The organism is Microbacterium sp. NPDC059771 (assembly GCF_042732495.1).
Lineage (GTDB): Bacteria > Actinomycetota > Actinomycetes > Actinomycetales > Microbacteriaceae > Microbacterium > Microbacterium sufflavum.
The window spans coordinates 841653-899323 of record NZ_JBHWHK010000001.1; the positions used below are offsets into that span (position 1 = coordinate 841653).

Sequence of the window (57671 nt, forward strand, 5' to 3'; positions counted from 1 at the left end):
ACCTCGCGGCGGCGTACCACGAGGGCGGGTATCACACGCTCGAGGAGTTCTTCGGGCTGCCCGCGGCGCCCGACTACGCGCACTGACGCCCGGCTGCCCTCAGCGCGGGCTGCGCGTCTCGACGGATGGCCAGACGACGAGGAGGAACGCCGCGATCGGTCCGGTGAACAGCGTCAGCAGGAACCACACCCACGCCGAGCGCCCCCGCGTGCGGGCGAATCCTCCGGCGAGGAGCGCGACGGTGAACCACAGGGCGGTGATGTACGGCCAGACTTCCTGCATGCCCCGAGTCTCCCGGTCGGCGATCCCGCCGCGTCCCGGCGCGCCGTCGATAAGCCGATTGAGGCTTCCCACAACCCCGGTACCGAGTGTCACGATCCGTGGGATGCATTCTCACAATGTCCCCTGCCGGGCCCGCCGTCGGCCGTAGAATCGCCGGAGCAATGAGGCACGACACGTTCGGGAGGACGGCATGGAACGCGACATCTACGAAGAGGACCACGAGGCTTTCCGGGACCTCGTCAAGGATTTCGTCAAGCGCCACGTGACGGGCGAGGCGATCGAGAAGTGGGACGCCGCGGGAGAGGTCGACCGCGACACCATGCGCGCCGCGGGTGAGGCGGGCATCATCGGCCTGTCGGTCCCCGAGGAGTTCGGCGGCGCGGGCATGCTGCAGGACTACCGCTTCCGCGCGATCGTGAACGAAGAGGTCATCGCCGCCGGCGCCGGCTCTCTCGCCGGAGCCTTCGGCATCCAGGACGACCTGGCCGTGCCGTACCTCGTGCACATGGGCACGCAGGAGCAGAAGCAGAAGTGGCTGCCGCGCATGGCCACCGGCGAGGTCGTCGGTGCGCTCGCCATGACCGAGCCGGGCGCCGGCTCCGACCTGCGCGGCATCAAGACCACCGCCAAGAAGGTCGACGGCGGGTACCTCGTGAACGGCGCGAAGACGTTCATCTCGTCCGGCGCCACGGCCGACCTGGTCGTCACGTTCGTCAAGACCGGCGAGGGCAACCGCCCCGACGCCTTCAGCCTCGTGCTGATCGAAGATGGCATGGAGGGCTTCGAGCACGGCAAGAAGCTCAGCAAGATGGGCTTCCACGGGCACGACACCGCCGAGCTGTCGTTCAGCGACGTGTTCGTGCCGGAGGAGAACCTCATCGGCGGCGTCGAGGGCAAGGGCTTCATCCAGCTGATGATGAACCTGCCGCTCGAGCGCCTGTCGATCGGGGTCGCCGGTGCCGCCGCCGCGCAGGCCGCCCTCGACTGGACCGTGGCGTACACCCGCGACCGCGAGGCGTTCGGCGAGCGGATCATCGACTTCCAGAACAGCCGCTTCCAGATCGCCGACATGGCCACCACGGTCGACGCGCTGTGGGCCTACATCGACCGCGCGCTGCTGGCCTACAAGGACGGCAAGCTGTCGGCCGAGGAGGCCGCGAAGATCAAGTTCTGGGCGACCGAGCGCGAGTGGGAGGTGCTCGACGCCGGGGTGCAGCTGCACGGCGGCTACGGCTACATCACCGAGTACCCCATCGCGCGGGCGTTCCTCGACGCGCGCGTGCACCGCATCTACGGCGGGACGAACGAGATCATGCGCGAGATCGTCGGCCGCCAGATCGCCGGCAAGCGCTGACCCCACCTCCAGCCCGCCTGCGCCCCCGCGCGGGATCGAGAACGCACCTCCGGAGCCATTCGGGGGTGCGTTTTCCATCCCGCATCCGGGCGGCGGGCCGTGGGTGCGCGTCCGGGATCGAAAGTGCGCCCCGGAAGGCGCCGGGGGGTGCCTTTTCCGTCCCGCACCGGGCATGGGGGCGGTGGTACCCGTAGTGCTACCGGGGTAGGATGGCCGCGTGAGCACCGCGAAGATCAGCCTGAGTCTGCCGGACGGCGACCTCGCCTTCCTCGACGCGCAGACGCTCGAGGGCCGCTACCCGTCCCGGTCGGCGGCGATCCAGGACGCGGTGCGGCTCCTCCGCGAGAGCCGGCTCGCCGACGCCTATGCCGAGGCCTACGGCGAGGGGTACGACGAGGAGTGGGACTCCGCCGCCGACGATGGCCTGGCTTCGGCGTGAGTGACGTCGCGGTCGCGCTGCTCCGCCGTGGGCAGATCGTCCTCGCCTCGTTCGACCCGGGCGTCGGTTCCGAGGCGCGCAAGACGCGGCCGGCGGTCGTGGTGAGCAACAACACCGCCAACGCGGTGGCGATCCGTCGCCCGGGCGCCACGGTCACCGTGGTGCCGCTCACGACGGCGACGGAGCGCGTGTGGCCCTTCCAGGTGCTGCTGCCCGCAGCCGCGACCGGCCTCGACCGAGACAGCAAGGCGCAGGCCGAGCAGGTGCGCACCATCGCCGTGGCCCGCATCGTGCGCCCCGTGGGCTGGGTGCCCGCGGAGCTGATGGGCGCGCTCGACGAGGCGCTGCGACTTCACCTCGCGCTCTGACCTCGATCCCGCCTCACGGGAGGGGGCGGGGGTCGCCGAGGGGTGACGAGACGCGGACGGGGGAGGACTTGTATCGACGGGGAGGGTCGAGTGGGCGGGGCCGGGCGGGACGAGCGCGGTCGTCGATGGCGGATGACGCGAGGAAACGCCTGATCGCGCCCGTATAAAGAGCCGGGAGGGGATCGCGGCGGCGAAGTTCTGACTTGTCTCTTCAGAGGAGACATGTGCTCCGCGATGATCGATACATGTCCGGACAGGAGTCGTCCGGCTCGGAGACGCCGAGGTCTCCGCACCCGCTCACCGAAGAGGCCGGAATGTCCCCGCTCACCCTGCCGCCGCTCGACCGCACGTCGACGGCACCCATCTGGTTCCAGATCATGCGCGCCGTCGAGGCGCAGATCGCCGACGGCACCTGGGGTCCGGGCGACCGCCTGCCCAGCGAGAACGAGCTGCGCGCCCACTTCGCCGCCTCCCGCACCTCGGTCCGCGACGCGCTGTCGCGGCTGGAGACCGCCGGGATCATCTCGCGCCAGCAGGGCAAGGGCGCCTTCGTCGAGCGTGCGCAGGGCCCCTCCGCCTGGACGCTGCCCTCGGCCCCCAGCCTGCTGGGCGAATACAGCGAAGACGGCCGCAGCGCCCTGAGCTCGGAGATCCTCCGCGCGGGCATCGAGCCGCTGCCGTCGTGGGCGGCCGCGGTCGTCGGACGCGACTCCGCCGACGGCATGGGCTTCGTGCTGGAGCGCGTGCGTGCCGTCGGCGCCCGCACGGCCGTGCACGTGATCAACTACCTCCCGACGCGGTTCGCCGGGGTGCTGCCCGACCTGCGGGACCCGCGCGCGAGCCTGTACGCCGCCATCACCCGGGTCACCGGGGTGCGCATCGCGCGCATGCACCGCACGATCGAGGCCGTGTCCGCCGACCGCATGCTGGCCGGGCTGCTCGAAGTGGAGCCGGGACACCCGATCGTCGTCGTCGAGGCCGTCGCGTACGACCAGGGCGGACAGCCCATCGACTTCTCCCGCGCATCCGTGCGCACCGACCGTCTGCGCGTGAGCGTCGACACCGGGTTCGACGCCGCCGGCATCTCGAACGAGACCGCGTCCGGCCGCTACCCCGCCGCCCTCCGCTGACCCGCACCCGCCCCACCGACCCCACCGGGAGACCCGCACATGACCGACCACCGCATCCTCGTCATCGGCGACAGCTACATGACCGCCGAGGTGTTCACCCGCGCGTTCGCGCAGCGGGGGATCCCCGCGGACACGGCCACCATGACGATCGCGGAGCCGACGTGGGACGCGTCGTCGATCCACGAGTTCGAGGGCGACCCGGCCGAGGTCGCGCGACTCGCGCAGGGGTACGACGTGGTCGCCTTCCATGCCGCGCCGTTCACAGCCGACGTGCTCGCCGCGCTCCCCGGGCTGCGGCTGCTCGGCTGCGCGCGCGGCGGACCCGTCAACGTCGACCTCGCCGCGGCCCGCGAGCGCGGCGTGCGCGTGACCACCACGCCGGGCAAGAACGCCGACGCCGTGGCCGACCTCACGATCGGGTTCCTCATCTCGATCGTGCGGAACGTGCCCGCATCGCTGCGCGACGTCGACGAGCGCGTGGCCGAGGGGCGGCCGCTCGCGGAGTCGACGTTCGAGGGTGCGAGGTGGTTCGGGCGCGAGGTGAAGGGCCTGCGCCTCGGGCTGATCGGCTACGGCAACGTGGCCCGGCTCGTCGCCGCGCGGGCCAGGGCGCTCGGCGCCACCATCGCGGCGTACGACCCCTACGTCGATCCGGCGACGGTGACCGATGCGACCATCGTGTCCGACCTGGACGCGCTGCTCGCCGGCAGCGACGTCGTGAGCGTGCACGCCAGGGCGACCGCCGACAACCGCCACCTGATCGGCGCCGAGCAGATCGCCCGCATGCCGCAGGGGTCGTTCCTGATCAACACGGCCCGGGAGTCGCTCGTCGACGAACAGGCGCTGCTCGACGGGCTGCGCAGCGGACACCTCGCCGGGGTCGCGCTCGACGTGAACGAGCCCGACGGACCGTGGCGCGACCTGGTCGCCCAGCCGAACCTCATCCTCACCCCGCACCTCGCCGGCGCCACCCACCAGACCCTCGCCCGCGGCGCCGACATGCTCGCCGCCGAGATCGAGCGGTTCCTCGCGGGAGGTGAGCTGCGATGGGAGCGCTGAGCGACGTCTTCCTCGCGATCGACGCGGGCACCGGTTCCGCGCGTGCCCTCGCCTTCGACATCGAGGGTCGCCTGGTCACTCAGGCCGCCCGCGAGTGGACCCACGTCGCCGTGCCCGGTCACCCCGGCGGCACCGTGTTCGACACCGATGGCGGCTGGACGGCCATCGCGGGCGCCGTATCCGAGGTGGTCGCGCGGCTGGGCGAGCGACGCGTGGCCGCGGTCGCCGCGTCGAGCATGCGCGAGGGCTTCGTGCTGTCCGACGCCGAGGGGCGCGAGCTGTGGGCGTGCCCCAACACCGACGGCCGGGCGCGCGCCGAGGCCGAGGAGCTGGTGGCCGAGGGCGTGGCCGACGAGGTGTACCGCACCGCGGGCGACTGGGTGTCGATCACGGCCCCCGCCCGGCTGCGGTGGATCGCCCGCCACCAGCCCGACGTGCTCGCCGCCGCCCGCCACTTCGGGATGCTCAGCGACTGGGTCACCACGCGGCTCACCGGGGCGTTCGTGACCGAGCCCACCAGCGGCTCCAGCTCGGCCCTGTTCGACCTGCGGGCGCGCGACTGGTCGGACGAGCTCGCCGGGCTCGTCGGCATCGACCGTCGCATCCTGCCGCCCGTGGTCGAGTGCGGGCAGGTCGTCGGTGCCGTGACCGCGGAGGCCTCGGCCGCGACCGGGCTGCCCGCGGGGACGCCGGTGGTCGCGGGCGGCGCCGACACGCAGCTCGCGCTGCACGGCATCGCGGCGCGCGAGGGGCTGCCGACGATCGTCGCCGGCACCTTCTGGCAGACCACGGCCGTGACCACGGAGCCGCTGATCGACCCGGAGCGGCGCCTGCGCACCCTGTGCCACGTCGATCCGGGCACCTGGATGGTCGAGGGCATCGGCTTCCTCTCCGGCCTCGCGATGCGGTGGTTCCGCGACGCGATGTGCCCCGACGCCGCCGAGCTCGGTCGCGCGGCCGGCACCTCCGCATTCGCCGTGATGGAGCAGTGGGCGGCCGAGGTCCCCGCGGGGGCGAACGGCGTCGTCGCGACCACGGCGAACGTGATGCAGGCCGACGCCTGGCACCACGCGGCCCCCGCGTTCGTCGGCTTCGACATCAACGACGCGGCCCGCTCCTCGCGCGGCGCGTTCATCCGGGCGATCGAGGAGTCCGCGGCGATCGTCGCCAGCGCGCACCTCGAGATCCTGTCGTCGCTCACCGCCGGGCGCGCGGTCGCCGAGGGCGCCGTCACGTTCACCGGAGGATCCAGCGCGGGCGCCCTGTGGCCGCGGGTCATCGCGGGCGTCACCGGGCTCGACACCCGCGTCACGCCCGCACCCGAGGCCACCTCGTACGGTGCCGCCCGGCTGGCCGCCCGAGGTGTCGGCGCAGAACTCCCGCCGATGGGCGAGCCCGACCGCATCGAGCGCGTCGACCCCGCCGAGCACGAGCGGTACCGCGCCGTGACCGCCCGCTGGCACCGCGTCTACCGCGACGTGATGTCGATCTCGGGCACCGACCTGCCCCCGCTGTTCACCCCGCCGGGCGCCGCGCGCGGCCCCCTCGACCTTCCCCCCGCCCGACTCTCGACCGCCGGTCACGCCGGCTGACGACCACGACGACCACCCGACACCGAAGGAGACACCCCATGGCAGACCTCGAAGGCAACGCCTCTGCGAAGCAGTTCCACGCCGACCAGCCCGCCGTCCGCTTCACGCAGAACATCCGGGGAGCGGCGAACCTCGACTGGGGCATGCAGAACCGCCTGTCCCGCATCCTCGACCCGCAGACCGGGCGCACCGTGATGCTCGCGTTCGACCACGGCTACTTCCAGGGACCCACCTCGGGGCTGGAGCGCATCGACCTGAACATCGCGCCGCTGGCCGCGCACGCCGACGCCCTCATGGGCACCCGCGGAGCCCTGCGCACCTCGATCCCGCCGGCCACCAGGGCCGGACTCGTGCTGCGCGCCTCGGGCGGCCCATCGATCCTCAAGGACCTCTCCGACGAGTACATCGCGATGGCGATGCAGGATGCGGTGCGCCTCCACGCCGACGCCGTGGCCGTGCAGGTGTTCGTCGGCGGCGAGCACGAGAGCCGCAGCATCCGCAACCTCACCACGCTCGTCGACCAGGGCTACGACGCGGGCATCCCGGTGCTCGGCGTGACCGCGGTCGGCAAGGAGCTCGTGCGCGACGCCCGCTACCTCGGTCTCGCGACCCGCATCATCGCGGAGCTCGGCGCCCAGCTCGTGAAGACGTACTACTGCGAGGAGGGCTTCGAGGACGTGGTCGCGGGGTGCCCGGTGCCCGTCATCATGGCCGGAGGCAAGAAGCTGCCCGAGCTGGACGCCCTCACGATGGCCTCGAACGCCGTGCGCGCGGGGGCCGCCGGAGTGGACATGGGCCGCAACATCTTCCAGAGCGCCCACCCCGCGGCCATGATGCAGGCCGTGCGGGCCGTGGTGCACGACGACACCGACCCCGCCGACGCCTACGAGCTGTTCCGCGAGGCCACCGAGACGCGGGTGCTCGCATGAGCGCCGACGTGCTGCGCAGCGCCGAGGCCGCCCTCCGGTTCGGCGACTGGGGCCCCGGCTACCTCGCGCAGGGCGACGACGCGGCGTTCGGCGTGGTCGTGCTGCGGCCCGGCGACGAGTTCGCCAACCACCTCCACGAGCACCACACCGAGTCGTTCGTGGTGATCGAGGGGCGCGCCGAGATCTGGCTCGACCGCGACACCCGTCGCGTCGTCGAGACCGGCGACGTGCTGCGCGCCGCACCGCACGAGGAGCACTTCGTGCGGAACCCGTTCGACGAGACCTTCCGCGCCGTGTTCGTGAAGACCCCCTGGGTCGACGGCGACAAGGTCGACCGCCCCTGGACGCCCGACGCCTGAGCGCCCTGAACCCGCACCACCCTCACCCGAGCACGAACCCCTCACCCGAGAAAGAACATCGAAAGGACAGCACCATGAGTGTGCAACGACGCTCCTCATCCCCCGCGCGGCTGACGCGCCGTGCCCTGCCCGTCATCGCCCTGGCGTCCGCCGCGGGCCTCGTGCTCGCCGGCTGCTCCGGCGACGCGGGGGGCTCCGGCGGCGACGGCGGCGACAAGACCCTCAAGGTCCTCATCGCCGCCCCGCAGGAGGGCGCGGGCAAGATCCTCGAGGAGGACTTCGAGGCCTCCACCGGCGTCGAGGTCGAGGTCGAGGTCGTGCCCTACGACCAGATCCAGACCAAGGCGATCCTCGACGCGCAGTCCGGCACCAACAACTACGACGTCATCCAGTACTGGTACACGTCGGTCGGCGCGCTCGCCGACGCCGGGGCCCTCGCCGACATCACCGACTGGGTGGAGTCCGACGAGGACATCGACTCGGGCGACTTCATCGAGGCGATCTTCGGCCCCTACTCGCAGTACGAGGACGCGACCTACGGGCTGCCGATCGACGGCGACACGCACGTGCTCTTCTACAACAAGGCGATCTTCGAACGGAACGGCGTCGAGGTCCCGACCACGTGGGACGAGTACGTCGAGGTGTCGCAGAAGATCACCGACGCCGAGAAGACGAACGGCGTGTACGGCAACGCGCTGCTCGGCTCGAAGAGCGCGTTCAACATCGGCTCGACCTTCTTCAACCGCCTCGCCACCATGTCGCCCGACCCGATCGACCCGCAGATGCCGCAGCTCGACACCGAGTACGCGGTGGCCGCGGCACAGTCGATGCTCGATGCCTCCGGTTCGGCGCTGCCCAGCCCGCTGGAGATCGGGTTCGAGCAGGCGCTGCCGCAGTTCCTCTCCGGCTCCGTCGGCATGATCGAGTTCTGGACCGACCTGGGCGTGTTCGCGCAGGACCCGGAGCAGTCGAAGATCGTCGACGGCTGGGGCGTCGCGCCGCTGCCGGTCGGACCCGAGGGCAAGGTCTCCGGAGCGCTGAACGCCGGCTGGGCGATGGGCATCAGCCCGAACGCCAGCGACGAGGACCTCGCGAAGCAGTTCGTCGCGTTCGCCTCGTCGAAGGAGACGAACGAGAAGCTGATCACCACGACCGGTTCCGGTGTCGACCCTACGCGCACCTCCACCCTGGAGAGCCCGGAGTACATCGAGTTCGCGCCGGAGGTGTCGGCCGTCGCCGCCCAGGTGCTGCCCAACGCGCAGTCCTGGCCGACCTCGCCGCAGGCCCCCGAGATGATCCAGTCGCTCAGCGACAACCTCGCGCTCATGCTGCAGGGCAGCCTGACCGCGGAAGAGGCGATGCAGCAGACCTGGGACACCTGGCAGTCCCTGGCCGACTGATCGCCTCGTCGAACCCGAAAGGACAGCTCATGTCGCAACCCGTCGCCTCCCGGCGCCGCGCCCGACGCGCGTCGTGGACGGGCCGCGCCCTGCTGGCGCCCGCCATCCTCGCGATCGTGATCATCGCGATCTACCCGCTCGCCTACATCGTCGTCGCGTCGTTCTCCGACTCGTCGCTGGGGCGTCCGTTCGCGGACTGGGTCGGGTTCGACAACTTCGCGGCACTGCTGGGGGACGGGGTCACCCTCCCGTCCCTCGGCAGGTCGCTGCTCTTCGCGATCCCGTCCGCCCTGATCGCCCTCGTCGCCGGTCTCGTGGTGGCCCTCTCGCTCGACGCGGCCGTCAAGGGCGGACGGATCATCCGGGTGCTGCTCCTGCTGCCGCTGATGACGCCGCCCGTGATGGCGGGCGTGATCTGGAAGCTCATGCTCGCCCCCACCGGCGGGCTGCTCAACAACATCGGTCAGTCGTTCAGCCCGGGCGCCGAGCCGTTCCTGTTCCTCGGCTCGAGCCCGGCGGCGATGGTCTCGCTGATCGTGGTCGACGCGTGGCAGTGGACGCCCTTCTGCGTGCTGCTCGTGTTCGCCGCGCTGCAGACCCTGCCGACCGAGGTGTACGAGGCCTCGCAGGTCGACGGCGCCGGGGTGTGGCAGACGTTCTGGCGCATCACGTTCCCGCTCGTGCTGCCGAGCCTGGTCACCGTGCTGCTGCTCAAGCTCGTGGTGTCGTTCAAGGTGTTCGACCTGGTGTTCATCATGACCGGCGGCGGACCCGGCTTCGACACCACCGTCAGCAGCTTCGAGATCTACCGCACCGGGTTGCAGACCTTCGACGTGGGGGCTGCCGCCGCGCAGACCATCGCGTTCCTGGTGCTGGTCACCATCGTCATCCTGCCGCTCAACGCCGTCCGGCAGCGCCTGCACAGGGAGAGCTGACATGTCGCTCACACTCCGCACCTCCGACCACGCCTCCGACAGCGCGACCGTCACGCTGGTCGTGCCGGACGCGCGCCGCCGTCGTCGCCGCAGCCGCACCTCGAGCATCTCGCGCCCCGGTCGCCCGTCCGTGCTCGTCACCGTCGTGAAGTGGGTCGTGATCCTCGTCGCGATCGTGCTCGCCCTCCTGCCCGTGCTGTACATGGTGGGCATGTCGTTCAAGAGCCCGGACGACATCCTGTCCACCCGCATCCTGCCCTCGCGGCTCGCGTTCGAGAACTGGGTCGGCGCGTTCGAGAACTGGCCCATCCTCACCTACCTGCGCAACTCCCTCGGTGCCGCGCTCGTGGCGGTGCTGGTGTCGCTCGTCGTCTCGATCCCCGCCAACTACGCCATGGCGCGGCTGCGCGCGGGCGGGAAGCAGACCCTCGGGCTGATCGTCTCCGCCTACGTCGCCCCGCCGATCGTCGCGATCATCCCGCTGTTCGTGCTGGTGCGCACCGCCGGGCTGATGGACTCCGTGATCGGGCTCGGCATCGTGGAGGGCCTGCTGCTCACCCCGGTCGCCGTGTGGCTGCTGGACGGGTTCTTCCGCGCGATCCCGTTCGAGGTCGACGAGGCCGCGCAGATCGACGGCTGCGGACCGCTGCGCACCCTGTGGGCGGTCATCCTCCCGCTCACCGCGCCCGGCATCGTCGCCGTGTCGATCATCGTGTTCATCCTCGCGTACAACGACTTCCTCATCCCGCTGCTGCTCACGCAGAGCATCGACTCGCAGACCCTCCCGGTCGGCATCGCGCTCATGCAGGGCGGCCGCGAGGTGATGTTCGGGCAGATGGCCGCCGCCAGCCTCGCCGGCCTCATCCCGATCTACCTGCTCGCGCTGTTCCTGCAGAAGTGGCTCGTCGGCGGGCTCACCCAGGGGAGTGTGAAGTAGCCCGAGGACGCGATGGTCCGAGTGCGGGGTCGGAGACGTGGCGGGCGGGGTGGTCCGGGGTGCGTTTGTGAGGCCGCGACAGGGGCGGAGCGGGGGATGGATCGCGTCAGGGGGCGGGGCGGCGCGCGATCGAGATCGAGTCGGCGGCGGCGAGGCGTCGGAGGTGGGCCGTGATGCGGGCCCGGAGATCGTCGTGCTGCGGGCCGAGGCGGGTGGCGGCGTCGTGCCAGTTCGAGGGGTCGTAGCGCCAGACGGGCCAGGACTTCAGGTCGGGCGCTTCCCACTCGTAGCGGGGCCAGACGTGGGCATGGACGAAGGCGTCGGTGTTGCCGAGGATGTCGATGTTGATGCGACGGAACGCCGGATCGACCTCTCGGCAGGCGTGCTCCACGGCCGTGGCGAGGAGGTCGACGGCGGCGAGGAACCGTACCCGTTCCTCCCGCGGCAGGTCCGCCAGCGCGGTGGCCTCCGGATCCGTGCCGAGCAGCACGCAGTAGCCGGGGAGGAACTGCACATCGCCGATCACCGCGTAGCCGCCGGGCAGTTCGGCGAGCAGCGTCGGGTTCTCTCCCCGCGCGGCGGAGCGGATGCGGTCGTCACGCCAGTCCATGCCGCTGATGCTATCGATGGGTGCTCCGGCGGGGACGATCGGGTCGCGAGGGCGTGGTCTGCGAGCCCGTTCCGTCGGGCGCCACCGTGCGGTTCGTGGAGGGCGTCGGTGGCCCTCTCGACAGCCCGATATCCCGGTTCTCGATTCGAACAAAGATACGAAACTCGCCGCCGTCGACGGTAGAATCGGGGCATGTCCACACTCTCCGGTTTGCACGAGGCGATGTCCCGCCTCGACGCCGCGTGGGGTGGCGCGGGCGATCCGATGGACCTGAACCGCGAGCAGTTGATCGCGGTGAACGACGCGATCGGCGTGCTGCGGAGACGTCTCGACGCGGTGCACGTGTCAGTGGGAGCGGGCATCGCGCGGGAGTCGCGGCCTGAGCTCGGTGCCGGCAGCCTGGCGAAGCAGCAGGGCTATCGGAACCCGGCGAGGCTGATCGCCGCGACGACCGGAGTCTCGACGGGAGAGGCGGCGCGACTGGTGGCGGTGGGCGAGGCCACGGCCCCGCGCGCCGACCTCCTGGGGCAGCGACTGCCGGCGAAGTACCCGTGCGTGCGGGAGGCGTTGGCCGCGGGTGCGCTCGGTGCGCCGGCGGCCGCGCTGATCGTCGCGATGCTCGACCGGTGCCGCGTGGCCGTGGGTGCTGCTCGGGTGGCGGAAGCCGAGCGGGTGCTGGTGGAGCAGGCGGCGGGGTTGTCGGTGGATGAGGTGCGGCGGTTGGTGGTGCGGGCGGAGGCGTGGGTCGATCCGGATGGGGTGGAGCCGCGGGCGGAGGAGCAGCGGTCGCGTCGGTCGTTGACGCTGTTCGAGCGTGACGGGATGGTGCATCTGAACGCGGTGCTGGATGCGGAGACGGCGGCGCCGGTGGTGGCGGCGATCCGGGGGTTCGTGTCGGCAGCGTTCGCGGCGCGTCAGGAGGCGCCGGATGCGGGGGCTCCGGATGCGGACCGTCGTACAGTGCCGATGATCCAGGCGGATGCGTTGTCGGCGTTCGCGGGGCACGTGCTCGGGTGTGCGTCGCGGTTGCCGCTGGCCGGGGCGACGGTGGTGGTGCGGGTGGGCCTGGGGGATCTGGAGGCGGGATCGGGGTCGGCGCAGGTGGACGGGATCGATCAGCCGGTGAGCGTCGGGGCGGTGCGGCGGATGGCGGCGGGCGGCGGGGTGATCCCGTGTGTGCTCGGCGGGGGCAGTGAGGTGTTGGACTGGGGGCGGGAGAAGCGGTTGTTCACCCGGGCGCAGCGGCTGGCGCTGGTGGAGCGAGACGGGGGGTGTGCGATGTGCGGGTTGCCGCCGGAGATGACGAAGGCGCATCACATCCGGTGGTGGTCGCGCGACCGCGGGCCGACGGATCTGTCCAACGGGGTGCTGCTGTGCGAGACGTGTCACCATCGCATCCACGACAACGGGTGGGACATCCACATCGACAGCGGCGAACGCGGCAGTGGTGGCGGTGGTAGCGGCGGCGGGATGGCGAGGGTGTGGTTCGTGCCTCCGCGGTACATCGACCCCGCACGCACGCCTCGGCTCGGTGGGCGGGCCCGCTTCGACATCGCCGCATGACGGGTGTTCGGGTGGTGGGGGTGGGCTCGAGTCGCGTCGAGCCGGGGTCAGCGGCTGCGGCCGACTCCGGCGGCGCGCAGGCGATCAGCGATCAGGATGCCGAGGGCGGTGGCGGCGACACAGCTCGCGAGTGTGATCGCGAAGAAGAGCAGCTGCACCGGAAGGGTGAAACCGCCCAGGTCGAACGACGCCCACGCGAGCAGGGGATACACGACCCCCACCACCACGGCCCCGACGTAGTGCAGCCACGTGCCCCAGTAGCGCCACATCACGAACAGGAACGGCAGCTCGGTGAAGGCCGCCCACCACAGGTTCGTCGCCACGCTGCCGAAGCCGTACCCGGAGAACGGCACGATCACGAGCCCGGCCAGCAACCCGACCAGCAGACCCACGAGCGGCGCGCGCAGCAGGCGCAGGGCGATCACCGACGGCAGCAGCCACAGGCCGGCGAGAGCGACGCTCACGAACGGCAGCCCCGGGAACAGGATCGTCGACACCCAGTTCGCGGGAGCGAGCAGCAGCCCGCCGGCCACGCCCAGCGCGGCGCACGTCAGCAGCAGCGCCGTCGGGAACCGGAAGCGCCGCCTGCCGGAGACACCGCCGTCCGGCGCGCTCATGCGAGGGGTACCGAGGTCCGCGGGTTCCGGCGCGTTCGTGTGATCGGGTCCGCCATCCGTAGCTTCCGGCGCGCTCGTGTGATCGGGTGCGCCGTCCGTAGTTTCCGGCGCTTTCGCGTGATCGGGTGCGCCGTCGGCCGTATCCTGAGCGCTCATGCGAGGGGTTCCGACGCGGCCTCGCGGGCGGCCTTCGACGCGGGCGACGCCGCGCCGACCTTCCAATACCCGCAGAAGCTCACGGCGTTCTTGTCCACGCCGCGCTCGCCGACGAGGAGCCTGCGGGCACCGGAGGCCAGCGACTGCTCCCCGGCCGCATAGGCGTGGAAGGGCGCGCTCGGAAGCTCGCTCCGGCCCAGCGCCTCCAGGGCGAGAGCACCGGGCGCCGCGTCGTGGGGGCGCACGATCCAGACCACGTCGAGCCCCGCAGGGTGCGGGAAGTCCAGGGCGTCGTCCTCGGCCGGCACCTCGACGATCGCGGTGCCGGTGGCGTGCGCCGGGAGCGAGGCGGCGATCCCGGCGATTGCGGGCAGCGCGGTCTCATCGCCGACGAGCACCACGCGATCGGTCCCCCGCTGCGGGTTGAACGTGAGGCCCTCGTCGATGACGAGCACGTGCTCGCCGGGCTCGCAGGTCTCCGCCCACCGCGACGCCGGGCCCGCCGTGCCGTCGGCCGCAGAACCGTGCAACACGAAGTCCACGTCGATCTCCGCCCCCGCCTCGGCGGTCGCCGCCCGGAAGGCACGCACCGTGTAGTTGCGCATGACGGGCCGCTCGCCGTCGGGGATACGCAGGAACTTGAGATAGCCGAACATCTTGTTCGCCTTCGCCGGCACCCGGTCGAGGCCGGCCTCGCCGCCGATGGGCAGGAACAGCCGGAACCACTGGTCGTACCCCATCGGGCGGAACCGGTCGATCTCACCGCCGCCGAGCGTCACGCGGATCCAGTGCGACGAGAGCCGTTCAGAGCGCAGCACGGTGAGGTGCAGGAGTTCGGTCGTCTCGGGCTTGACCATCTTGCTGAATGCCATGGAGTGCCTTTCAGGAGAGGGGGAGCTGCCAGGGGAAGAAGACGAGGAAGATCGCCGCCGAGGTGAGGAGCATCGCCACGGTGAACACGGTGTCGCGCACGCGGAACGGCACCAGGTGCCGCTCGGTCCGCGTCGGATGCGCGCCGAACGCCCGGGAATCCATCGCCAGGGCCACGCGCTCGGCATGCCGGATGGCCCCGGCGAGCAGCGGCACGATGTACCCCCAGCCTCGGGCGATGCGGGAGAGAGGACCGCGCCCGCCGTGATAGCCGCGCACCCGGTGCGCCGCGCGGATCACCGCCAGCTCGTGCCCGAACCGCGGCACGAAGCGGAAGGCCGCCAGAGCCGTGTACCCGATGCGGTACGGCACCCGCAGCTGCTGCACGCTCGCCCGCACCAGGTCGGAGCCGCTGGTCGTGAGGCCGCCCACCAGCGCCAGCGCGACGATCGCCCCCAACCGCAGGGCCGTGGCCGCACCGATCGTGAGCGCGCCGCTGTACAGCGTCCAGTCGCCCACCGAGAGCAGCGCCGGGGTGCCGTCGACCCGTGCGGCATCGACCCACAGCGAGAACCCGACGGTGACCGCGAGCATCCCCAACGGCAGGCCGAGCAGGAGCAGCGCGAGCAGCCGCCCGGTGACCCTGGCTCCGGACAGGATCAGCACGTACGCGAGCGCGAGGAACGCGGCGGGCGTCGCGAGATCGCGCACGAACACGAGCAGCACCATCGCGGGAGCGAACCCCGCGACCTTCGCGAGCGGGTTGAGCGCATACAGGAACTGGTGCGGCGCCGTCGCGGTGAGACGCGCGTACGGGTCGAACACGGTGCCGGTGCTGCCGCTCACGACGACGCCTCCTGGTCCGGAGCGGGGGATCGGGGTGCGGGGGCGGATGCGGGGATGAGTCCGGACGCGGCGGTGCGTGCGGGGGACTCCGTGGCGAGACCCGCGGCGGCGAGCACGCGCTGCACGTCGGGGAGGCGCAGGCTCGCGTCGGTGAACACCGCGGGGTCGGCGAACAGCTCCGCGGTCGGCCCGGCGGCGTGCACCCGGCCGTCCGCGAGCACGACCGTGTGCGTGGTGTGCTCGGCGACCAGCGAGAGGTCGTGCGTGACCAGCACGATCGTGGTGCCCTCCGCGCGCAGGGTCCGCAGCAGCGCGAGCAGTTCGGTGGCGCGCGCGCGATCCTGGCCGAACGTGGGCTCGTCGAGGGCGAGCACCCGGGGCCGTGTGATCAGGGCGGTGCCGACCGACAGCCGCCGCTTCTCGCCGCCCGACAGCAGGAACGGGTGCACGTCGGCCTTGTGCGTCAGCCCGAATCGGTCGAGCATCTCGGCGACGCGCGCCGCGATCTCGTCGTCCGTCACGTGCCGCAGCCGCAGGCCGTGGGCGAGCTCGTCGAACACGGTCGCCGCGATGAACTGGTGCTCCGGGTTCTGGAACACGAAGCCGATGCGGGCGGCGAGATCCCGCGGGGAGGCGGTGCCCGGATCGATGCCGTCGACCGACACCTGCCCCTTCGGCGGCGGCACCACACCGGCGAGCGCCTGGATGAGCGTGGTCTTGCCCGCCCCGTTCGCCCCGACGATCGCGGTGAGGCTGCCCGCGGGCAGATCGAGGTCCACCCCGTGCAGGATCTCGGTGCGCCGTCGCTTCACCGTGAGCCCTCGCGTGCGGATGATCGACTCGCCGGGCCGGTTCGCGGCGGCGCCGGATTCGCGGGATACGCCGGATCCACCGGATGCGCCGGATGCACCGGATGCGCCCGATACGGCGGGTGCGCGGGGTTCGTCGGATCCTCGGGATCCGCCCCTTCCCTGGGCGTCGACACCGGGATCATGATGAGCGCCGGGACCGTCGGGACCACCGGGATATCCCTGAACGTCGGGCACGGCGTCGCGCACGGCGAGCGCCGTCGCGAGCTCGTCCGGGGTCAGCGGCAGCGGATCGAACCGGTGCCCCTGTTCCCGCAGGCGCAGCGCCGCGAGGGTGGCCCCCGGCAGCCACACGCCCATCGCGAGCAGCTCGTCCGCGTGCGCCCTGATCGTCTCCGCGGCCGGTCCGTCGAACGCGACCCGCCCCTCCCGGTCGAGCACGATCGTGCGGGTCACGAAGGCCATCGCGGCGTCGAGGTTGTGCTCCACGAGCAGGATCGCGCGATCGCCAGCGGCCACCACCTCCGCGAGCGCGGCGTACACGTCGTCGATGCCCTGCGGATCGAGGTTCGCGGTGGGCTCGTCCAGCACGATCAGCGGCGACCCCATCGCGAGGGCGCAGGCGACCGCGAGCCGCTGCCGCCCGCCGCCGGACAGGTGGTCGGGGTTGTCGTCGCGGCGGTCCCACAGGCCCACGCGCCGCAGCGACTCCGCGACGCGCTCCCGCACCACCTCGACGGGGAGCAGCAGGTTCTCCGGACCGAACGCCACCTCGTCGTACACGGTGCCCGTGACGATCTGCGCGTCCGGGTCCTGGAACACCATGGCCACGTGCGTGCTGAGCGTCGCGGTCGCGGTGTCCGCGGTGTCGAGCCCGCCCGCCTCGACCGTGCCGGTCATGGTCGCCGGGAGGGCGTGCGGGATGAGGCCGTTGAGCGCCAGGGTGAGCGTGGACTTCCCGGAGCCGGACGGACCGAGCAGCAGCACGACCTCGCCGGGCCGGATGTCGAACGACACATCGCGCGGGGAGGGGTGCGCGGCACCGGCGTGGGTGAGCGAGAGCTCGCGCACGCGGAGGAGGGGCGCGGATGGGCGCACGGCAGGTCCCGGGGCTCGACGGAGGGTGTGCCTCTAACTTAGCTGAGCCTTACCTGTGTTATCCAGCGAGGCTCCGGGGCTAGCGGCGGGCGACCCCGGCCCGGCGCAGCGACGTGCCGACTGCGAGGCCGATCGCGGTCCAGGCGATCGGGCCGAGCACCGAGATCGCGAGGTAGAGGATCTGCGCCCACACCGGCATCACCGACAGGTGGGCGGCGAAGAACACCACGACCGCGACGATCACGCCGATGATCGCGGCCGAGACGAAGAAGCGCCAGGCGCCCCAGGAGCGGTACCGCGTGAGCGCGGCGACCCCCTCCTGGATGAGCCCGAACAGCAGCGCGGTGCCGATGAAACGCAGCGCCCACGCCGGATTGAACGCGCTCGCGATGAGCGCCGCGAACACGTGCGTGATGAGCGCGACGAGCGGCAGCCGCAGCACCTCCTGCGCGATGATCCCCGGCAGCACGTGCGACCCGAGCACGAGCCCGTAGAGGAACAGCAGCGGGCTCGCCAGCAGCACCGGCGTGACCCACCCGGCGATCCCGCCGAGGAGGCCCGTCGCGACACCGATCGCGGCGCAGACGAGCAGCACACGGGTCGTGAGGACGGGGGTTCGGGCCACCCCTCCAGCCTACCGGCGACCTTCGCCCGACCCGGCCGTCGCCCACCCTGGCCGATCGGCACGACCGGGGATGACCATCGTTCAGTTCTCGATCCGGCGCCGAGGAGCGGGGTTATCGTGATCCGCGGTGCGGCAACGACGCCGCACCGTGATCATCGGGAGCGAGATATGGGTCGAACACCCCTCCGGATGGCAGCGGCCGCCACCCTGGCCACGCTGTTCATCGCATCGACGGCAACCGCCGGCCACGCAGCGACCGGGGAGGTGACACACCCCGTTCCGGTCGCGGGAACCCCCGGGCACTACATCGTGGTCATGAAAGCCGACCCCCTCGCCAGCTACGAGGGTGACGTCAAGGGACTGAAGGCGACGAAGCCCGCCGAGGGCGAACAGCTCGAGACGCAGTCGCAGGACGCGCAGCGCTACGTGAAGCACCTCGAGTCCGAGCAGTCCACCCTCATCAACGACGTCGGCGTGACGCCGGACACGACGTACCAGGTCGTGCTCAACGGGTTCAGCGCCGACCTCACGGGGGAGCAGGTGGATCAGCTCCGGGCCTCGAAGGACGTTCTCGGGGTGTTCCCCGACGAGATCCGTCACCCCGACGCGCTGACCTCCACCGACTACCTCGGCCTCGGGGACGACCGCAAGGGCCGCGGCGGGGTGTGGCAGCAGACCGGCGGCGTGAAGAAGGCCGGAGAGGGCGTCGTCGTGGGTGTGATCGACACCGGCATCGCCCCGGAGCACCCGTCGTTCGAGGGCAAGAAGCTCAAGCAGCAGAAGAAGCAGAACGCCCGGCACAAGGGCCAGCAGCCCTACACCGACGGCACCTACGTGTACTTCGACAAGTCCGACGGCGGGCAGTTCCGCGGCGCGATGGTCGAGGGCCAGGACTGGGACACGAGCGACTACTCGACCAAGCTCATCGGCGGGCAGTACTTCTTCGCGGGAGCCCAGGCCGCCGGCTTCGACTTCCAGTACGACTACCTCTCGCCGCGGGACGGCGACGGCCACGGCTCGCACACGGCGAGCACGGCGGCGGGTGAGTTCGGGGTGGAGGCTGCGATCGAGGGCGTCGACTTCGGGACGATCTCCGGCGTCGCGCCCGGCGCGAAGGTCGCCGCGTACAAGGCCTGCTACGTCGGGCCCGACACGACCGTGACCACGGACGACATCTGCGCGCTGAGCGACCTCGTCGCCGCGATCGACCAGGCCGTCGCCGACGGCGTCGACGTGATCAACTACTCGATCGGCGGCGGTGCGGCGAGCACCGTGATGGCACCAGAGGACCTGGCGTTCCTCAACGCGGCGGCCGCCGGTGTGTTCGTCGCGACCAGTGCCGGCAACGACGGTCCCGACCCGGTCACGGCCGACCACGCGTCGCCGTGGTACACCACGGTCGCGGCCTCCACCATCCCCACGTGGGAGGGCACCGTGCAGTTCGACGGCTTCGCGCAGGCCGGCGCCTCGGTGAGCGTGCCGTTCGGTGAGAGCGTCTCCGGGCCCTCGATCGCGGCACAGGATGCCGCGGCACCCGGAGCGGTGGACGCGACGCTGTGCCTGCCCGGCACCCTCGACCCGGCGAAGGTCGCCGGACACATCGTGGTCTGCGACCGCGGCGGCAACGCGCGCGCCGAGAAGTCGCAGGTGGTGAAGGACGCGGGTGGCATCGGCATGGTCCTGGTGAACGTGCCCGGCGGTGCCGACTCGCTCGACAACGACTTCCACGCCGTGCCGACCGTGCACCTGAACGCCGTGCACCGCGACGCGGTCCTCGCGTATGTGCGGGGCGGAGTCGACCGTCCGATCACCCTCGTCGGCGAGAACACCACCGGCGTGACCACGCCGACCCCGCAGATCGCGGGCTTCTCCAGCCGCGGCCCGGTCCTGGCCGACGGCAACGACGTGCTCAAGCCCGACGTCGCCGCTCCCGGCGTCGCGATCCTCGCTGCCACGCACAACGCGCCGGGCGAGCAGCCGACGTTCGGCATCCTCTCCGGCACGTCGATGGCCTCCCCGCACATCGCGGGCCTCGGTGCGCTGTACCTGGGCGAGCATCCGCGGGCGACGCCGGCGGAGATCCGTTCGGCGATGATGACCACCGCCTCCGACACCGTGCTCCCCGACGGCTCGAAGAACACCGACCCGTTCGAGCAGGGCGCGGGGCAGGTCGACGCGCGGCGATACCTGAACCCGGGTCTGCTGTACCTCAACGGGTTCCGGGACTGGGCGGCCTTCCTCGACGGGAAGGGGCTGTCGGACTTCCCCGGCATCGAGCCCATCGACGGCAGCGACCTGAACCAGGCGTCGATCTCGATCGGGTCGCTGGCCAGCGCGCAGACCGTGACCCGCACGGTCACCTCGACGGAGAAGGGCGTGTTCACCGCGAAGGCCTCCGTGCCGGGAGTGAACGTCACCGTCACGCCGTCTCAGCTCACGTTCGACAAGCCGGGGCAGTCGAAGACCTTCACGGTCACGTTCGACAGCACCAGCGCCCCGGTCGAGCAGTGGGCCACCGGTTCGCTCACCTGGACGAGCGCGAAGAACACGGTGCGCTCGCCGATCGCGGTGTATCCGGTCACGGCGGATGCCCCGGGAGAGGTCACCGGTAGTGGCGTCGACGGGAGCACGACGGTCGACATCATCCCCGGCCTCGACGGCGATCTGGCACTGAACCTCTCGGGTCTCACCCCGTTCCAGCTCCTCACCGATCCGGACAACCCGGTCGAGGGGCACTCCGGGAACGAGAACTCGGGCGACGCGAACAAGGACGTGGCGTGGATCGTCGACGTGCCGGAGGGCGGCACGCTCTCGCGGTTCGACCTCGACTCCTCCGACGACGAGGGCAGTGATCTCGACCTCACCGTCTACCGGGTGGTCGCGCCGGACGACCTGCGCTACTACGAGCGCTGGCAGTCGGCGACGGGCTCGGCCGACGAGCAGGTCACGGTGCCCACGCCGACCGCCGGCACCTACCTCGTGGTGGCGAACGTGTACGCGACGACCGGACCGATGACGTGGGACATGACCTACGCCACGGTGCTCCCCGGTGACCAGGGCGCGTTCACGGCGACGCCGAACCCCATCGCCGCGGTGCGCGGGGAGAAGACGAGCTATGAGCTGAGCTGGACCGGCCTGACCGCCGGCACCCGCTACCTCGGTCTCGTCCAGTACGGCGACTCCGCCGTGCGCACGGTGGTGACCGTCACCACCCCGGCCGACGTCGCCCCGGCACCGGCTCCGACCCCGGAGCCGACGCCGACCCCGCCCCCGGCGACCGACGCTCCCGGGTGAGCGGGGGAGCGACGGACACGGACGCGTGACACACGGCCGCACGACGGACACCCGTCGTGCGGCCGTGCCGTCGTTGCGGCCCATCGCCCGCCGGGGTACCGCGGGCGTCCGTTCATCGCGTGATCGACACCGCTCGTCGCACCGTCCGCCGATCGGCGCGCGACCGCGGGGCGGGCTTCCTAGCGTGGGAAGACGCAATGATGCGTCCACCGAGGAGAACCCCATGACCGCACCTTCGTCGCGCCGCCGCGACGGCGCCGGGCTCGTCGACGACGAACCCGTCATCGAGACCGACCCGACCCTCCCACCCGTCGCCCTCTCCGCCGAGCACGAGGCGAAGAGCCGCCGCTGGACCCTGCCGAAGATCCTGCTCTGGACGGCGATCGCCCTGCTCGGCGGCGTCGCCTGGGTGATGCTCGCCATCGTCCGCGGCGAGACCGTGAACGCGATCTGGTTCGTGTTCGCCGCCGTCTGCACCTACCTGATCGGCTACCGCTTCTACTCCAAGGTCATCGAGCGGTACATCACCCGCCCCGACGACCGCCGTGCGACCCCGGCCGAGGTCAAGCAGGACGGCAAGGACTACGTCCCCACCGACCGCCGCGTGCTCTACGGCCACCACTTCGCCGCGATCGCCGGCGCCGGCCCCCTCGTCGGCCCCGTGCTCGCGGCGCAGATGGGCTACCTCCCCGGCACCATCTGGATCATCGTGGGCGTCGTGCTCGCGGGCGCCGTGCAGGACTACACGGTGCTCTTCTTCTCCATGCGCCGTGGCGGTCGCACGATCGGCCAGATGGCGCGGCAGGAGCTCGGCAAGATCGGCGGCACGGCCGCGATCATCGCCTCGCTCCTCATCATGCTGATCATCGTCGCGATCCTCGCGCTCGTGGTCGTCAACGCCCTCGGCGAGAGCCCGTGGGGCGTCTTCTCGGTCGCGATGACGATCCCGATCGCGCTGTTCATGGGCGTGTACCTGCGGTACCTCCGCCCCGGCAAGGTGACCGAGGTGTCGATCATCGGCTTCGTGCTGCTGATGTTCGCGATCATCGGCGGCGGCTGGGTGGCCGGCACCGAGTGGGGGCAGGCGATCTTCCACCTCGACCGCACCACGATCGCGTGGGGCATCATCGTCTACGGCTTCATCGCCGCGGTGCTGCCGGTGTGGCTGCTGCTCGCGCCGCGCGACTACCTCTCCACGTTCATGAAGATCGGCGTGATCGTGATGCTCGCCGGCGCCATCGTGCTGGTGCGCCCCGAGATCTCGGTCCCCGCGATCAGCGTGTTCGGTGAGAACGGCATGGGCCCGGTGTTCGCAGGTCCGCTCTTCCCGTTCCTGTTCGTGACGATCGCGTGCGGAGCGCTGTCCGGCTTCCATGCGCTGATCGCCTCCGGCACCACGCCCAAGCTCGTGGAGAAGGAGCGGCAGACGCGCTTCATCGGCTACGGCGGCATGCTCATGGAGTCGTTCGTCGCGATCATGGCCCTCGTCGCCGCGATCTCCATCGACCAGGGCATCTACTTCGCCATGAACGCGCCATCCGCGGCGACCGGCGGCACGGTCGAGGGCGCTGTCGCGTTCGTGAACTCGCTCGGGCTGACGGGCGTGAACCTCACCCCCGACATGCTCACCGGCACGGCCGCCGCGGTCGGCGAGGAGTCGATCGTGTCCCGCACCGGTGGCGCCCCGACGCTCGCGCTGGGCCTCGCGCACATCATGCAGCAGGCCCTCGGCGGTCAGGCGCTCATGGCGTTCTGGTATCACTTCGCGATCATGTTCGAGGCGCTGTTCATCCTCACCGCGGTCGACGCCGGCACCCGCGTGGCCCGGTTCATGCTGCAGGACTCGATCGGCGCCTGGTTCCCGAAGTTCCGTGACGTGTCGTGGCGCCCCGGGGTGTGGATCTGCACCGCGATCATGGTCGCTGGCTGGGGAGCGATCCTCATCCTCGGCGTGACCGACCCGCTCGGCGGCATCAACACGTTCTTCCCGCTGTTCGGCATCGCCAACCAGCTGCTCGCCGCGATCGCGCTCGCCGTGGTGCTCGCGATCGTCGCCAAGCGCGGCCGCAGCTACTTCCGGTGGCTGTGGATCATCGCGCTGCCGCTCGCGTTCACCGCGGTCGTCACCATCACGGCCTCGCTCTACAAGATCTTCTCGCCGGTCCCGGCGATCGGATACTGGGCGAACCACTTCCGCTACCGGGAGGCGCTGAGCTCGGGAGACACCGCGCTCGGAGAGCCGCAGGTGCTGGAGGCCGTGATCCGCAACACCGCGGTGCAGGGCACGCTGTCGATCATCTTCGTGGTGCTCGCGATCGTCGTGATCGTCATGGCCGTGATCGCGACCGTGAAGGCCATCCGCCACGGCGGCGGAGAGAACACCGAGGACGCCCCCGTGGCCTCCCGGCGCTTCGCCCCCGCGGGCTTCCTCCCCGACGCGGAGGAGCGCGAGCTGGAGAAGCAGTGGGAGCCGATCCTCGCCGAGGAGCGCGCGGCCGCGCGGCACTGAGATGACCGACACCGTGCATCGGACGGATGCCGCGACCACCCCGCTGCGGGCGCTGTGGAGCGCCCTCGGCCGGGCCGGGCGCGGCATCCGCTGGTACATGACGACGCTGATGGGCGACACCGCGTACGCGACCTACGTCGCCCATCACCGCCGTCACCACCCCGACGAGGAGCCGCTGACCGAGAGGCAGTTCTGGCGGCAGCGCATGGACGACCAGGACCGCAACCCCGGTGCCCGCTGCTGCTGACGCCCTTCGTCTCGCGTCCCTAGGCTGAACGAATGAACGACGTCGTCCTCGCCGCGGTGCTGGGGGTGCTCGGCGGCATCGCGCTCACCGTGCTGCTGCTGCTCGCCCGCCGGTTCGCGCGGGGTGCCGCCGACCTCGGCAGTGACGCGGAGCAGGGAGCCCTGCGGGCGCTGCACCAGGCGAGTCTCGCCGCCCCGCACCTGCGCGGCGGGCTCGCCCGGCCCGATGCGGTGAAGGCGGCGCGGCACCTGCGGGTGCTGCTGGGCAGCGCCGCGGTCGCGATCGTGGGCACCGACGGCGGCGAGGAGTCCGGCGTCGTGTCCTTCGACGGCGCCTCGGACGGCTTGGAGTCGGCCGCGCGCCGCATCGCCGAGCGGGTGCGGGCGAGCGGCCGGCGGCAAGTGTTCCCCGCCCCGGCGAGGACCGATGACCTGGAGGCGGTGGGCGCCCCGATCGTCGTGGACGGGCGAACGATCGGCGTGATCGTGGCCTTCGCGTCGCCCGTGCGCGCGGCCCTCGTGCGCGCCGCAGAGGAGGTCGCCGACTGGTGCGCCGCACAGGTCGAGCTCGGCGGGCTCGACGCCTCCCGCGCGCAGCTCGCCGAGGCGGAGCTGCGGTCGCTGCGGGCGCAGATCTCCCCGCACTTCATCTACAACGCCCTCACCGCGATCGCCTCGTTCATCACGACCGACCCCGACCGCGCGCGCGACCTCGTGCTGGAGTTCGCCGACTTCACGCGCTACTCCTTCCGCCGCCAGGGAGAGTTCACGACCCTCGCGGAGGAGCTCGGCAGCATCCACTCGTACCTGGAGCTCGAGCGGGCCCGCTTCGGCGACCGGCTGCGGGTCACGCTGCAGATCGCGCCGGAGACCCTCGCCACGGTCATCCCGTTCCTGTCGGTGCAGCCCCTCGTGGAGAACGCGGTGCGGCACGGCCTCGAGCCGGGGGAGGGCGGCGGCGAGATCCGCCTCACCTCGCGCGACGACGGCACCCACACCGAGATCCTCGTGGAGGACGACGGCGTCGGCATGGACCCCGACGGGCTGCGGTCGCTGCTCACGGCGCGCGAGGACGGCTCCCACGTGGGGCTGCGCAACGTCGACACGCGCCTGCGACAGCTGTACGGCAGCAGCGGCGGACTGGTCGTGGAGACCAACACGGGCGCGGGTACCCTGGTGCGCATGCGAGTCCCGAAATCGCAGCCCCTGCACGACCCGGACGACGACTGAGGAGCCCGGATGATCGACGTCCTCGTCGCCGACGACGAGCAGCCCGCCCTCGACGAGCTGGTGCACCTGCTGCGCTCCGACCCGCGCATCGGCGAGATCCTCACCGCGACGAGCGGAGCCGACGCCCTGCGGCAGCTGTCGCAGCGCGCCGTGCGTCTCGCGTTCCTCGACATCCACATGCCCGGCCTGCTCGGCACCGACCTGGCCCGCGCCCTCCTCGGGCTCGCGGAGCCGCCGGCTGTCGTGTTCGTCACGGCCGACGAGGCCCGCGCGGTGGAGGCGTTCGAGCTGCGCGCGGTCGACTACCTCCTCAAGCCGGTGCGGCGGGAGCGGCTGCGCGGCGCGATCGACCGCGTCGATCAGGCCGCCGATCCGACGAAGGGCGACGACGAGGTGCTGTCGGTCACGGTCGGGTCGACCGTGCGGTTCGTGCGGCGCAGCGAGGTGCGGTGGGTGCGGGCACAGGGCGACTACGCGCGACTGCACACCGACGACGACGACCCCGGCCAGCTCGTGCGGATCCCCATGGCGGAGCTCGAAGCGCGGTGGGCCGACGCGGGGTTCCTGCGCATCCACCGCTCGACGCTCGTGCGCACGGCCGCCGTGACCGAGGCGCGGTTGTCCGGGGGAGAGCCGACGGTGGTGGTCGGCCGCACGGCCCTCCCGGTGAGCAGACGGCTCGTGCCCGCGGTGCGGGAGGCGCTCGTGCGCGGTGAGGCGCCGGCATGACCGGGTCTCCCGAGCGTGCGGCTCCGGAGCCCGCGGCGCGCGGCGCGGGGGAGCCCGCGAAGCGCGTGCGGGTCACGGCCGACCTCCCGCCCCGCGGCCCTGCGGCTCTCACGCGCGGCATCGCGCTGCCCGGGGCGCCGGTCGACGAGGCCGATGCGGTGTACGCCAGGGCGCTCCAGCGCAGTCAGCTGCGGCTCGCGCTCGGCACGGTCGCCGGGTTCGTGGTGGTCGTGGTCGCGATGACCCTGGCGATCGCGCTCGTGCCCGAGATCGACCGGGTCGTGCTGTGGGGCCTGCCGCTGTCGTGGCTGCTGCAGGCGTTCGCGTTCTACCCGGTCATCGTGGTGTTCGCGCTGCTGTATCTGCGCACGGCCGTCCGCAACGAGCGCCGCTACCGCGCCCTCCGGGACCGCGAATGAACGCGCTGCTCGACCTGCTCGGGGTCGCGCTGGTGGTGATCGCCACGCTGCTGATCGGCGTGTACGGCCTGCGGGTGTCGCGCACGACGAGCGACTTCTTCGTGGCGTCGCGCACCGTCCGGCCGGTGTGGAACGCCTCGGCCATCAGCGGCGAGTACCTGTCGGCCGGCACCTTCCTCGGGCTCTCCGGACTCGTGCTGCTCGACGGCGCGCGCGGCTTCTGGTTCCCGATCGGGTACGCGGCCGGGTACCTGCTGGTGCTGGTGTTCGTCGCGGCCCCGCTCCGGCGCAGCGGGGCCTACACGATCCCGGACTTCGTGGAGGCGCGGCTCGGGTCGGCCTCGGCGCGACGCGTCACGAGCCTCGCGGTGCTCGTGATCGGGTGGCTGTACATCGTGCCGCAGCTGCACGGCGCCGGCATCACGCTGGTCGTGGTCGCGGGGTTGCCGGAGTGGGTGGGCGCCGTGACGGTCGCGGTGCTCGTGGCGGCGTCGGTCGCGGCGGGCGGGATGCGCGCGATCACCTTCGTGCAGGCGTTCCAGTACTGGCTCAAGCTCACGGCGCTGCTGGTGCCGGTGGTGTGCATCGCCTTCGCGCTCGGCGGCGGACCGCACGCGTTCGACCCGGCGCTCGTGTTCCCCAGCGAGGCGGGCCCGTCCGGCTTCGACGCGTACGAGACCGCGTCGCTGCTGCTCGCGCTGCTGCTGGGCACGATGGGACTGCCGCACGTGCTGGTCCGCTTCTACACGAGCCCGACCGGGGCGTCGGCGCGGCGGACGACCGTGATCGTGATCGCGATGGTCAGCGCCTTCTACGCCGTGTCGAGCGCGATGGGGCTGCTCGCCCGCATCGCCGCTCCCGACCTCGCGGTGCCGGGGGTGGCCGACACGGTGGTGCTGCAACTGCCCTCGCGCGTGTTCCCCGGACCGGGCGGAGAGCTGCTCACGGCGCTCATCGTCTCGGGCGCGTTCGCGGCGTTCCTGGCGACCTCGGCCGGGCTCGTGGTGTCGCTCGCGGGAGTGATCAGCCAGGACGTGTTCTCCGGGTCCGTCCGCTCGTTCCGTCTCTCCGCGGTGCTGTGCGCGCTCGTGCCGCTCGGGGTCGCGCTGCTCACGGCGCCCGCGGGGCTCGTGTCGAGCGTGGGGGTGGTGTTCGTGGTGGCCGCATCGACGCTGTCGCCCGTGGTGCTGCTGGGCGTGTGGTGGCGTGGGCTCACGGCCCGCGGGGCGGTGGCGGGGATGGTGTGCGGCGGCGTCGCGACCGGGCTCGCGCTTCTCGTGCACGCCGTGATCGACGGGGTGGGGGTCGCGGCGCCGTACCTCGCGCAGCCCGCGGCGTGGACGATCCCGCTGGCCACGGCCGTGACGGTCGCGGTGTCGCTGCTCGATCCGCGCGGCCCGTCGCCGCGCACGGACCGCTTCCTCGCGCGCGTGCACACCCCCGAACGCGGCTGACCGGAGGGCCGAGGACGTGCGGGATCACGCCGTGGTGGCCGGGGGTCCGCGCGAGCGCCTGAATCCGAGCGTGCCCGTGCGGGTCAGTCCGTGCGGGTCAGAGGTGCGGGTCAGAGGGTGCGGGTCAGAGGGTGCGGGTGCGCGGCAGGAGCCGGACGGGCGGGAGCGGCGGCGCGGGGATGCGCACGTCGTGCCCCTCGACCGTCCCGAACCGCGGGGCCGCGGCCTCCCAGTCCTCGCGGGCGGCCGCGATCTCGTCGTGCGTGCGGCCGGCGAAGTTCCACCACATCACGATGTCCGACTCGAACGGCTCGCCGCCGAGCAGGAACAGCAGGGCGCCCTCGGTGCTGGTGACCTCGACCTCCGTGCGCGAATCGCCGAGGTACACCAGGGCGTTGCGCTGCATGGCGTGCTCGGACAGCGCGGCCTCGCCCTCGACCAGCAGCAGCGCGTGCTCCCACTCGGACCGCAGCGGCAGGCGCACGGTCGACCCGGCGGGCAGCGCGACCTCGGCGCCCACGATCGGGGTGTGCACGGTCGCGGGGGAGCGCGTCGCGGCGAACTCGCCGAGCACGACGGTCGCCGTGGCGTCGGGCCCCTCGGTCGCGGGCAGCTCGACGGTCGGCAGGTCGGTGTGGCGTTCGAAGCCGCCATCGCCGTGCCGCGCCGACTCGGGCAGCACGACCCAGAACTGCAGCGCGTCGAGGGGGATCGGGTCGTCGCCGACGGAGTACTCGGAGTGGGAGATGCCGTTGCCGGCCGTCATCAGGTTCAGCTGCCCGCGGCGCAGGTCGGCGTCGCTGCCGAGCGAGTCGCGGTGACGGATCTCGCCGACGAGGGGCCAGGTCACCGTCTGCAGTCCGATGTGCGGATGGGGTTCGACGCGCATGCGGGTGTCGGCTGGTCCGAAGCGGTCGAGGAAGCACCAGGCGCCGATGGTCGGCAGGTTGCGGTGCGGGAGCACGCGCAGCACGGTCATGCCGCGCACACCCCCGAGCGGCACGTCGCGGGGCTCGAGGACGAGGCGGCGCTGCCCGATCATTCCGCCCGTCCGGTGGGATCGTCGTCGGAGCCGCCGGCGGACTCCCGCGGAGCCGACTTGTCCTGCGCCGACTTCTCCTGCGCCGACTTCTCCTGCACTGCGGCGTCCGGTGCCGCCGCGCCCTGGACCTCGGCGGGACGCCGCGGCCAGCGGATCTCGGCGCCGGGCACCTCGTGCGTCTGCAGGTACTTCGCGATGTAGGGGCACAGCGGCACGATCGCGTCGCCACGCCCCGCCGCGTCGGCCAGGGCCTCGGCGGCGAGCTTCCCGGCGAGCCCCTGGCCCTGGAACGCCGGGTCGATCTCGGTGTGGATGAAGCGGATGGCGCCCGGCCTCAGCTGGAACTCGGCGAACCCGGCGAGCACGTCGTCGGAGCGGATCTCGTAGCGGGAGGCCTCGTCGTTGCGGGTCACGGAGATGTCGGTCATCGGGTGCTCCTTCGGGGTCTGGGTCCAACCTAACCCCGGTCGCGGTGGTGGGGACGGCCGCTGCCCGTGTCGGCCGGGGTCGTTACGCTGGAGGCATGCCGCAGACTCCCCGTGACCCGTACGAGGATCTGCCCTACGCCGATGAGCCCTGGGGCGACGGGTGGGAGCCGTCCGCGCCGCCGGAGCCGATGGACTGGGAGCCGCAGGGCGCGGGGTTCGAGCCGCCGCTCGACTGGGGTCCCGGTCCCACCACGCCGGTGACCGCGTCCCGTGCGCCGGCCGCGCCGGCCGTGCGCCGCGCGACGCCGAGCCGCTTCCCGACCGCCCGCGAGGCGCTGCACACGGTGTTCGGCTACGACGACTTCCGCGGCGATCAGGCCGCGATCGTCGAGCAGGTCATCGGCGGCGGCGACGCGGTCGTGCTCATGCCCACCGGTGGCGGCAAGAGCATCACGTACCAGGTTCCCGCGCTCGTGCGCGAGGGCACGGGCCTCGTGATCAGCCCGCTCATCGCCCTCATGCACGACCAGGTCGACGCGCTGCGCGCCAACGGCGTCAAGGCCGCGTACCTCAACTCCACGCAGTCGATCGACGAGCGCCGCGAGGTCGAGCGGGCCTACGTCGCGGGCGAGCTCGACCTGATCTACGTCGCCCCCGAGCGGCTGTCGAACGCGAACACCACGGCCCTGCTGCAGCGCGGCACCCTCAGCGTGATCGCGATCGACGAGGCGCACTGCGTGTCGCAGTGGGGCCACGACTTCCGCCCCGACTACCTCGCGCTGGGCGACCTGGGCGACCGATTCCCCGGCGTGCCGCGCATGGCGCTCACGGCCACCGCGACCCGGGCCACGCACAAGGAGCTCACCGAGCGGCTGCACCTCGACCGCGCGCAGCACTTCGTCGCGAGCTTCGACCGCCCGAACATCCAGTACCGCATCGTCCCGAAGGTCGACCCCCGCACGCAGCTCGTGCAGTTCATCCGTTCGCAGCCCGAGGGTGCGGCGGGCATCGTGTACGCGCTGAGCCGCAAGTCGGTCGAGCAGACCGCGACCGCGCTGGCGGCGAAGGGCATCGACGCGCTGCCGTACCACGCGGGGCTGCCGGCCGAGGTGCGGGCCGCGAACCAGTCGCGCTTCCTGCGGGAGGACGGCGTGGTGATGGTGGCGACCATCGCGTTCGGCATGGGCATCGACAAGCCCGACGTGCGTTTCGTGGCGCACATCGACCTGCCCAAGTCGGTGGAGGGCTACTACCAGGAGACGGGTCGCGCGGGTCGCGACGGCGAACCGTCGGTGGCATGGATGGCGTACGGCCTCGGCGACGTCGTGCAGCAGCGCCGGCTGATCGACCAGAGCCCCGGCGACCGCACGTTCAAGATGCGCATGGGGCAGCACCTCGACGCGATGCTCGCGCTGTGCGAGACGGTCGAGTGCCGACGGCAGAACCTGCTCGGGTACTTCGGCCAGGAGTCGCAGCCGTGCGGCAACTGCGACACGTGCCTCGACGACACCGAGACGTTCGACGGGCTGATCCCCGCGCAGAAGCTGCTGTCGACGATCGTGCGCCTCCAGCGCGAGCGCAATCAGGCCTTCGGCGCCGGGCACCTGATCGACATCCTGCGCGGCGCCTCGACCGAGCGCATCCGCCAGCAGGGGCACGACCGCCTCGCCACGTACGGCATCGGCGGCGATCTGTCCGACCAGGACTGGCGCAGCGTCGTGCGGCAGCTGCTCGCCCGCGGCATCCTCGTGGCGCAGGGCGACTACGGCACGCTCGCGCCGGGAGAGGCCGCGGCCGGGGTGCTGCGCGGCGAGACCCCGGTGCCGCTGCGCAAGGACACGATCGGCCGCGCGACCTCGACCCCGCGTGCCCGCAAGGCCAGCGCCGCGGACGCGCTCGATGCGGGCGACCGGGAGCTGTTCGAGGCGCTGCGGGCGTGGCGGGCCGAGACCGCACGCGAGCAGGGGGTGCCGGCGTACATCGTGTTCGGCGACGCCACGCTGCGCGCCCTGGCCGAGCACCGCCCGGCGTCCGCCGCTGACCTGGAGGGCATCACCGGCATCGGCGCGAAGAAGCGCGAGGCCTACGGCGACGGGGTGCTCGCGGTCATCGCCGCGAATTGAGGCCCGGCTGTCGCGAGCCGACAAGCCGGACGGGGCGCGACCCCCGAGGCTCTTGGAGGAAGGAGACAGCGGAGTTCTCCCCGGTTTGTGGCACACCTACCATGGAGGCACCGTCACTTCTCCGAGGAGGAACCCCCATGGTCGACGCTGCCGTCCGTCCTTCCACCGCCCCCGACGAGCCCCGTCGCGAGACGGAAGCTCCGCGCATCGATGTCGCCGCCGTCACCGACGCCCTGATGGGCACCTGGGCCGACGTGCGCCGTGAGGCCCGCGAGATGATCAAGGACCCGGCGTTCTGGCGTCAGGACGAGCTGGGCAAGGACGAGCACCGCGAGCGCGTGCTCAGCCAGCTGCACCTGCTGGTGGAGAACAAGGCCGTGCACCGCGCGTTCCCGAAGCGCTTCGGCGGCGAGGAGAACAACGGCGGCAACATCGCCGGGTTCGAGGAGCTCGTCGCCGCCGACCCCAGCCTGCAGATCAAGTCGGGCGTGCAATGGGGTCTGTTCGGCTCGGCCATCCTGCAGCTCGGCACGGCGGAGCACCACGAGAAGTGGCTGCCCGGCGTGATGGATCTGTCGATCCCCGGCGCGTTCGCGATGACCGAGATCGGCCACGGCTCCGACGTCGCGGCGGTCGGCACCACCGCGACCTACGACCCGGAGACGGAGGAGTTCGTCATCCACACGCCGTTCCGCGGCGCGACCAAGGAGTACCTCGGCAACGCGGCCCTGCACGGCATCGCGGCGACCGTGTTCGCGCAGCTCATCACGAACGGCGTGAACCACGGCGTGCACTGCTTCTACGTGCCGCTGCGCGGGGACGACGGAAAAGACCTGCCGGGCATCGGCCGCGAGGACGACGGTCTCAAGGGCGGGCTGAACGGCATCGACAACGGACGGCTCTCGTTCGACCGGGTGCGCATCCCGCGCACGAACCTGCTGAACCGGTACGGCGACGTGGCCGCGGACGGCACGTACACCAGCGCCATCGACAGCCCCGGCCGCCGCTTCTTCACGATGCTCGGCACCCTGGTGCAGGGGCGCGTGTCGCTCGACGGCGCCGCGTCCTGGGCGTCGGCGCTCGGCCTGTACATCGCGGTCACCTACGCCACCCAGCGCCGCCAGTTCGACGGGGCGGACGGCCAGGAGGTCGTGCTGCTCGACTACGGCAAGCACCAGCGCCGCCTGCTCCCGCGGCTCGCGACCACGTATGCGCAGATCTTCGCGCACGACGAGTTCCTGCAGAAGTTCGACGGCGTGTTCTCCGGGCGCACCGACACCCCGGGCGACCGGGAAGACCTGGAGACGCTCGCCGCGGCCCTCAAGCCGCTGTCGACCTGGCACGCGCTCGACACGCTCCAGGAGGCGCGCGAGGCGTGCGGCGGGGCGGGCTTCATGTTCGAGAACCGGCTCGTCGGCCTGCGGCAGGACCTCGACATCTACGTCACCTTCGAGGGCGACAACAACGTGCTCCTGCAGCTCGTCGGCAAGCGGCTGCTGACCGACTACGCCAAGCAGTTCCAGGGCAAGGACGCGGCGTACCTCGCCCGGTACGCCGTGGGCATGACCGCGGGGAAGGTGTTCCACGGTGCGGGCCTGCGCCAGCTCGGCCAGGCCGTGAGCGACTTCGGACAGGTCGCCCGTTCGGTGGAGCGGGGACTGCGCGAAGAGCAGCAGCACGACCTGCTCGCCGGTCGCGTGCAGCAGATGGTCGCGGACATCGCCGGGCGGCTGCGCGCCGCCGGGAAGGACAAGACGCTCGGCGCCGAGCTGTTCAACCAGAACCAGACCGAGCTGATCGAGGCCGCCAGGGCGCACGGCGAGCTGCTGCAGTGGGAGGCGTTCACCGACGCTGTCCACGCGATCGACGACCCGGAGACGCGGAAGGTGCTCACGTGGCTGCGCGACCTCTTCGGTCTGCAGCTGATCGAGAAGCACCTGGCGTGGCACCTCATCCACGGACGCCTGTCGACGCAGCGCGCCGCCGCCGTGTCGAGCTACATCGACCGGCTGTGCGCCCGGCTGCGTCCGCACGCGCTCGACCTCGTCGACGCGTTCGGGTACGAGCCCGAGCACGTGCGCGCGCCGATCGCGAGCGGGGCCGAGAAGCAGCGTCAGGACGAGGCCCGCGCCTACTACGCCGATCTCGCGGCGTCTGGTCGGGCGCCGATCCAGGAGAAGGCGCTGAAGAAGCAGAAGCGCTGACGCGGCTCGCCGTTCACCCACCCCTCGATCCCGCCCGGATCCGCCGCGATCCGGGCGGGATCGTCGCGTCCGGCGCGGTGCGTTGAGGAGGTGGGAACGGGCGTAGTCTCGGCAGGTACCGACCAGAGGAGCACCATGTCGTCCGTCATCGCCTACGCCGCCCCCGCCGAGGCCGCCCCGCTCGAGAAGACCGTGATCGAGCGCCGGGAGCTGGGGCCGCACGACATCCTCATCGACATCGCGTTCGCGGGCATCTGCCACTCCGACATCCACACCGTGCGCGGCGACTGGGGCCCGCAGCAGTACCCGCTGGCACCGGGTCACGAGATCACCGGCACGGTCGCGGCGGTGGGCTCCGAGGTCACGCGTCACGCCGTGGGCGACCGCGTGGGCGTGGGGTGCCTGGTGAACTCCTGCGGCGAGTGCCGGCAGTGCCGCCGCGGCGAGGAGCAGTACTGCGAGAACGGCGCCATCGGCACCTACGGCGCGGTGGACCGCGACGGCACGATCACCCAGGGCGGCTACGCGCAGCAGGTCGTGGTGACCGAGGGATTCGTGCTGCGCATCCCCGACGCGCTGCCGCTCGACGCCGCGGCCCCGCTGCTGTGCGCGGGCATCACCACGTATTCGCCGCTGCGGCACTGGAAGGTCGGCCCCGGCACGCGCGTGGCAGTGGTGGGCATGGGCGGACTCGGGCACATGGGAGTGCAGATCGCGCACGCGCTGGGTGCCGAGGTGACCGTGCTGTCGCAGACCCTGTCGAAGCAGGACGACGGCCTGCGGCTCGGCGCCGACCGCTACTTCGCCACAAGCGACCGCGAGACGTTCCGCGAGCTGCGCGGGTCGTTCGACGTGATCCTCAACACCGTGAGCGCCGCGATCGACCTGCGCTCCTACCTGGGGCTGCTCGACGTGGATGGCACGCTGGTGTGCGTGGGTGCGCCGCCGGAGGCCCTGTCGGTGAACGCGGGCTCGCTCATCGCGGGGCGTCGCTCGATCGCCGGGTCGAACATCGGCGGCATCAGGGAGACGCAGGAGATGCTCGACTTCTGCGCCGAGCACGGCATCACCGCGCAGATCGAGGTCATCCCCGCGTCGGCGATCAACGAGGCGTACGAGCGCGTGCTCGCCTCCGACGTCCGCTACCGCTTCGTGATCGACGCCGCCACCTTCGCCGCCTGACCGCCATCCGATCCCGCGCGACAGCTCCGTGCGGGATCGGAACCGCGCCGCGGCGGGGTCGGAGAGGCCCGCTTCCGATCCCGCATCCGGCGTGCGGGCGTGTCGGCGGTCGCCGGTAGCGTCGAGTCATGACCTCTCTCCTGATCGGCCCCGACCTCCGCGCGCGCTGCGCGTGGGTGGGCGACGACCCCGAGTACCGCCGCTACCACGACGAGGAGTGGGGCACCGCGCTGCACGGCGACCGGGCGCTGTTCGAGAAGATGGCGCTGGAGGGGTTCCAGGCCGGACTCTCCTGGATCACGATCCTGCGCAAGCGTCCGCGGTTCCGCGAGGTGTTCGCGGGGTTCGAGCCGGAGGCGGTCGCCGCGTTCGACGAGTCCGATGTCGAGCGGCTGATGGGCGACGCCGGCATCATCCGCAACCGCGCCAAGATCGAGGCCACGATCGGCAATGCGCGCCTCGTCCGTGCGATGGCGGAGGGGGAGCTCGACGCGCTCATGTGGTCGTTCGCCCCGCCGGCGACCGGCGCCCGGCCGAGCTCGTTCGCCGAGGTCCCGGCGGTGACGCCGGAGTCGACCGCGCTGAGCAAGGAGCTGCGGCGCCGGGGCTTCCGGTTCGTCGGACCGACCACGATGTACGCCCTGATGCAGTCCGCCGGGATGGTCGACGACCACATCGCGGGGTGCTGGCGGGCGTAGCTCCGACCGAGTGGGGAGATCTCCCCATCGAGCGATATTCTGCGACGTGGTTAGGATGTAGCAGTGTTCCGTGGGCCGTCGTGCCGCGGTGGAGTCAGTGTGAGACGACCCTGGGGGGGAACCGGGTATGAAGGCGTTGTCGTGGATGCGCGCGCGACCCAAGACGCTGGCGTCCGCCGCCGGGGTCACGGTGGGTGTGATCGCCCTCACCACGATGGCCTTCACGTATGAGGGCTTCCCCACCACCAAGGTCGACCTGAACGACGGTGGCGTCTGGATCACCAAGACCTCGAGCCTGCTCGTCGGGCACTTCAACCACGAGTCCACGATCCTCGACGGCGGGCTGCGCACCACCAGCGAGGACTACGACATCCTGCAGGACGCCGCGAACGTGCTGGTCGTCGACGAGAGCGCGTCCACCGTGACCGCGGTCGACCCGGCGCGCGTCTCGCTCGGCGACTCCGCGCTCATCCCCTCCACCGCCAAGGTCGCGCTCGGCGCGAACACCGCGGCGATCCTCGACCAGGACTCGGGCGACCTGTGGGTCGTGCCGGTCCGGGGCATCAACGCGTTCGAGATCGAGGCCGCGGAGCCCGTGGTCGAGCTCGGCGACGACTCCGACGTGACGGTCGCCCAGGACGGCACTGTGTTCGGGCTGTCGGGCGAGCGCGGCGAGGTCGTCACGGTCCCGGTCGACCCCGAGGGCGCGCCGCTCGACCCGTCCGCCGCGTCGGTGGGCGAGCTCGACCTGTCCGAGCGTCCGTCGATCACGGCGGTCGGCCGCACCCCGGTCGTGCTCGATGCGGCCGCCGGCGTCGTGACGAGCCCGGGTGGCTTCCGCACCGAGGTTCCGGGCGCCGCCGACGCCGTGCTGCAGCACGCCTCCGCCGAGACCGACGCGGTCGCCCTCGCCACGCCCTCCGCGCTGGTGCGCGTGCCGTTCGACGGCGGAGAGCCCGAGGAGACCTCGGCGGGAGCCGACGGCACGGCCGCGGCCCCCGTGTGGCTCCGCGGCTGCACGTATGGCGCGTGGGCGGGCTCGGCCACGTTCATCCGCGAGTGCCCGGGCGATGGCAACGACGTCAACGCCCCCATCGACGGCGCGGAAGACTCGTCGAGCCTCACGTTCCGCGTCAACCGCGACGTGATCATCCTCAACGACGCGGTCGGCGGCGCCGCCTGGCTCGCGAACGAGAGCCTGCAGCGCGTCGACAACTGGAACGACCTGACCCCGCCCGAGGGCGAGACCGAGAACCAGGACGACTCCACGGAGGAGACGGTCGAGACCACGCTGCCCGAGCGCAGCGAGGAGAACACCCCGCCCATCGCGGAGGACGACTCCTACGGCGTGCGACCCGGCGCGACCACGCTGCTGCCGGTGCTCGACAACGACAACGACCCCGACGGCGACGTGCTGGTCGCCGCGCTGGCCGAGGCGCAGCCGGGCATCGGCACGGTGCAGCCCATCAACAACGGCGGGGCGCTGCAGATCGCGGTCGACGAGAAGGCGTCGGGCACGGCCAGCTTCACGTACGAGGTCGACGACGGCCGCAAGGGCAAGGACACCGCGGTCGTCACCCTGACCGTGCGCGACTGGAGCGAGAACGCCGCGCCGGAGCCCAAGCGGAAGACCTCGCTGGCGGTGGAGACCGGCGGCACGATCTCGTACAACATCCTCCCCGACTGGATCGACCCCGACGGCGACGACATCTACCTCAAGGAGGTCATCCCCGCGCCGGGCGACGAGGTCGACTTCAGCCGCGACGGGCAGATGACGTACAAGGCGACCGCGAGCCTGCAGGGCCGCAAGGACGTGATGGTGACGGTCGCCGATGCGACCGGCGAGTCCACGTCCGCCACGATCGCGCTCGACGTGCGCCCGCAGGGCTCGACCAACCCGAAGACCAACGCCGACCACGTGGTGACCCGCGCGGGGGAGCAGATCACGGTCGCCCCGCTCACGAACGACACCAGCACGAGCCGGGAGCAGCTGCGCCTGAGCCGCGTGCTCGACACCGCGGGCGCCACGATCCAGCCCGACTTCCCCAACAAGACCTTCACGTTCCTGGCCCAGAACCCGGGCGTCTACTACGTGCAGTACCAGGTGACGACGGGGCCGAAGAACGGCGAGGGGCTCGTGCGCGTCGACGTGATGCCCGAGTCCGAGACCGACCTGCCGCCGGTCGCCGTGCGCGACGTGGCACTGCTGCCCACCGGCGGCGACGTGCTGCTGGGCGTGCTCAACAACGACACCGACCCCGCCGGCGGCATCCTCGTGGTGCAGTCCGTGTCGATGGACCCCAGCACGGGCATCTCGGTGTCGGTGCTGAACCACGAGACCCTGCGCATCACCGACCAGGGCGCGCTCGACGAGCCGGTGCGCATCGGCTACCGCATCTCGAACGGCTCGAAGTCGGCCGACGGCGAGGTCGTGGTCATCCCGATCCCCGCGCCGGACGAGATCCTGCCCCCGATCGCCAACCCCGACACGGCGACTGTGCGCGCGGGCGACGTCGTGACGATCCCCGTGCTCGACAACGACTCCCACCCGAGCGACGACGTGATGCACGTCGAGCCGGAGCTGGTCGAGACGGTCGACCCGGAGGACGGCGAGGCCTTCGTGTCGCAGGACGAGGTGCGCTTCAAGGCGGGCACCGAGCCGAAGACCGTCTACCTCACGTACGAGGTGGCCGACTCGCGTCAGCAGAAGGCCGCCGGCTACGTCACGATCCAGATCCTCCCGGTGGACGTGGAGAAGAACGCCGCCCCGCGTCCGCAGGACCTCACGGCCCGTGCGCTCGCCGGCAGCGAGGTGAACATCGCGGTGCCGCTCGACGGCATCGACGCCGACGGCGACTCGGTCGAGCTGCTGGGCATCGATTCGAGCCCGCGCAAGGGCCGCATCACGACCGTCGGACCCAACTACTTCACCTACGAGGCCGGCTCCGAGTCGTCGGGGGTGGACACGTTCACCTACCGGGTGCGCGACCGCCTGGGCAAGGAGGGCGTCGCGACGATCCGCGTGGGCGTCGCTCCGGCCGAGCAGATCAACCAGCCCCCGTACGCCGTGAAGGACGCCGTGGTCGTGCGGCCCGGCCGCGAGATCGCCGTCCCGGTGCTGGCCAACGACTCCGACCCCGAGGGCGACAAGGTCTCGCTCGTGAAGGACGGGCTCGAGGTGCCGGAGGGCCTGGAGGGCCGCGTCTCGGGCGACCGCGTGATCGTGAAGGTGCCCGACCGCGAGATGGAGACGTCGCTGCAGTACACGGTGAGCGACGCCCGGGGTGCCACGGCCACCGCGACCCTGCAGATCACGGTCGACGAGGACGTGCCGCTGCAGGCGCCCGTCGCCCGCGACGACCGGCTCCAGCCGTCCGACCTGAAGGACGGCGGGCTCTCGGCCGACCTCGAGATCCTCAAGAACGACGAGGACCCGGACGGCACCAAGGATCGGCTCGACGTGGAGGTGGGCGCGGGCGGCACGCTGCTGGAGAACGGCAAGGTGCGCGTCACCGTCACCGACGAGCTGCAGCTGATCCGCTACACCCTCACCGACCCGGACGGCCTCCAGGCGTCCGCGTTCATCTTCGTGCCGTCGCGCGACGGCCTGCGCCCGACCCTCACCTCCACCAAGCCGGTCGAGGTCGTCAGCGGCGAGACCAAGGACCTGCCCCTGTCGGAGTACGTCACGGTCGCGGGCGGCGGCGACGTGCGCATCACCGAGAAGGCGAAGATCAGCGCCAACAACGCGGACGGCTCGGACCTGCTCAAAGACGCGAGCACCCTGGTCTACACCTCGGCGCCCGGCTACTTCGGCCCCGACGCGCTCACGTTCGAGGTGACCGACGGCGACGGACCGGACGACCCCGAGGGGCGCAAGGCCACGCTGAGCATCCCGATCAACGTGCTGCCGCCGGAGAACCAGCAGCCCACGTTCATCGGCGGTCAGGTCAACGTCGCCCCGGGTGAGGACGCGACGCCGCTCGACCTCGCCGCCCTCACCGACGACCCCGACCCGGAGGACGAGGGCAAGCACGAGTACTCCCTCGTCGGCGGAGACGGCAAGGGCATCTCGGCGCGCATCGACGGCGACCGGCTGCTGGTCGAGGCGTCGTCGAACGCCAAGAAGGGCACCAGCGCCTCGCTCACGATCCGCGTGTCCGACGGCGAGACCGAGCCGATCGAGGGCACCGTGACCGCGACCGTCACGGCCTCCACACGGGCGATGCCCGCCGCCAACACCGACACGATCTCCGAGGCCGACGCCGGGAAGACCATCACGGTGCCGGCGCTCGCGAACGACTTCAACCCGTTCCCGGAGACCCCGCTGAAGATCGTCGGCGCGGTGACCGAGTCCGGTCGCGGTGAGGCCTCGTTCACCGAGGACGAGGTGCGCGTGACCCCGGCCGAGGGCTTCGTCGGCACGCTGGTGGTGCGCTACCGCGTGCAGGACGCGACGGAAGACGTGGACCGCGAGGTGAACGGACAGATCGTGGTCACGGTGCAGGACGTACCGGCGGCCCCGGGCACCCCGGTCGTGACGAGCGTGCAGGACCGCACCGTGGTGGTGTCGTACTCGGCCCCGTCGAACAACGGCGCTGAGATCACGAAGTACACCGTGAAGTCGGTCGGCGGCGGCGCGTACTCGAAGGAGTGCGCCTCCACCACCTGCACGCTGGACGGCCTGACCAACAACGTCGAGTACACGTTCCAGGTGACCGCGACGAACCGCGTCGGCGAGTCCGAGCCGTCGGGCGTCTCCGAGGTCGCGCGTCCCGACGCCCGGCCGGACACCCCGAACCCGCCGACCCTCGACTTCGGCGACAAGTCGCTCAAGGTCGCGTGGACGACGCCGACGACCCCCGGCTCTCCCGTCGAGCGGTACACGCTCGAGATCTCCCCCGCGCCGCCCTCCGGCATCACGCAGAAGGAGGCCACGGGCAACTCGCTCACGTGGGAGGGGCTGGAGAACGGCTCGAACTACCAGGTGCGCGTGCAGGCGCACAACCGCGCCCCCGACCCGTCGAGCTGGAGCGGCTGGTCGGCCTCCGAGATCCCCGCGGGACCCCCGCTCGCGGCCGGCGCTCCCTCCACGAAGGAGCTCGAGCCGGTGTCCGGCCAGGCGCAGATGCTCGTGAGCTGGAACCCGCCGGACAAGAACGGCGACGCGATCCGCGGGTACGAGCTCCAGGTGATCTCCGGCGGCCAGACGGTCCGCACCCTCACGCCGGGCGCGCAGGCGACCAGCCAGGCCGTGACCGTGCCGACGTCGGAGTCCGCGTACACGTACCGCATCCGCGCCTACAACAAGGCCGGCTGGGGCGAGTGGAGTGCGCCGTCGGCCCCGCGCCGCGGTGTGATCGCGCCCGGAGCGCCGACCAGCCTGACGGTCACCGCGGAGCTGGACAGGGCCCTCGACATCTCGTACCGGGAGGGCTCGCGCAACGGTGCCACGACGAACGAGGTCACGTACCAGTACCGGCTCAACGGCGGCAACTGGAACACCCTCTCCGGCACCCGCATCGGCGGTCTCACGAACGGCCAGAACTACCGCATCGAGGTGCGGGCGGTCGCGACCGTCGACGGCGTCACGTACGCCGGGGCCGTGTCGAACTCCGCGACAGGGAACCCGTACGGTGCACCGCGCCAACCCGCCGTGGACGCCATCGGCGGCGCGACCCAGGTGGAGCTGCGGTGGAACGCCAGCGGCTCCCCGAACGGCCGCGACATCAAGGTCGTGCAGATCAGCATCGACGGCGGCGGCTGGGAGAACGTCGGCATCTCCGGTTCGCGCACGGTCGGCAACGGCTACAACCAGGGCCACAGCATCCGCGTGCGTGCGCAGGACGCCGCGGGGCAGTGGACGCCCGAGAACTCGGCATCGGCGAGCTCCGGCCCGCCGCCCGCGCCGCGCGCCTGGGTCAGCCGAGGCACCGCCGGCTACTGGCCGGGGCAGTGCACCGACGGCACGTGCGCCAAGTTCGTCGTCAACACCCAGAACTTCCCCGCCGGCACCTACCAGGTGTGGTGCAACAGCAACGCGCCCACCGCGGGACCGCGGTTCGCCGGCGGCAGCAGCTGGTACATCCCCGCCAACGGCGCGGTCGAGCTCGGCTGCTTCCACGGTGCGGGCGGCCGCGGCTACGAGGTGTGGGTCACGATCGGCGGCACCGACTACGAACGACGCCCCTGGTAGCGGGCACCCCTTCCCCCGAGAGAGCACAGGACAACCCATGACAATGACCCCCGAGCAGGCCGCCTGGTTCCACGGCACCTTCACGCGCCTGGTGGAGAACGTCGACAAGGCGGTGCAGGGCAAGCGCGAGATCGTCGGGCTCGTGCTCGCCTCGATGCTGGCCGAGGGCCACGTGCTGCTGGAGGATGCCCCCGGCACCGGCAAGACGAGCCTCGCGAAGGCGCTCGCCGCGACCGTGCAGGGCACCAGTGCGCGCATCCAGTTCACGCCCGACCTGCTGCCCTCCGACGTGACCGGTGTGACGATCTACGACCAGCAGTCGCACCGCTTCGAGTTCCACAAGGGCCCGATCTTCGCGTCGATCGTGCTCGCCGACGAGATCAACCGCGCCTCGCCGAAGACGCAGTCCGCGCTGCTGGAGGTCATGGAGGAGTCGCGGGTCACGGTCGACGGCGTGACGCACGAGACGGGCCGCCCGTTCCTCGTGATCGCCACGCAGAACCCGGTCGAGCAGGCGGGAACGTACAAGCTGCCGGAGGCGCAGCTCGACCGCTTCCTGATCAAGACCTCGATCGGATACCCCGACCTCGCGGTGACCGAGAGCATCCTCGCCGGGGCGTCGGACCGCAACCCGTCGGCCGGGCTGTCGGCCATCATCACCACGAGCGCCGTGGCCGACATGGCCGACCTGGCCGCGACCGTGCACGTCGAGCCCGCGGTGCTGCGCTACGTGGCCGAGCTCGCCGAGGCCACCCGTGCCGACGGCGCGATCCGGCTCGGCGTCTCGGTGCGCGGTGCGATCGCCATGGTCCGCATCGCCAAGGTGTGGGCGGCGTCGCAGGGCCGGCACTACGTGCTCCCCGACGACATCAAGGCGCTCGCCCGCCCCGTGTGGCAGCACCGTCTGCTGCTCGACGCCGAGGCCGAGTTCGCCGGCACCAGCAGCGACACCGTGATCGCCCGCGTGCTCGACGGCGTCGCAGCCCCCCAGGCCCGAGCGGCGGCCTGATGACGGCGGAGGCTCTGCAGGCGCCGCCCGCGCCGACCGACCGCGACGCCGGCTGGCGGGACATCGCGGCGGTCCTCGGCGCGCGCGCCCTGTCGCGCCTCCGCCTCATGGCCGCGGCCGTGCGCCCTCTCGCGTGGGTGCTGATGGGCCTCGCCGTCGGGTTCTGGATCCTCGGGCAGGTCGCGGGGTGGGCGGAGTTCACGATCGCCGCGATCGTGATCGCGATGGCCGTCGCCGTGTGCGCGCTGTTCCTGATCGGTCGCACGGCCTACGACGTCTCGCTCGACCTCGCCCGCACCCGCGTCGTGGTGGGGGAGCGGGCCGTGGGCGCCCTCACGCTCGCGAACCGGGGCTCGCGCGCCATCCTCCCGTCGCGCGTGGTGCTGCCCGTCGGCTCCGGCCGCGGCGAGTTCGGCATCCAGCGCCTCGCGCCGGGCGAGGAGGCGGAGGAGCTGTTCGCGATCCCCACGCACAAGCGCGGCGTGGTCAAGGTCGGGCCGGTGAGCGTGGTGCGCGGCGACCCGCTCGGCCTGTTCGAGCGTGCGCACCGCCGCGACGAGCCGGTCGACCTGTTCGTGCACCCCCGCACGGTGCTGTTCGACGGGCAGTCGCTCGGCTACCTGCGCGACCTGGAGGGCCTGCCCGCCGCCGACCTGTCGCGCGACGACGTGTCGTTCCACGCGCTGCTGGAGTATCAGCCGGGCGACGACCTGCGCCACGTGCACTGGCGCTCCACGGCCCGTACCGGCACCATGATGGTGCGCCAGTACGAGGAGACGCGCCGCTCGCACTTCGTGATCGGGCTGTCGCGCTCGACGGCGGAGTACGCGACCGACGACGACTTCGAGCTGGCGATCTCGGCGGCGGGATCGATCGGCCTGCGGGCGCTGCGCGACTCGCAGCGCGTCGACATGCGCGTGCAGGGGCGCGAGCTCCCCTCCGGCACCGGCAAGCAGCTGCTCGACTCGCTCTCGGCCGTCGAGGGCAGCAAGCCCAAGGAGGGCGGCATCGCCGAGCTCGCCGGGGTGGTCGCCGCGACCATGCCGCTGGCGAGCGTGGTGGTGCTCGTGTGCGGGTCGCGCGTGCGCGCGGACGACCTGCGGCTCGCCTGCTCGCGCCTGCCGTTCGGCGCCCGCGTGCTCGCCGTCGTCGCCGACACCTCGGTGGACACCCCGGCGCTGCGCCGCATCGGCGACGCCGACGTGGTGACGGTCGGCGCGCTGGCACAGATCCCCCTCGCCCTGCAGAAGGTGCTCGCATGACCGCGCCCGCCACCGCCGCCCCGGCCCCGGTCGCGCTCCCGCTGCGCCGCTGGATCCTCGACCTCGGGGCGACCGCGCTGCTGGTGCTCACGGCGCTCGTCGGCTTCTGGCCCACGTTCGCCGGGCCCTCGTTCCTGCCCGCCGTGGTCGGCGGGGTCGTGCTGGGCCTCGCGATCGCGGCCGTGTCGGCGTGGCGCCGCTGGGGCATCCTGATCGTCGCGGGCCTCACGGTCGCGGCGTACTTCGTGTTCGGCGGGGCCCTCGCGCTTCCGCACACGGCACTGCTCGGGGTGGTGCCGTCGCTGGAGACGCTGCAGAAGCTCGCGCTCGGCACCGTCACATCGTGGAAGCAGCTGCTCACCACGGTCGCCCCGGTCGCGGCCGCCGACGGCCACCTGGTGGCACCGTTCCTGCTGGCGCTGGTGACCACGACCCTCACGGCCTCGCTCGCGCTGCGGCTGCGGTCGGTCGCGTGGGCGCTGATCCCGGCCGGCGTGCTGCTGATGCTGGTGATCGCGCTCGGCACGCCCGAACCCGCGTTCCCGCTCGTGCAGGGCCTGGTGTTCGCGCTGGTCAGCATGGCCTGGCTGGCGCTGCGGCAGCTGTGGGCGCCGCAGAACATGGCCGTGTCGGTGAGCGAGGTCGACCCCGCCCGTGCCGCGCACATGCGGATGCGGCGGCTGCTGGCCGGTGTCGCCGTGCTCGCGGTGGCCGGCGGGGCGGGCGTGGCCACGAGCGCCCTCGCCGCGCCCGCGCAGCCGCGGCACGTGTTCCGCGACGTGATCATCCCGCCGTTCGACATCCGCGACTACCCCAGCCCGCTGCAGGCGTTCCGCAAGAACGTGCGCGACGAGGCCGACGAGACGCTGTTCACGGTGCAGGGGCTGCCCAAGGGCGCCCGCATCCGCACGGCCGTGATGGACCAGTTCGACGGCATGGTCTACAACGTCACCGACGGCGGACCCACGTCGTCGAGCGCCTTCGCCCCGCTGCGCTCGGCCATGGCGCCCGAGGCGGAGGGCATCCCGGTGACGCTCAAGATTGCGATCGACGGCTACCGCGGGGTGTGGATGCCCACGGCCGGGCAGCTCGACGAGATCCGGTTCGACGGCGACCGCGCGGAGGACCTGCGCCGCGGCACCTACGTCAACACCTCGACCGGGACCGCGGTCGCCACCCCGACGCTGGAGAAGGGCGACGAGTACGCCGTCGACGCCGTGATCCCGACGCAGCCCGACGACGAGCAGCTCGCCGAGGTGCCGTTCGGTCGCGTGACCATGCCGAAGCCCAGCAACGTGCCCGAGGAGCTCACCGCGCTCGCGGCCGAGACCGTGTCGGGGGCGGAGAGCCCGATCGAGCAGGTGCGGGCGCTGGAGAACTTCCTCTCCGAGGGCGGGTTCTTCAGCCACGGCCTGGAGGGAGAGGTGCTGTCGCGGGCCGGTCACACGGCCGAGCGCATCTCGACCCTCATCGGCGGCGAGCAGATGATCGGCGACGACGAGCAGTACGCGGTGGCGATGGCGCTGCTGGCCGGACAGCTCGACATCCCGGCGCGCGTCGTGATGGGGTACTACCCCGACGAGGAGCAGGCGGGCGAGGCCGTGTTCGAGGCGACCGGCGACACCGTGCACGCCTGGGTCGAGGTGAACTTCGACGGGATCGGGTGGGTGACGTTCAACCCCACGCCGCCCGAGGACCAGGTGCCGAACGACCAGAACACCAAGCCGCGCGTCGACCCGAAGCCGCAGGTGCTGCAGCCGCCGCCCCCGCCGCAGGAGCCGGTCGACCTGCCGCCGACCCTGCCGGACGACCGCGAGTCGGAGGACGAGAGCCTCAACCTCGCGGGCATCATCGGCGCGATCCTGCTGATCGGCGGGATCTCGCTGGCCGTGATCGCGCTGCTCATGTCTCCGTTCATCGTGATCGGGGCGTGGAAGGCCGCGAGGCGCCGGGCGCGGCGATCGGCCGCGCGCACCGCCGACCGCATCAGCGGCGGGTGGGATGAGCTCACCGACCGCGCGGTCGACTACGGCGCGCGGCTCGCCCCGGGCGGCACCCGCGGCGAGGAGGCGGCCGTGGTCGCGTCGACGCTGACGGTGCCGCAGGTCACGACCCTCGCCGAGCGCGCCGACGCCGAGGTGTTCGGGCCGACGGAGCCGACGGCGCAGGACGTGGACGCCTTCTGGAGCGAGGTCGACGAGATCGTCGGCGGCCTCGGCGAGCAGGCCGGGTTCTGGAAGCGCGTCAAGGCGCGGCTGAGCCTGCGCTCGCTGCTCGGCGGCACCGCGGTGTCGCAGGGCTTCCAGAGCCTGAAGGAGGCGGCTGCCGCGCGCGTGCGCCGCGAACCTGGCACCATCAAGAGCAACGACGAGACGCCCCCGCCGTCGACCGAGAGTGAGACCCCATGACGCCGCCCGCGCTCACGCAGATCGCGCCGATCTCCCGCCGGGTGATCGCCTACGTCATCGACGCCGCGATCGCGGCGGGCCTCGGCATCCTGCTCGGCGGCGGTCTGCTGGTGGCCACCTCGCTGTCGGGCGGCCTGGAGGCCTCGCTCCTGACGCTGCTGATCGGCGGCCCGATCGTGAGCCTCGTGCTGCTGGCGTGGTTCGTCGTCTACACCGTGATGCAGGCCGGAAAGGGCTCGATCGGCATGCGCGCGCAGGGTCTGCGCCTGGCCACCGCGGCGGACGGTGCCCCGCTGGGCTTCGGTCGTGCCCTGCTGCGCAACATCGTCTTCGGTCTGGCCGGTGCGATCGTGGTGGGCTACTTCAGCCCGCTGTTCGACGGCTCCGGACGCTTCCAGGGCTGGCATGACAAGGCCGTCGGGTCGCTGATGCTCGACGCGCGGGTCGCGGCACCCGAGCCCGAGCCGGAGCCGGAGCCCGTGGTCGAGGCCCCGCCGCTGCTGCCCGCCCCGTCGTTCGAGCGGCTGCCCCCGGCACCCATGCCCGGGTTCGCGCCCGCCGGTGCGCCCGCAGCACCCGAGCCCGCGGTGTCGGCGGTTTCGGCCGTGGAGCCGGTGACGCCCGCGGCACCCGCGCCCGCTCTTCCCGCGCAGGACTCCGGGATGATCGCGTACGTCCCCGGCATCACGCAGGACTCCCGCCCCGCGCGGCCTGCGGCACCGGCGGCTGCGGCTCCGGCGGCTCCGGCGGCTGCGGCTCCTGCGGCGCCTACGGCTACCGCGGCGGCTCCGGCTCCCGCGGACTCGGCTGCGCCCGCGGCGGCGACTCCGGCGGCGGCTCCCGCCCCGGCTGCCCCACCCGCTCCGGTCACGCCGGCAACCGGCACCCCGACCCCACCCGCCCCCGCATCCGCGCCCGCCGCATCCGCGCCCGCCGCCCCCGCATCCGCGCCCGCCGCATCCGCGCCCGCCGCGCCTGCCCCCGCCGCGCCTGCCCCCGCCGTCGTCGCGCCCGCGACCGACGACCTGGAGGAGACGCGCATCAGCATCCCCGGGCACCGGCTGGTCTTCACGTGGGACGACGGCACCCGCGTCCCGGTCTCGCGGCGCACGGTGTTCGGCCGCAACCCCGCGGTCGAGGAGGGCGCGGTGATCGTGCCCGTGCGCGACGAGACGCTGTCGCTGTCGAAGACGCACTTCGAGGCCGCGTCCGAGGCATCGGGTGGCTGGGTGCTCGACCGGCACTCCACGAACGGCCTCACGATCGTGCGCGACGGTCAGCGCATCGCGTGCCCGGCCGGCCAGCGCGTGCCGATCCGGCTCGGCGACGTGATCGAGATCGGCGACCGCGTGGTGATGGTCGGAGGTTACGCATGACCGCCCCGCTCGTGGTGTCCACGGGGGCTGCGACCCACTCGGGTCTGCGCCGCCCGCTCAACGAAGACGCCTACATGGCCAGCTCCCCCCTGTTCCTGGTCGCCGACGGCATGGGCGGCCACGAGGCGGGGGAGCGCGCGAGCGCCGCGGTGATCGACGAGTTCGCGCGCTTCATCGGTCGCACCGACCTGGAGCTCGACGACCTGCTCGAGGCGCTGGCGCGGGCGCGCACCGCCGTCGAGGAGCTGTCCACGACCGGCAACGGCCGCGCGGGCACCACTCTCAGCGGCGTGGTCGTCGCCTCGGTCGAGGGCATGGGCTACTGGCTCACGGTCAACATCGGCGACTCGCGCACCTACCGCTTCGCGGACGGCGAGCTGGAGCAGATCAGCGTCGACCACTCGGTGGTGCAGGAGCTCATCGAGTCGGGCGAGCTGACGATCGAAGAGGCCGCGCACGACCGCCGCCGCAACATCATCACGCGCGCGATCGGCGCGAGCAGCACGGGCGACGCGGACTACTGGCTGTTCCCGGCCGAGCTCGGCGACCGCATGCTCATCTGCTCCGACGGGCTCACGACCGAGGTGCCCGACGCCCGCATCACCCAGATCCTCGGCGCGGAGCCTGATCCGCAGCGCGCCGCCGACCTCCTGGTCGACGAGGCCGTGCAGGCCGGTGGCCGGGACAACATCACCGTGGTCGTCGTCGACGCGGTGTCGGTCGCGTCGCGACCGGGCACGCTGCTGCTGTCCGACGACACCGACATCGACGCCGACACGCGCCCGCGCGAGGCCGCAGCAGGAGGGGTTCGCTGATGCAGACGATCTACCGACCGGGACCGTGGTACCTGATCGTGATCCCCGGCGCCCTGGTGGCGCTGCCGCCCGACGTGCCCGGCGCGACCGTGACGACGCTCTGGGAGCGCCTGCCCGCGGAGCGCAGCCTCGCCACGGTCATCGACGTGCTCACGACGCAGGCCGGCGGCTCGTTCTCCGCGATGCCGCCGTTCGTCGCGGCGGTGCTGGAGGGGGCGGACGCCCGCGTGGCCGTGCGCGGAGCCCTCACCGTGCGCGTGACCGGCGCGGACAGCGAGACCGCGTCGTTCTCCGGCGCCGACGTGACCACGTGGAGCGAGCGGTTCGTCCCCGGTGCGTCGGCGGTCGAGATCACGGTGGACGACGACGACGCCGGCACCGCCCTGCCCGTGCACACCGGGATCGTCCTGGCCGCCGCGGTCAGCGCCGAGCTGGAGCCGGCCGACGCCGAGGCCCTCGGGGGCTCCGCGGGTCCGGCACCCGTGCTCGCCGAGGCGCCGCGCCCCGCCGCCTCCGCCGTACCGTCCGGCACCCCGGCCGCCCCGGCCGCCCCGGTCGCGGGCACCGCGGTGCCGCTCCCGCCGCCGCCGTCCGGCCTTCCGGTACCCGGGGGCTTCGCGTCGGAGGATGCCGCGGCCGACGCCGCTGCGGTGGCCGCCGCCGACGAGGGCCCCACCGCGGCCGACGAGCCGCAGGAGGCCGAGCAGCCACCCGCGACCGCAGACGACGCCGCGACCACCGACGACGCCGCGACCTCCGACGACGCAGCGACGACCGACGACGCCGGCCCCGCCGACGACGCGGCGCCCGATGCGACGCTCGTGCCCACCGAGGCCACGCTCGCGCCGCCCGTGGACGAGTTCGACCACCTGTGGGGCGCGACCGTGCACACGCCGATCGAGGCCGCCGCGGTGCGTCCGAGCGAGGAGCCCGAGTCCGCTCCGGCCCCGCCGCCCGCCGCGGGCGACCACGACGGCTCCACCATCTCCGCCGCCGAGCTGCGCGACCTGCGGCAGCAGCCCGCGGCGGCGCCCGACGCCCCCACCGAGGTCATCCCGGTCGCCGCGCCCGCCGCGGTGTCGACCGGACGCATCCGCGTCTCGACCGGACAGGTGGTCACGCTCGACCGCACGGTCATCATCGGCCGTCGCCCGCGCTCGACCAGGGCCAGCGGGGCGAACATGCCGCACCTGATCGCGGTCGAGAGCCCGCAGCAGGACATCTCGCGCAGCCACCTCGAGGTGCGTCCCGAGGGCGACACCGTGGTGGTCATCGACCTGCACACGACGAACGGCTCGACGCTGCTGCGCCCCGGTGCCGACCCGGTGCGGCTGCACCCCGGCGAGCAGACGCTCGTGCTGTCCGGCGACGTGGTGGACCTCGGTGACGGCGTGACCGTCGCGTTCGAGGACCTGCCGTGAGTCGTCGCCCCTCCCCGCCGCCCGCCCTGCCCGGCTTCACCTATGTGGAGCCGCTGGGCACGGGCGGCTTCGCCGACGTCTTCCTGTACGAGCAGGAGATGCCGCGGCGCCGGGTCGCGGTGAAGGTGCTGCTCGCCGACCGCATCTCCAGCGGAGCGGCGCAGGAGTTCGCCGACGAGGCGAACGTGATGGCGATGCTGTCCACGCACCCCGCGATCGTCACGATCTATCAGGCGGGTGTCGCGGGCGACGGGCGCCCGTACCTGGTGATGGAGTACTGCCCGCGGCCGAACCTGCAGCTGCGCTCGCGCAAGGAGCCGTTCTCGGTGGCTGAGGCGCTGCGTGTCGGCGTCCAGGTCGCGGGGGCCGTGGAGACCGCGCATCGTGCGGGCGTGCTGCACCGCGACATCAAGCCGGCGAACATCCTCGTCACGGAGTACAACCGTCCGGCGCTGACCGACTTCGGCATCGCGTCCACCACGGGCGCGACGGGCGAGGCGTCGGGCATGTCGATCCCGTGGTCGCCGCCGGAGTCGTTCGCCGAGCCGCCGCAGAGCGGTCCGCGCACCGACGTGTGGGCGCTGGGTGCCACGCTGTACACGCTGCTCGCGGGGCGTTCGCCGTTCGAGCGCCCGGGGGAGCGCAACTCCAGCGCCGACCTGATCGAGCGCATCGAACGGGCGGCGCTGCCCCCGCTCGGGCGTCCCGACTCGCCCGAGAGCCTGCAGCGGCTGCTCGAGCGGGCGATGGCCAAGAACCCCGACGACCGCTTCCCGAGCGCGGTCGCCTTCGCCCGGGCGCTGCAGAAGGTGCAGATCGAGCTGTCGCACTCGGTCACGCCGATCGACATCGTCGACGACCACCCGCCCGCGGAAGACCTGGAGGACGACAACGACGGCCTGACCCGGGTGCGGGAGATCGTCAGCATCGACCCCGGCATGTCCACCTCGACGCGGCCGTCGGCGGCCACGCAGCCCAAGGGTCCGTCGGTCGTGGTGCCCGACGCCCCGCGGTTCGACTCCCCGCCGCGGCCGGAGCCCGACGTGGAGCAGACGCAGCGTCGCGACACCGCCGCGACCTCCGCCGCTGCGACCGCCGCCGCCGGCACCCCCGCCGCCCCCGCCGCCGCGGCCTCCGCCCCCTCGAGCCCCGCCGCGCCCGGCCCCGACCGCGACGACCGCACGATCCTGCGTCCGCCGCAGGTCGTGCAGCCCGAGGCCCCCGCGCCCGTGCGCGCTCCCGAGCCGGCCGCTCCGGCCGTCCAGGCCCCGGCCGACGCGGAGCCGTCCGCCCCGCGGTCGCGCCGCGGGCTGTGGATCGGGCTCGCCGCGGCCGCGGTGGTCGTGGTCGTCGGCGGCATCGTGGGCCTCAACGTGCTGGTGTCCGGCCTCACGCCCGACCCGGCGCCGGAGAGCACCGAGTCCGCGGTCGACCCGCAGGACCCGGTGTCCGACGCGGTGCCCAAGGTCACCGAGCTCGCGGGCACCCGGGCCGGGGAGCAGGTCACGTTCACGTGGCAGAACCCCGACCCGCAGGAGGACGACAGCTTCATCTGGACCGAGACCGGCAGCGCGGCCGACGGAGCCGTGAAGCAGGTGGCGGAGCCGACCGTCACGTTCGCCCCGGCGTCGGCCGGCGAGGTGTGCATCGAGGTCATGCTGCGCCGCGGCGACGGCAGGGCGTCCGAGCCCGTGACGGGGTGCGTGGAGTGAGCGCCGTGGCGGGGGTCACGGTCGAGTTCGCGGGCGAGTACTACCCGATCGACCACGGGAACCGGTTCGTGGTCGGGCGCGAGGGCGACCTGGCCCTCGACGACAACCTGTTCCTGCACCGGCACTTCCTGGAGATCAGCGAGGGCGACGGCCTGTGGTGGCTGACGAACATCGGCACCCGCCTCACCGCCACCGTCACCGACTCGGCCGGCGGTGTGCAGGCGTGGCTCGCGCCGGGGGCGCGGCTGCCGCTCGTGTTCGAGACCACCACGGTGGTCTTCAGCGCGGGACCGACCACGTACGAGCTGGTGCTGCACGCCGCGGAGCCCGCGTTCCGTGCCACCAAGCGCGACTACGACGACGACGGCATGTCCACGATCGGCGACGTGCCGCTCACGCTGAGCCAGAAGCTGCTGATCCTGGCGCTCGCCGAGCCGCAGCTGCGTCGCGACGGCACGGGCATGAGCGAGATCCCGTCGTCGGCCAAGGCGGCCGAGCGGCTCGGGTGGACGGTCACGCGGTTCAACCGCAAGCTCGACAACGTGTGCGACAAGTTCGACCGCGTCGGCGTGCCCGGCATGCGCGGCGGTCAGCGCAGCTTCGCGACCAACCGCCGTGCGCGTCTGGTGGAGCACGTGATCGCGTCGCGTCTCGTCACGAAGGACGACCTCCCGCTGCTGGACGCCCCGCAGCCGAGCGAGGCAGAGGGAGACAACGAGTGAAGGTACGGCTGACCCTGCTGCGTCAGGGCGCGGCATCCAGCGACATCGAGGTCACGGCGGAGAGCACGGCGACGATCGGCGAGATCGCCGCGATGATCGTGCGCGCCGATCCGCTGGGCTCCTTCGCGCACGCCGACCCGGCCGCCGTGACCCTGGAGGCGTACAGCTCGGTGGTGTCGGGGGCGGGCGACCTGCTCGCGCCGGAGTCCACGTTCGCGCACGTCGGGCTGGCGCACGGCGCCACGGTCCGTGTGGTCCCCGCGTCGTACGAGCAGCGTCCCGTGGTCGGCCGCATGGAGGTCGGTGCGGGCCCGGGTGCGCGCTCGATCGCGCTGACCCGCGGCACGATCGTGCTCGGTCGCGACGAGTCGTGCGACGTGGTGATCGATGATCCGCTGGTGTCGAAGAAGCACGCGCGACTGGAGATCGGCGACCGCGTCGAGCTGATCGACCTGAACTCCGCGAACGGCATCCTCGTCGACGGCGCCTCGGTCGTGCGCCTGGTGGCGGCGGAGGGCGAGCTGTCGGTCGTGCTGGGCGACACCCCCGTGCGCGTCAAGGTCGAGGCGGGTGCCACGACGCCGTCGCCCGCGGAGGCCTCCATCCGCCAGGTCGAGTTCGTGCGCTCGCCGCGCGTCGAGGAGCGGTACCTGGGCGAGGAGCTCGACGGCACCGACCTCCCCGTGCCCGCCCGCAAGCAGCCGTTCCCGCTGCTGACGCTCGTCGCCCCGCTGCTCATGGGCGGCGCGATGTACGCGTTCACGCAGAACCTGCTGTCGATCATGTTCGTGGCGCTGTCGCCGCTGCTGATGATCGGCACGTGGCTCACCACGAAGAACCAGCAGAAGCGTGAGCTGGAAGAGGACAAGAAGCGCTTCGAGGAGCAGCTGGAGCGCCTGGACGCGCGGCTGCAGAGCGAGCGCGACCGGGAGATCGACGTGCGCCGCCGCGAGGTGCCGCTGCTGCGCGAGATCAGCGACGCCGCGCTCACCGCCGGTCCGCTGGTGTGGACGCGCCGCACCGAGCACTGGTCGTTCCTGCACGTGCGACTCGGGATCGGCGACACCGCCTCGCGCAGCTCGGTGAAGGACTCCAACGGCCGCGACCGCGCGATCCCGGAGTACGTCGACCGCCTGGACGCGGTCGTCGAGGCGACGAGGATCGTGCCGCAGGTGCCGATCCTGGAGGACCTGACCGACGTCGGCGCGCTCGGCATCGCGGGCCTCGGCGGCCGCTCGACCGGATACGCCAGGGCCCTGCTCGCGCAGCTCGCGGGGCTGCACGCACCCGCCGATGTCGGGGTGGTGGGCCTGTGGGGTCCGCGCTGGGGCGCTCAGCTGGCCGATGCGAAGTGGCTGCCGCACGCGTGGTCGGCGCAGGCCGTGCTGGGTGTGCAGCCGATCGGCGACGGTCCCACCTCCGCTGGGCAGATCGTCGCGCGCCTGGAGGAGCTGATCGCGCAGCGCTCGACCCGCAGCGGCGACGCGGTGGAGCTCGGGGCGCTGGAGGCCGAGAAGGCCGCGACGAACAGCGGCTCGAAGGTCGGCGAGGACTCCCGCAGCCGTCATGACGCGGTGCCCAAGCCCGCGATCGTCGTGCTGATCGCGCCGGACGCCCCGGTCGACCGCGGCCGCCTGATCCAGCTGTCCGAGCGTGCGGCCACCCGCGGCATCTTCCCGGTCTGGCTCACGGAGGACGCGGCCGCCCTGCCCGCGTCGTGCCGCACGTTCGTCGAGCTCGGGTCGACCGACAGCGCCCACTTCGTCCGGCTCGGCGAGGTGATCGACGACCTGTCCGTCGACGAGCTCACGCGGGAGCAGTTCGCGGTGTTCGCGCGCGCTCTGGCGCGGCTGACCGACGCGGGCGAGGTCGCCCTGGACCGCAGCGACGTGCCGCGCACGATCTCGATGCTGCACCTGCTCGGCCGGGACATGGCCACGCAGCCGGAGAGCGTGATCGACCGGTGGACGCAGAACGACTCGCTGCACTCCCGGCGCAAGGTCGGCTCCGCGCGCCGGTACCAGCCGAAGCTGCGCGCCCTGGTCGGCGCCGGAGCGGAGGGCGCCCTGCAGCTCGACCTCCGGCAGCAGGGCCCGCACGCGCTCGTGGGCGGGACCACCGGTTCCGGCAAGAGCGAGTTCCTGCAGGCGTGGGTGCTCGGCATGGCGACCGAGTACAGCCCGGAGCGCCTGACGTTCCTCTTCGTGGACTACAAGGGCGGCTCGGCGTTCGCGGATTGCGTGAGCCTGCCGCACTGCGTGGGCATCGTGACCGACCTGAACGAGCACCTGGTGCGCCGCGTGCTGGTCAGCCTCCGCGCCGAGCTGCACTACCGGGAGCACCTGTTCAACCGCAAGAAGGCGAAGGACATCCTGGAGCTGGAGCGCGCGGGCGACCCGCAGGCCCCGCCCGCCCTGGTGCTCGTGATCGACGAGTTCGCGGCGCTGGCGAAGGAGGTGCCGGAGTTCGTCGACGGCGTGATCGACATCGCCCAGCGCGGGCGCTCCCTCGGCATCCACCTCATCATGGCCACGCAGCGTCCGGCCGGTGTCATCAAGGACAACCTGCGGGCGAACACGAACCTCCGGGTCGCGCTGCGCATGGCCGACGAGACCGACAGCAACGACGTGATCGGCACGAAGGACGCGGCGCTGTTCGATCCGGGCACGCCCGGCCGCGGCATCGCGAAGACGGGTCCCGGTCGCATGACGCTGTTCCAGTCGGCGTACTCGGGCGGCTGGAGCCTGGGGGAGGACGACGGCACCGACGTCTCCATCGCCGCGTTCGGCTCGACGGACCAGGGCCCGTGGGAGCTGCCGATCGACGAGAACGCGGTGGTGGTCGACGACGACCTCGGCCCGAACGACCAGCAGCGTCTGGTGAGCACGATGGTGCTCGCGGCGCAGGCCGCGCAGGTCGCGCAGCCGCGGCGTCCGTGGCTCGACGAGCTGGCGCCGACGTTCGACCAGCTCAAGCTGCCGCAGCGCACCGATGCGGCCCTGCTGCTCGGCGTGATCGACGAGCCCGAGCGTCAGGAGCAGGTGCCGTTCCACTTCCTGCCCGACACCGAGGGCCACATGGTCATCTACGGCACCAGCGGCTCCGGCAAGTCCGCGGCCCTGCGGACGCTCGCGGTGTCGGCGGGCATCACGCCGCGCGGCGGACCCGTGCACGTGTACGGTCTCGACTTCGGCTCGGGCGCGCTGCGCATGCTGGAGCCCCTGCCCCACGTGGGTTCGGTCATCTCGGGCGACGACGCCGAGCGGGTCGCCCGGCTGTTCGCGACGCTGCGTCAGGAGCTCGACCGCCGCGGCGACGCGTATTCGGCGGTGGGCGCGGCGACCCTCACCGAGTACCGGCAGCTGTCGGGCAAGAGCGATGAGCCGCGCATCGTGGTGCTGATCGACGGGTTCGCGGCGTTCCGCAACGACTACGAGGCCGTGATCGGCCGCACCGACACGTACAACGCGCTGCAGGAGGTGCTGTCCGACGGCCGTGCGGTCGGCATCCACGTGGTGCTCTCGGCCGACCGGTTCCAGAGCATCCCGAGCGCGCTGAACGCGATGATCCAGCGCCGCGTGGTGCTGCGCATGGCCGACACCGACGCGTACAACATCCTCAACGTGCCCAAGGACGTGCTCACGCCGGAATCGGTGCCGGGGCGCGCGATCGTGGGCGAGAACGAGGCGCAGATCGCGATCATCGGCGGTACGCGCAGCATGAAGGAGCAGTCGCTGGCGATCGAGCGGATGGCCGCGTCGATGTCGCGCCGCGGCGTGCCCGACGCGCCGCCGGTGCGTGCGCTGCCGCTCAGCTACGGGCTGGAGGAGGTGCCGGCGACCGTCGGCGACCAGCTCGTGGTGGGTCTGGCGGACAGCGACCTCGGTCCGTTCGGCATCGAGCCGACCGGCACGTTCGTGATCGCCGGTCCGCCCGCGAGCGGCAAGAGCAACGCGCTGGCCGCGATCACGCAGCAGGTGCTGCGGGCGCGACCGGGCACGCCGACGCTGTTCCTCGGGTCGACCCGCTCCCCGGCGCGCCACGCGGTGTCGTGGACCGCGACGGCGGCGGACGGCATCAGCGGCACCGCGGCCGTGGCCGAGATCGTGGAGAAGGCCGAGCAGGGCCTGAAGCCGGTCGTGGCGGTGGAGGGCGTCGCGGAGTTCGCGTCGTCGCTGCTCGAGATGCCGCTGTCCGACCTGGTCAAGCGCGCGACGCGCGGCGAGCTGCTGCTGCTGTTCACGGGCGACACGAGCGAGTGGACCAGTAACTTCGGGCTGCTCGGCGAGATCAAGCAGGCGCGGCGCGGTGTGGTGCTTCAGCCGGAGACGATCGACGGCGAGCTCGTGCTCAAGGCGCCGCTGCCCCGCATCGGCCGCGGCGAGTTCCCGGTCGGCCGGGCGGTGCTGGCGCAGCGCGGCAAGATCGTGCGGGTGCAGTTCCCGCTCGTGATCCCCGAGACCGTCTGACCGGCGGCCCTTCGCCGCCCATACGAAAGCCATAGCCCCGCCAGAGGCTCCTGATCATCGGGGCGGGCACCATGGGGACTCCCGACGCCCCCGAAGGAGCCGCCATGAGCCCGAGTCCCGAACCCACGCCGACACCGCGGGGCCCCGCCTACGAGGGGCGACTGCTGCCGCGTACCGAGGAAGAGGTCGTCGATCAGGGGGCCGCGTTCGACCTGGGCACGCTGTTCAGCCGGCGCGGCGTGCTCGGGCTGGTGGGACTGGGGGCCGCGTCCGCCGCGCTCGCGGCCTGCGCGCCGCTGTCGTCCGGAGCCGGCACGACCGCCGCACCCACCGCCGACGCGGGGAGCGACGGCACCGCGACGACGGGCGTGGACGGCGAGATCCCCGACGAGACGGCCGGCCCCTATCCGGGCGACGGCTCGAACGGCCCCGACGTGCTGGAGGAGTCCGGGATCGTCCGGCGCGACATCCGCTCGAGCATCGACGGGGGCGCGACGGCCGAGGGGGTGCCGCTGACGTTCGAGCTCACGGTGCTCGACCTCGCGAACGGCGGGGTGCCCTTCGCCGGGGTCGCCGTGTACGCGTGGCACTGCACGGCGCAGGGGGAGTACTCGATGTACTCCTCGGGCCTGGAAGACGTGACCTACCTCCGCGGCGTGCAGGTCGCGGATGCGGACGGCCGTGTCTCCTTCACGTCGATCTTCCCCGGCTGCTACTCGGGACGGTGGCCGCACATCCATTTCGA

Annotated in this window: 44 protein-coding genes (2 of these 44 cut by a window edge); 35 read left to right on the forward strand and 9 right to left on the reverse strand. The window is 72.3% G+C overall.

What is annotated here, in order from left to right:
* Nucleotides 1-86, forward strand: the final stretch of a protein-coding gene (locus ACFV3I_RS04055; RefSeq protein ID WP_378822425.1) for a M15 family metallopeptidase. 847 nt of this gene lie to the left of the window's left edge; 86 of the gene's 933 nt are visible here — the last part of the coding sequence; the start codon falls outside the window, past its left edge; the stop codon is at nucleotides 84-86.
* Between the two features lie 13 nt (nucleotides 87-99).
* On the opposite strand, the gene ACFV3I_RS04060 is transcribed toward ACFV3I_RS04055, so the two are convergent.
* The gene (locus ACFV3I_RS04060; RefSeq protein WP_136034009.1) at nucleotides 100-282 is read right to left on the reverse strand and encodes a hypothetical protein; all 183 of its coding nucleotides are present in this window, start codon (nucleotides 280-282) and stop codon (nucleotides 100-102) included.
* Nucleotides 283-472: 190 nt separating this feature from the next.
* Between ACFV3I_RS04060 and ACFV3I_RS04065 the strand changes: the two genes are divergently transcribed.
* The 11 genes from ACFV3I_RS04065 (at nucleotide 473) to ACFV3I_RS04115 (ending at nucleotide 10784) form a co-directional block, all read left to right on the forward strand.
* Nucleotides 473-1636, forward strand: coding sequence for an acyl-CoA dehydrogenase family protein (locus ACFV3I_RS04065; protein ID WP_378822426.1), 1164 nt, complete (start codon nucleotides 473-475; stop codon nucleotides 1634-1636).
* Between the two features lie 217 nt (nucleotides 1637-1853).
* Entirely contained in the window at nucleotides 1854-2075 is a 222-nt protein-coding gene (locus tag ACFV3I_RS04070; protein ID WP_136034005.1) for a ribbon-helix-helix domain-containing protein, read from the forward strand.
* Nucleotides 2072-2443, forward strand: coding sequence for a type II toxin-antitoxin system PemK/MazF family toxin (locus ACFV3I_RS04075; RefSeq protein ID WP_275090590.1), 372 nt, complete (start codon nucleotides 2072-2074; stop codon nucleotides 2441-2443). The genes ACFV3I_RS04070 and ACFV3I_RS04075 overlap by 4 nt, the downstream gene beginning before the upstream one ends.
* A gap of 245 nt (nucleotides 2444-2688) precedes the next feature.
* Nucleotides 2689-3573 carry a GntR family transcriptional regulator gene (locus ACFV3I_RS04080; protein ID WP_136034003.1) on the forward strand — a complete coding sequence of 295 codons (885 nt, stop codon included), beginning with the start codon at nucleotides 2689-2691 and terminating at the stop codon, nucleotides 3571-3573.
* Nucleotides 3574-3612: 39 nt separating this feature from the next.
* Entirely contained in the window at nucleotides 3613-4632 is a 1020-nt protein-coding gene (locus ACFV3I_RS04085; protein WP_378803300.1) for an NAD(P)-dependent oxidoreductase, read from the forward strand.
* Nucleotides 4620-6224, forward strand: a complete 1605-nt coding sequence (locus ACFV3I_RS04090; protein WP_378803301.1) for an FGGY family carbohydrate kinase — start codon at nucleotides 4620-4622, stop codon at nucleotides 6222-6224. Before ACFV3I_RS04085 ends, ACFV3I_RS04090 begins: the two co-directional genes overlap by 13 nt.
* Before the next feature lie 38 nt (nucleotides 6225-6262).
* Nucleotides 6263-7153 (forward strand): 3-hydroxy-5-phosphonooxypentane-2,4-dione thiolase, encoded by an 891-nt coding sequence (lsrF, locus tag ACFV3I_RS04095; protein ID WP_378803302.1) that lies wholly within the window; start codon nucleotides 6263-6265, stop codon nucleotides 7151-7153.
* Nucleotides 7150-7512, forward strand: coding sequence for a cupin domain-containing protein (locus ACFV3I_RS04100; protein ID WP_136033995.1), 363 nt, complete (start codon nucleotides 7150-7152; stop codon nucleotides 7510-7512). Before lsrF ends, ACFV3I_RS04100 begins: the two co-directional genes overlap by 4 nt.
* Nucleotides 7513-7586: 74 nt before the next feature.
* On the forward strand, nucleotides 7587-8912 hold the full coding sequence (locus ACFV3I_RS04105; RefSeq protein WP_378803304.1) for an ABC transporter substrate-binding protein: 1326 nt from the start codon (nucleotides 7587-7589) through the stop codon (nucleotides 8910-8912).
* Nucleotides 8913-8941: 29 nt separating this feature from the next.
* Nucleotides 8942-9847: a carbohydrate ABC transporter permease gene (locus ACFV3I_RS04110; RefSeq protein ID WP_378822427.1), complete on the forward strand. Its 906-nt coding sequence runs from the start codon at nucleotides 8942-8944 to the stop codon at nucleotides 9845-9847.
* Between the two features lies 1 nt (nucleotide 9848).
* Complete coding sequence (locus ACFV3I_RS04115) at nucleotides 9849-10784, forward strand: carbohydrate ABC transporter permease (protein ID WP_136036765.1); 936 nt, start codon at nucleotides 9849-9851, stop codon at nucleotides 10782-10784.
* A gap of 106 nt (nucleotides 10785-10890) precedes the next feature.
* Here the strand turns inward: ACFV3I_RS04115 and ACFV3I_RS04120 are convergent, their stop codons facing one another.
* Nucleotides 10891-11394 carry an HIT family protein gene (locus tag ACFV3I_RS04120; protein ID WP_378803306.1) on the reverse strand — a complete coding sequence of 168 codons (504 nt, stop codon included), beginning with the start codon at nucleotides 11392-11394 and terminating at the stop codon, nucleotides 10891-10893.
* Between the two features lie 192 nt (nucleotides 11395-11586).
* Here ACFV3I_RS04120 and ACFV3I_RS04125 point away from each other — a divergent pair, with 192 nt between their 5' ends.
* Entirely contained in the window at nucleotides 11587-12957 is a 1371-nt protein-coding gene (locus ACFV3I_RS04125; RefSeq protein WP_378803307.1) for a DUF222 domain-containing protein, read from the forward strand.
* Nucleotides 12958-13004: 47 nt separating this feature from the next.
* On the opposite strand, the gene ACFV3I_RS04130 is transcribed toward ACFV3I_RS04125, so the two are convergent.
* The 5 genes from ACFV3I_RS04130 to ACFV3I_RS04150 all read right to left on the reverse strand — a co-directional run bounded on the left by ACFV3I_RS04130 (nucleotide 13005) and on the right by ACFV3I_RS04150 (nucleotide 17978).
* Nucleotides 13005-13574, reverse strand: a complete 570-nt coding sequence (locus tag ACFV3I_RS04130; protein ID WP_378803308.1) for an ECF transporter S component — start codon at nucleotides 13572-13574, stop codon at nucleotides 13005-13007.
* Between the two features lie 152 nt (nucleotides 13575-13726).
* On the reverse strand, nucleotides 13727-14602 hold the full coding sequence (locus ACFV3I_RS04135) for a siderophore-interacting protein (protein WP_378822428.1): 876 nt from the start codon (nucleotides 14600-14602) through the stop codon (nucleotides 13727-13729).
* Between the two features lie 10 nt (nucleotides 14603-14612).
* Nucleotides 14613-15446: an energy-coupling factor transporter transmembrane component T gene (locus tag ACFV3I_RS04140; protein ID WP_136034022.1), complete on the reverse strand. Its 834-nt coding sequence runs from the start codon at nucleotides 15444-15446 to the stop codon at nucleotides 14613-14615.
* On the reverse strand, nucleotides 15443-17353 hold the full coding sequence (locus tag ACFV3I_RS04145) for an ABC transporter ATP-binding protein (RefSeq protein WP_378822430.1): 1911 nt from the start codon (nucleotides 17351-17353) through the stop codon (nucleotides 15443-15445). Before ACFV3I_RS04145 ends, ACFV3I_RS04140 begins: the two co-directional genes overlap by 4 nt.
* 79 nt (nucleotides 17354-17432) lie before the next feature.
* Complete coding sequence (locus ACFV3I_RS04150) at nucleotides 17433-17978, reverse strand: ECF transporter S component (protein ID WP_136033981.1); 546 nt, start codon at nucleotides 17976-17978, stop codon at nucleotides 17433-17435.
* 189 nt (nucleotides 17979-18167) lie between these two features.
* Here ACFV3I_RS04150 and ACFV3I_RS04155 point away from each other — a divergent pair, with 189 nt between their 5' ends.
* The 7 genes from ACFV3I_RS04155 (at nucleotide 18168) to ACFV3I_RS04185 (ending at nucleotide 27859) form a co-directional block, all read left to right on the forward strand.
* Nucleotides 18168-21272 carry a S8 family peptidase gene (locus tag ACFV3I_RS04155; protein WP_378822431.1) on the forward strand — a complete coding sequence of 1035 codons (3105 nt, stop codon included), beginning with the start codon at nucleotides 18168-18170 and terminating at the stop codon, nucleotides 21270-21272.
* 223 nt (nucleotides 21273-21495) lie between these two features.
* On the forward strand, nucleotides 21496-23781 hold the full coding sequence (locus ACFV3I_RS04160) for a carbon starvation CstA family protein (RefSeq protein WP_136036760.1): 2286 nt from the start codon (nucleotides 21496-21498) through the stop codon (nucleotides 23779-23781).
* A gap of 1 nt (nucleotide 23782) precedes the next feature.
* Complete coding sequence (locus tag ACFV3I_RS04165) at nucleotides 23783-24028, forward strand: YbdD/YjiX family protein (protein ID WP_205812761.1); 246 nt, start codon at nucleotides 23783-23785, stop codon at nucleotides 24026-24028.
* A 32-nt stretch (nucleotides 24029-24060) separates the two neighbouring features.
* Nucleotides 24061-25257: a sensor histidine kinase gene (locus tag ACFV3I_RS04170; RefSeq protein ID WP_378822432.1), complete on the forward strand. Its 1197-nt coding sequence runs from the start codon at nucleotides 24061-24063 to the stop codon at nucleotides 25255-25257.
* A 9-nt stretch (nucleotides 25258-25266) separates the two neighbouring features.
* Entirely contained in the window at nucleotides 25267-25986 is a 720-nt protein-coding gene (locus ACFV3I_RS04175; RefSeq protein ID WP_136030081.1) for a LytTR family DNA-binding domain-containing protein, read from the forward strand.
* Nucleotides 25983-26405, forward strand: coding sequence for a hypothetical protein (locus ACFV3I_RS04180; RefSeq protein ID WP_206251871.1), 423 nt, complete (start codon nucleotides 25983-25985; stop codon nucleotides 26403-26405). The genes ACFV3I_RS04175 and ACFV3I_RS04180 overlap by 4 nt, the downstream gene beginning before the upstream one ends.
* Nucleotides 26402-27859 carry a cation acetate symporter gene (locus ACFV3I_RS04185; RefSeq protein WP_136030082.1) on the forward strand — a complete coding sequence of 486 codons (1458 nt, stop codon included), beginning with the start codon at nucleotides 26402-26404 and terminating at the stop codon, nucleotides 27857-27859. The genes ACFV3I_RS04180 and ACFV3I_RS04185 overlap by 4 nt, the downstream gene beginning before the upstream one ends.
* A gap of 124 nt (nucleotides 27860-27983) precedes the next feature.
* Here ACFV3I_RS04185 and ACFV3I_RS04190 read toward each other — a convergent pair whose 3' ends face one another.
* Both ACFV3I_RS04190 and ACFV3I_RS04195 read right to left on the reverse strand, forming a co-directional pair.
* A complete protein-coding gene (locus ACFV3I_RS04190; RefSeq protein ID WP_378803314.1) occupies nucleotides 27984-28901 on the reverse strand; it encodes a pirin family protein in 918 nt (305 codons plus the stop codon).
* Nucleotides 28898-29329 carry a GNAT family N-acetyltransferase gene (locus ACFV3I_RS04195; RefSeq protein ID WP_136044177.1) on the reverse strand — a complete coding sequence of 144 codons (432 nt, stop codon included), beginning with the start codon at nucleotides 29327-29329 and terminating at the stop codon, nucleotides 28898-28900. The genes ACFV3I_RS04190 and ACFV3I_RS04195 overlap by 4 nt, the downstream gene beginning before the upstream one ends.
* Before the next feature lie 95 nt (nucleotides 29330-29424).
* On the opposite strand from ACFV3I_RS04195, the gene recQ reads away from it, so the two are divergent.
* The 15 genes from recQ to ACFV3I_RS04270 all read left to right on the forward strand — a co-directional run.
* Entirely contained in the window at nucleotides 29425-31452 is a 2028-nt protein-coding gene (recQ, locus tag ACFV3I_RS04200; protein WP_241115053.1) for a DNA helicase RecQ, read from the forward strand.
* A gap of 137 nt (nucleotides 31453-31589) precedes the next feature.
* On the forward strand, nucleotides 31590-33656 hold the full coding sequence (locus tag ACFV3I_RS04205) for an acyl-CoA dehydrogenase (protein ID WP_136044762.1): 2067 nt from the start codon (nucleotides 31590-31592) through the stop codon (nucleotides 33654-33656).
* Nucleotides 33657-33791: 135 nt separating this feature from the next.
* Nucleotides 33792-34838 carry an NAD(P)-dependent alcohol dehydrogenase gene (locus ACFV3I_RS04210; protein WP_136030092.1) on the forward strand — a complete coding sequence of 349 codons (1047 nt, stop codon included), beginning with the start codon at nucleotides 33792-33794 and terminating at the stop codon, nucleotides 34836-34838.
* 128 nt (nucleotides 34839-34966) lie between these two features.
* On the forward strand, nucleotides 34967-35536 hold the full coding sequence (locus ACFV3I_RS04215) for a DNA-3-methyladenine glycosylase I (protein WP_136030094.1): 570 nt from the start codon (nucleotides 34967-34969) through the stop codon (nucleotides 35534-35536).
* Between the two features lie 127 nt (nucleotides 35537-35663).
* Nucleotides 35664-41732: an Ig-like domain-containing protein gene (locus ACFV3I_RS04220; protein ID WP_378822433.1), complete on the forward strand. Its 6069-nt coding sequence runs from the start codon at nucleotides 35664-35666 to the stop codon at nucleotides 41730-41732.
* A gap of 37 nt (nucleotides 41733-41769) precedes the next feature.
* The gene (locus ACFV3I_RS04225; protein ID WP_378803316.1) at nucleotides 41770-42741 is read left to right on the forward strand and encodes an AAA family ATPase; all 972 of its coding nucleotides are present in this window, start codon (nucleotides 41770-41772) and stop codon (nucleotides 42739-42741) included.
* The gene (locus ACFV3I_RS04230; protein WP_247982729.1) at nucleotides 42741-44003 is read left to right on the forward strand and encodes a DUF58 domain-containing protein; all 1263 of its coding nucleotides are present in this window, start codon (nucleotides 42741-42743) and stop codon (nucleotides 44001-44003) included. The genes ACFV3I_RS04225 and ACFV3I_RS04230 overlap by 1 nt, the downstream gene beginning before the upstream one ends.
* The gene (locus tag ACFV3I_RS04235; protein ID WP_378822434.1) at nucleotides 44000-46411 is read left to right on the forward strand and encodes a transglutaminaseTgpA domain-containing protein; all 2412 of its coding nucleotides are present in this window, start codon (nucleotides 44000-44002) and stop codon (nucleotides 46409-46411) included. Before ACFV3I_RS04230 ends, ACFV3I_RS04235 begins: the two co-directional genes overlap by 4 nt.
* Complete coding sequence (locus ACFV3I_RS04240; RefSeq protein WP_378822435.1) at nucleotides 46408-47787, forward strand: RDD family protein; 1380 nt, start codon at nucleotides 46408-46410, stop codon at nucleotides 47785-47787. The genes ACFV3I_RS04235 and ACFV3I_RS04240 overlap by 4 nt, the downstream gene beginning before the upstream one ends.
* Nucleotides 47784-48602 (forward strand): PP2C family serine/threonine-protein phosphatase, encoded by an 819-nt coding sequence (locus ACFV3I_RS04245; protein WP_136031075.1) that lies wholly within the window; start codon nucleotides 47784-47786, stop codon nucleotides 48600-48602. Before ACFV3I_RS04240 ends, ACFV3I_RS04245 begins: the two co-directional genes overlap by 4 nt.
* A complete protein-coding gene (locus tag ACFV3I_RS04250; RefSeq protein ID WP_378803320.1) occupies nucleotides 48602-50023 on the forward strand; it encodes an FHA domain-containing protein in 1422 nt (473 codons plus the stop codon). The genes ACFV3I_RS04245 and ACFV3I_RS04250 overlap by 1 nt, the downstream gene beginning before the upstream one ends.
* Complete coding sequence (locus ACFV3I_RS04255) at nucleotides 50020-51735, forward strand: serine/threonine-protein kinase (RefSeq protein ID WP_378803321.1); 1716 nt, start codon at nucleotides 50020-50022, stop codon at nucleotides 51733-51735. Before ACFV3I_RS04250 ends, ACFV3I_RS04255 begins: the two co-directional genes overlap by 4 nt.
* A 5-nt stretch (nucleotides 51736-51740) precedes the next feature.
* A complete protein-coding gene (locus ACFV3I_RS04260; protein WP_372490605.1) occupies nucleotides 51741-52457 on the forward strand; it encodes a hypothetical protein in 717 nt (238 codons plus the stop codon).
* Entirely contained in the window at nucleotides 52454-56926 is a 4473-nt protein-coding gene (locus tag ACFV3I_RS04265; protein WP_378803322.1) for an FtsK/SpoIIIE domain-containing protein, read from the forward strand. Before ACFV3I_RS04260 ends, ACFV3I_RS04265 begins: the two co-directional genes overlap by 4 nt.
* Before the next feature lie 104 nt (nucleotides 56927-57030).
* Nucleotides 57031-57671, forward strand: the 5' portion of a protein-coding gene (locus tag ACFV3I_RS04270; protein WP_136037096.1) for an intradiol ring-cleavage dioxygenase. It continues 325 nt past the right edge of the window; 641 of the gene's 966 nt are visible here — the first part of the coding sequence; the start codon lies at nucleotides 57031-57033; its stop codon lies off the right edge, out of view.

Excerpts from the sequence above, each read along its gene's own strand:
- ACFV3I_RS04135 (WP_378822428.1), bottom strand. The coding sequence starts at position 14,602 with ATGGCATTCAGCAAGATGGTCAAGCCCGAGACGACCGAACTCCTGCAC.
- ACFV3I_RS04165 (WP_205812761.1), top strand. The coding sequence starts at position 23,783 with ATGACCGACACCGTGCATCGGACGGATGCCGCGACCACCCCGCTGCGG.
- lsrF (WP_378803302.1), top strand. The coding sequence starts at position 6,263 with ATGGCAGACCTCGAAGGCAACGCCTCTGCGAAGCAGTTCCACGCCGAC.
- ACFV3I_RS04155 (WP_378822431.1), top strand. The coding sequence starts at position 18,168 with ATGGCAGCGGCCGCCACCCTGGCCACGCTGTTCATCGCATCGACGGCA.
- ACFV3I_RS04115 (WP_136036765.1), top strand. The coding sequence starts at position 9,849 with ATGTCGCTCACACTCCGCACCTCCGACCACGCCTCCGACAGCGCGACC.
- ACFV3I_RS04090 (WP_378803301.1), top strand. The coding sequence starts at position 4,620 with ATGGGAGCGCTGAGCGACGTCTTCCTCGCGATCGACGCGGGCACCGGT.
- ACFV3I_RS04105 (WP_378803304.1), top strand. The coding sequence starts at position 7,587 with ATGAGTGTGCAACGACGCTCCTCATCCCCCGCGCGGCTGACGCGCCGT.
- ACFV3I_RS04190 (WP_378803314.1), bottom strand. The coding sequence starts at position 28,901 with ATGATCGGGCAGCGCCGCCTCGTCCTCGAGCCCCGCGACGTGCCGCTC.
- ACFV3I_RS04210 (WP_136030092.1), top strand. The coding sequence starts at position 33,792 with ATGTCGTCCGTCATCGCCTACGCCGCCCCCGCCGAGGCCGCCCCGCTC.
- ACFV3I_RS04120 (WP_378803306.1), bottom strand. The coding sequence starts at position 11,394 with ATGGACTGGCGTGACGACCGCATCCGCTCCGCCGCGCGGGGAGAGAAC.
- ACFV3I_RS04130 (WP_378803308.1), bottom strand. The coding sequence starts at position 13,574 with ATGAGCGCGCCGGACGGCGGTGTCTCCGGCAGGCGGCGCTTCCGGTTC.
- ACFV3I_RS04175 (WP_136030081.1), top strand. The coding sequence starts at position 25,267 with ATGATCGACGTCCTCGTCGCCGACGACGAGCAGCCCGCCCTCGACGAG.
- ACFV3I_RS04225 (WP_378803316.1), top strand. The coding sequence starts at position 41,770 with ATGACAATGACCCCCGAGCAGGCCGCCTGGTTCCACGGCACCTTCACG.
- ACFV3I_RS04125 (WP_378803307.1), top strand. The coding sequence starts at position 11,587 with ATGTCCACACTCTCCGGTTTGCACGAGGCGATGTCCCGCCTCGACGCC.
- ACFV3I_RS04230 (WP_247982729.1), top strand. The coding sequence starts at position 42,741 with ATGACGGCGGAGGCTCTGCAGGCGCCGCCCGCGCCGACCGACCGCGAC.
- ACFV3I_RS04085 (WP_378803300.1), top strand. The coding sequence starts at position 3,613 with ATGACCGACCACCGCATCCTCGTCATCGGCGACAGCTACATGACCGCC.
- recQ (WP_241115053.1), top strand. The coding sequence starts at position 29,425 with ATGCCGCAGACTCCCCGTGACCCGTACGAGGATCTGCCCTACGCCGAT.
- ACFV3I_RS04240 (WP_378822435.1), top strand. The coding sequence starts at position 46,408 with ATGACGCCGCCCGCGCTCACGCAGATCGCGCCGATCTCCCGCCGGGTG.
- ACFV3I_RS04170 (WP_378822432.1), top strand. The coding sequence starts at position 24,061 with ATGAACGACGTCGTCCTCGCCGCGGTGCTGGGGGTGCTCGGCGGCATC.
- ACFV3I_RS04065 (WP_378822426.1), top strand. The coding sequence starts at position 473 with ATGGAACGCGACATCTACGAAGAGGACCACGAGGCTTTCCGGGACCTC.
- ACFV3I_RS04195 (WP_136044177.1), bottom strand. The coding sequence starts at position 29,329 with ATGACCGACATCTCCGTGACCCGCAACGACGAGGCCTCCCGCTACGAG.
- ACFV3I_RS04100 (WP_136033995.1), top strand. The coding sequence starts at position 7,150 with ATGAGCGCCGACGTGCTGCGCAGCGCCGAGGCCGCCCTCCGGTTCGGC.
- ACFV3I_RS04205 (WP_136044762.1), top strand. The coding sequence starts at position 31,590 with ATGGTCGACGCTGCCGTCCGTCCTTCCACCGCCCCCGACGAGCCCCGT.
- ACFV3I_RS04160 (WP_136036760.1), top strand. The coding sequence starts at position 21,496 with ATGACCGCACCTTCGTCGCGCCGCCGCGACGGCGCCGGGCTCGTCGAC.
- ACFV3I_RS04250 (WP_378803320.1), top strand. The coding sequence starts at position 48,602 with ATGCAGACGATCTACCGACCGGGACCGTGGTACCTGATCGTGATCCCC.
- ACFV3I_RS04180 (WP_206251871.1), top strand. The coding sequence starts at position 25,983 with ATGACCGGGTCTCCCGAGCGTGCGGCTCCGGAGCCCGCGGCGCGCGGC.
- ACFV3I_RS04110 (WP_378822427.1), top strand. The coding sequence starts at position 8,942 with ATGTCGCAACCCGTCGCCTCCCGGCGCCGCGCCCGACGCGCGTCGTGG.
- ACFV3I_RS04185 (WP_136030082.1), top strand. The coding sequence starts at position 26,402 with ATGAACGCGCTGCTCGACCTGCTCGGGGTCGCGCTGGTGGTGATCGCC.
- ACFV3I_RS04245 (WP_136031075.1), top strand. The coding sequence starts at position 47,784 with ATGACCGCCCCGCTCGTGGTGTCCACGGGGGCTGCGACCCACTCGGGT.
- ACFV3I_RS04080 (WP_136034003.1), top strand. The coding sequence starts at position 2,689 with ATGTCCGGACAGGAGTCGTCCGGCTCGGAGACGCCGAGGTCTCCGCAC.
- ACFV3I_RS04235 (WP_378822434.1), top strand. The coding sequence starts at position 44,000 with ATGACCGCGCCCGCCACCGCCGCCCCGGCCCCGGTCGCGCTCCCGCTG.
- ACFV3I_RS04060 (WP_136034009.1), bottom strand. The coding sequence starts at position 282 with ATGCAGGAAGTCTGGCCGTACATCACCGCCCTGTGGTTCACCGTCGCG.
- ACFV3I_RS04215 (WP_136030094.1), top strand. The coding sequence starts at position 34,967 with ATGACCTCTCTCCTGATCGGCCCCGACCTCCGCGCGCGCTGCGCGTGG.
- ACFV3I_RS04220 (WP_378822433.1), top strand. The coding sequence starts at position 35,664 with ATGAAGGCGTTGTCGTGGATGCGCGCGCGACCCAAGACGCTGGCGTCC.